Source organism: Aeromonas sp. S12(2024) (assembly GCF_041402305.1).
GTDB lineage: Bacteria > Pseudomonadota > Gammaproteobacteria > Enterobacterales > Aeromonadaceae > Aeromonas > Aeromonas veronii.
The window spans coordinates 57,672-103,344 of sequence record NZ_JBGLRB010000020.1 but is presented as its reverse complement, the minus strand read 5'-3'; the positions used below and the strand labels follow the sequence as shown (position 1 = coordinate 103,344).

General features: G+C 56.2%; 46 protein-coding genes (1 of these 46 running past the window's edge). 18 read left to right on the top strand and 28 right to left on the bottom strand.

Annotated elements, in window-relative coordinates:
• Positions 1-133: 133 nt before the first annotated feature.
• The 11 genes from ACB035_RS17715 to ACB035_RS17665 form a co-directional block, all read right to left on the bottom strand.
• Positions 134-328, bottom strand: a complete 195-nt coding sequence (locus tag ACB035_RS17715) for a hypothetical protein (protein ID WP_371167819.1) — start codon at positions 326-328, stop codon at positions 134-136.
• Positions 329-535 carry a YodC family protein gene (locus ACB035_RS17710; protein WP_371167818.1) on the bottom strand — a complete coding sequence of 69 codons (207 nt, stop codon included), beginning with the start codon at positions 533-535 and terminating at the stop codon, positions 329-331.
• 389 nt (positions 536-924) lie between these two features.
• Positions 925-1,710, bottom strand: coding sequence for a DUF4145 domain-containing protein (locus ACB035_RS17705; protein WP_371167817.1), 786 nt, complete (start codon positions 1,708-1,710; stop codon positions 925-927).
• Between the two features lie 365 nt (positions 1,711-2,075).
• Entirely contained in the window at positions 2,076-3,278 is a 1,203-nt protein-coding gene (locus tag ACB035_RS17700) for a zonular occludens toxin family protein (RefSeq protein WP_371167816.1), read from the bottom strand.
• A complete protein-coding gene (locus ACB035_RS17695; protein WP_202004573.1) occupies positions 3,279-3,593 on the bottom strand; it encodes a DUF2523 family protein in 315 nt (104 codons plus the stop codon). It abuts the gene before it with no gap.
• A gap of 4 nt (positions 3,594-3,597) precedes the next feature.
• Entirely contained in the window at positions 3,598-4,995 is a 1,398-nt protein-coding gene (locus tag ACB035_RS17690) for a hypothetical protein (RefSeq protein WP_371167815.1), read from the bottom strand.
• Positions 4,996-5,035: 40 nt separating this feature from the next.
• Positions 5,036-5,263 (bottom strand): Flexible pilin, encoded by a 228-nt coding sequence (locus tag ACB035_RS17685; protein WP_129504056.1) that lies wholly within the window; start codon positions 5,261-5,263, stop codon positions 5,036-5,038.
• A gap of 6 nt (positions 5,264-5,269) precedes the next feature.
• Positions 5,270-5,503, bottom strand: a complete 234-nt coding sequence (locus ACB035_RS17680) for a hypothetical protein (protein WP_127005608.1) — start codon at positions 5,501-5,503, stop codon at positions 5,270-5,272.
• A 60-nt stretch (positions 5,504-5,563) separates the two neighbouring features.
• Positions 5,564-5,884 (bottom strand): hypothetical protein, encoded by a 321-nt coding sequence (locus tag ACB035_RS17675; RefSeq protein WP_247822795.1) that lies wholly within the window; start codon positions 5,882-5,884, stop codon positions 5,564-5,566.
• Positions 5,885-5,913: 29 nt separating this feature from the next.
• Entirely contained in the window at positions 5,914-7,452 is a 1,539-nt protein-coding gene (locus tag ACB035_RS17670) for a replication initiation factor domain-containing protein (protein WP_371167814.1), read from the bottom strand.
• Positions 7,439-7,690: a hypothetical protein gene (locus ACB035_RS17665; RefSeq protein WP_069526815.1), complete on the bottom strand. Its 252-nt coding sequence runs from the start codon at positions 7,688-7,690 to the stop codon at positions 7,439-7,441. The genes ACB035_RS17670 and ACB035_RS17665 overlap by 14 nt, the downstream gene beginning before the upstream one ends.
• Positions 7,691-7,814: 124 nt before the next feature.
• Between ACB035_RS17665 and ACB035_RS17660 the strand changes: the two genes are divergently transcribed.
• From ACB035_RS17660 to fabA, 3 genes are all read left to right on the top strand, one after another.
• Positions 7,815-8,177, top strand: a complete 363-nt coding sequence (locus ACB035_RS17660; RefSeq protein ID WP_371167813.1) for a helix-turn-helix domain-containing protein — start codon at positions 7,815-7,817, stop codon at positions 8,175-8,177.
• 79 nt (positions 8,178-8,256) lie between these two features.
• Positions 8,257-10,233 (top strand): Lon protease family protein, encoded by a 1,977-nt coding sequence (locus ACB035_RS17655; protein WP_005336580.1) that lies wholly within the window; start codon positions 8,257-8,259, stop codon positions 10,231-10,233.
• 98 nt (positions 10,234-10,331) lie between these two features.
• The gene (fabA, locus tag ACB035_RS17650; RefSeq protein ID WP_196783564.1) at positions 10,332-10,871 is read left to right on the top strand and encodes a 3-hydroxyacyl-[acyl-carrier-protein] dehydratase FabA; all 540 of its coding nucleotides are present in this window, start codon (positions 10,332-10,334) and stop codon (positions 10,869-10,871) included.
• 84 nt (positions 10,872-10,955) lie between these two features.
• On the opposite strand, the gene rmf is transcribed toward fabA, so the two are convergent.
• From rmf to ACB035_RS17575, 15 genes are all read right to left on the bottom strand, one after another.
• Entirely contained in the window at positions 10,956-11,135 is a 180-nt protein-coding gene (gene rmf / locus ACB035_RS17645; RefSeq protein WP_005315693.1) for a ribosome modulation factor, read from the bottom strand.
• Positions 11,136-11,293: 158 nt separating this feature from the next.
• Positions 11,294-13,207, bottom strand: a complete 1,914-nt coding sequence (locus ACB035_RS17640) for an ABC transporter ATP-binding protein (RefSeq protein WP_371167812.1) — start codon at positions 13,205-13,207, stop codon at positions 11,294-11,296.
• A 74-nt stretch (positions 13,208-13,281) separates the two neighbouring features.
• Complete coding sequence (locus ACB035_RS17635; RefSeq protein WP_371167811.1) at positions 13,282-13,512, bottom strand: glutaredoxin family protein; 231 nt, start codon at positions 13,510-13,512, stop codon at positions 13,282-13,284.
• Positions 13,512-15,707 carry a bifunctional 23S rRNA (guanine(2069)-N(7))-methyltransferase RlmK/23S rRNA (guanine(2445)-N(2))-methyltransferase RlmL gene (gene rlmKL / locus ACB035_RS17630; protein ID WP_371167810.1) on the bottom strand — a complete coding sequence of 732 codons (2,196 nt, stop codon included), beginning with the start codon at positions 15,705-15,707 and terminating at the stop codon, positions 13,512-13,514. Before rlmKL ends, ACB035_RS17635 begins: the two co-directional genes overlap by 1 nt.
• Positions 15,708-15,846: 139 nt before the next feature.
• Positions 15,847-15,972 carry a type B 50S ribosomal protein L36 gene (gene ykgO, locus ACB035_RS17625; protein ID WP_005336596.1) on the bottom strand — a complete coding sequence of 42 codons (126 nt, stop codon included), beginning with the start codon at positions 15,970-15,972 and terminating at the stop codon, positions 15,847-15,849.
• Positions 15,973-16,236, bottom strand: a complete 264-nt coding sequence (locus tag ACB035_RS17620; protein WP_005336598.1) for a type B 50S ribosomal protein L31 — start codon at positions 16,234-16,236, stop codon at positions 15,973-15,975.
• A 380-nt stretch (positions 16,237-16,616) separates the two neighbouring features.
• On the bottom strand, positions 16,617-17,153 hold the full coding sequence (locus ACB035_RS17615) for a cell division protein ZapC (RefSeq protein WP_005336600.1): 537 nt from the start codon (positions 17,151-17,153) through the stop codon (positions 16,617-16,619).
• Between the two features lie 90 nt (positions 17,154-17,243).
• Positions 17,244-18,254, bottom strand: coding sequence for a quinone-dependent dihydroorotate dehydrogenase (pyrD, locus tag ACB035_RS17610; protein WP_005336601.1), 1,011 nt, complete (start codon positions 18,252-18,254; stop codon positions 17,244-17,246).
• Between the two features lie 77 nt (positions 18,255-18,331).
• Positions 18,332-23,170 (bottom strand): NAD-glutamate dehydrogenase, encoded by a 4,839-nt coding sequence (locus ACB035_RS17605; RefSeq protein WP_371167809.1) that lies wholly within the window; start codon positions 23,168-23,170, stop codon positions 18,332-18,334.
• Between the two features lie 278 nt (positions 23,171-23,448).
• Entirely contained in the window at positions 23,449-23,670 is a 222-nt protein-coding gene (locus tag ACB035_RS17600; protein WP_274161716.1) for a DUF2835 domain-containing protein, read from the bottom strand.
• Between the two features lie 70 nt (positions 23,671-23,740).
• Positions 23,741-26,365, bottom strand: a complete 2,625-nt coding sequence (gene pepN, locus ACB035_RS17595; RefSeq protein ID WP_371167808.1) for an aminopeptidase N — start codon at positions 26,363-26,365, stop codon at positions 23,741-23,743.
• 143 nt (positions 26,366-26,508) lie between these two features.
• On the bottom strand, positions 26,509-28,524 hold the full coding sequence (gene prc / locus ACB035_RS17590) for a carboxy terminal-processing peptidase (RefSeq protein ID WP_005351922.1): 2,016 nt from the start codon (positions 28,522-28,524) through the stop codon (positions 26,509-26,511).
• Between the two features lie 8 nt (positions 28,525-28,532).
• On the bottom strand, positions 28,533-29,171 hold the full coding sequence (proQ, locus tag ACB035_RS17585; RefSeq protein WP_005351923.1) for an RNA chaperone ProQ: 639 nt from the start codon (positions 29,169-29,171) through the stop codon (positions 28,533-28,535).
• 102 nt (positions 29,172-29,273) lie between these two features.
• On the bottom strand, positions 29,274-29,732 hold the full coding sequence (locus ACB035_RS17580) for a GAF domain-containing protein (RefSeq protein ID WP_042062348.1): 459 nt from the start codon (positions 29,730-29,732) through the stop codon (positions 29,274-29,276).
• 93 nt (positions 29,733-29,825) lie between these two features.
• The gene (locus ACB035_RS17575; RefSeq protein WP_227274364.1) at positions 29,826-30,287 is read right to left on the bottom strand and encodes a hypothetical protein; all 462 of its coding nucleotides are present in this window, start codon (positions 30,285-30,287) and stop codon (positions 29,826-29,828) included.
• Positions 30,288-30,568: 281 nt separating this feature from the next.
• Here ACB035_RS17575 and ccoN point away from each other — a divergent pair, with 281 nt between their 5' ends.
• The 11 genes from ccoN (at position 30,569) to ttcA (ending at position 40,811) form a co-directional block, all read left to right on the top strand.
• On the top strand, positions 30,569-31,993 hold the full coding sequence (gene ccoN, locus ACB035_RS17570) for a cytochrome-c oxidase, cbb3-type subunit I (protein WP_005336616.1): 1,425 nt from the start codon (positions 30,569-30,571) through the stop codon (positions 31,991-31,993).
• A 16-nt stretch (positions 31,994-32,009) separates the two neighbouring features.
• A complete protein-coding gene (gene ccoO, locus ACB035_RS17565) occupies positions 32,010-32,624 on the top strand; it encodes a cytochrome-c oxidase, cbb3-type subunit II (RefSeq protein ID WP_005336618.1) in 615 nt (204 codons plus the stop codon).
• A 10-nt stretch (positions 32,625-32,634) separates the two neighbouring features.
• Complete coding sequence (locus ACB035_RS17560; protein ID WP_005336620.1) at positions 32,635-32,814, top strand: CcoQ/FixQ family Cbb3-type cytochrome c oxidase assembly chaperone; 180 nt, start codon at positions 32,635-32,637, stop codon at positions 32,812-32,814.
• Positions 32,814-33,797, top strand: a complete 984-nt coding sequence (gene ccoP / locus ACB035_RS17555; RefSeq protein ID WP_005336622.1) for a cytochrome-c oxidase, cbb3-type subunit III — start codon at positions 32,814-32,816, stop codon at positions 33,795-33,797. Before ACB035_RS17560 ends, ccoP begins: the two co-directional genes overlap by 1 nt.
• Positions 33,798-33,937: 140 nt before the next feature.
• The gene (locus ACB035_RS17550) at positions 33,938-34,438 is read left to right on the top strand and encodes a FixH family protein (protein WP_335812483.1); all 501 of its coding nucleotides are present in this window, start codon (positions 33,938-33,940) and stop codon (positions 34,436-34,438) included.
• Positions 34,439-34,524: 86 nt separating this feature from the next.
• Positions 34,525-36,909 carry a heavy metal translocating P-type ATPase gene (locus tag ACB035_RS17545; RefSeq protein ID WP_371167807.1) on the top strand — a complete coding sequence of 795 codons (2,385 nt, stop codon included), beginning with the start codon at positions 34,525-34,527 and terminating at the stop codon, positions 36,907-36,909.
• Between the two features lie 138 nt (positions 36,910-37,047).
• Positions 37,048-37,236: a cbb3-type cytochrome oxidase assembly protein CcoS gene (ccoS, locus tag ACB035_RS17540; protein WP_005336630.1), complete on the top strand. Its 189-nt coding sequence runs from the start codon at positions 37,048-37,050 to the stop codon at positions 37,234-37,236.
• On the top strand, positions 37,220-37,906 hold the full coding sequence (locus ACB035_RS17535) for a sulfite exporter TauE/SafE family protein (RefSeq protein ID WP_368177379.1): 687 nt from the start codon (positions 37,220-37,222) through the stop codon (positions 37,904-37,906). Before ccoS ends, ACB035_RS17535 begins: the two co-directional genes overlap by 17 nt.
• A 68-nt stretch (positions 37,907-37,974) precedes the next feature.
• Entirely contained in the window at positions 37,975-38,730 is a 756-nt protein-coding gene (locus ACB035_RS17530; protein ID WP_005351934.1) for an FNR family transcription factor, read from the top strand.
• Between the two features lie 150 nt (positions 38,731-38,880).
• Entirely contained in the window at positions 38,881-39,828 is a 948-nt protein-coding gene (gene uspE / locus ACB035_RS17525) for a universal stress protein UspE (protein WP_005345417.1), read from the top strand.
• A gap of 74 nt (positions 39,829-39,902) precedes the next feature.
• Positions 39,903-40,811, top strand: a complete 909-nt coding sequence (gene ttcA, locus ACB035_RS17520; protein WP_005336634.1) for a tRNA 2-thiocytidine(32) synthetase TtcA — start codon at positions 39,903-39,905, stop codon at positions 40,809-40,811.
• 103 nt (positions 40,812-40,914) lie between these two features.
• On the opposite strand, the gene ACB035_RS17515 is transcribed toward ttcA, so the two are convergent.
• Positions 40,915-41,601 (bottom strand): DUF2987 domain-containing protein, encoded by a 687-nt coding sequence (locus ACB035_RS17515; RefSeq protein ID WP_371167806.1) that lies wholly within the window; start codon positions 41,599-41,601, stop codon positions 40,915-40,917.
• Between the two features lie 16 nt (positions 41,602-41,617).
• A complete protein-coding gene (locus tag ACB035_RS17510) occupies positions 41,618-42,355 on the bottom strand; it encodes a hypothetical protein (RefSeq protein ID WP_005351939.1) in 738 nt (245 codons plus the stop codon).
• Between the two features lie 201 nt (positions 42,356-42,556).
• On the opposite strand from ACB035_RS17510, the gene potA reads away from it, so the two are divergent.
• The 4 genes from potA to ACB035_RS17490 all read left to right on the top strand — a co-directional run.
• Positions 42,557-43,660, top strand: a complete 1,104-nt coding sequence (gene potA / locus ACB035_RS17505) for a spermidine/putrescine ABC transporter ATP-binding protein PotA (protein WP_139747253.1) — start codon at positions 42,557-42,559, stop codon at positions 43,658-43,660.
• Positions 43,647-44,534: a spermidine/putrescine ABC transporter permease PotB gene (gene potB, locus ACB035_RS17500; protein ID WP_052200020.1), complete on the top strand. Its 888-nt coding sequence runs from the start codon at positions 43,647-43,649 to the stop codon at positions 44,532-44,534. The genes potA and potB overlap by 14 nt, the downstream gene beginning before the upstream one ends.
• Positions 44,531-45,301: a spermidine/putrescine ABC transporter permease PotC gene (gene potC / locus ACB035_RS17495; RefSeq protein ID WP_005345410.1), complete on the top strand. Its 771-nt coding sequence runs from the start codon at positions 44,531-44,533 to the stop codon at positions 45,299-45,301. The genes potB and potC overlap by 4 nt, the downstream gene beginning before the upstream one ends.
• An 81-nt stretch (positions 45,302-45,382) precedes the next feature.
• Positions 45,383-45,673, top strand: the beginning of a protein-coding gene (locus ACB035_RS17490) for an extracellular solute-binding protein (protein WP_371167805.1). Its footprint extends 777 nt past the window's final position; only the first 291 of its 1,068 coding nucleotides appear in the window; the start codon lies at positions 45,383-45,385; the stop codon falls past the right edge of the window.

Sequence of the window (45,673 nt, the reverse complement as noted above, 5' to 3'; positions counted from 1 at the left end):
AAGTCGAGAGCTTGAGCGATACGCATAAAAAATCCGAAACCAATCAACAGGTTTCGGATTTTCACACAACAGAAGGATCGGTCAATGGATCCTTAACTGATCGGCATTAGGGCATATGCCCCCCTTTTTCGTATCAATCTTCGCCTGATGACATCAACCGTGAACGATACTCCAAAACCAAATCATCCAAAGGAATGAACATCTTTTTTGAAGGAATGAAGGGCTCAACGACATAACAACAAGCCATTGAATCATCGAGTGATTCAATCCTCATGAGAACTTCATCTGTTTGGCGTCTGACTAAATCACCATGATGGAACTTACTCATCTAAAGACGCCCTACACCAGACCTAGCAGGCTGGGCTGTGTATGGTACTTCCTTGGTTACAAGGCTGATGGTCGACAGAGGGAAAGTAGAACTTTGCAATTGATAATCACTTGTAAACCAGAGGCATTCCGCCTTTTCCTCATCAATAGTCAAAACCGTCATTGATGGCCCACCACTATTCAACTTTACCGCATCCCCAACCTTCATGATTCCTCCTGAATCCCATGAAATCATAGGAAATATAGCACAACAAAGAGGGTGTCAATGGAGCTTAAGACCCATATGGAAGGTGGCAAAAAAGGGCCAATGAAGGCCCAAAACATGGATGAAACGAACTGGAGAGATTGAGTATAGCTGTTGCACCAAAGATACTCCGCAAAAGCTGGAGGCTGCGCCTCCTGCGCTTTAGTTAGAACGCCCCTGCTCTAAACACTCGCCCGAGTGGACTTGAGCTGAGAGGTTGCCCGTATGCCCCGCCATCGAGGCTGGAAGGGTTCCGAGAGGGTAGGGGATGGGGTAGAATTCCCCCCGTATTACTACACGGGGGGGGAGGTTCCACGCATGAACTGGCGCACAATAAATGACACACACATCTATTACTGAGAAGCGAGCTTATCTCGCTGCGCAATACCCTTAAGCTTCGCAGCAGGTAACCCCGAGTACATCTCGTCAACCATCTTGGGCTGAGTGATCATTTGCATGACAATGATATTGACGATTGTGAATAACTGCTCGGCTGTCTCACGATCATCATTAAGGTCTATCGCTCCAGGATGAACAGATTCATTACCAATAACACGAACAATATCCAAAGACTGCTGGACTAACGGGCTAAGACCCTTCTTAACCATACTTGCAATATCAGAGTCAATTCTCCCTGTACTCTCACCCAAATGAATACATAACTTCTGAATACACAGTCTCAATAATGCAGCAGAGGCTCTAGGTGAAAACTGAAAAACAGAACGAGCTTCTTCAAAATCCCTTTTAATGTCATCCGGCATATCATCGTTTGGCAAGGCAACACCGCTAGACAAAGGATGAACTAACTTTTCACCAACCCAAATTGAAACATCCTGACAATGATGGCATTGAGCAGCATAGACATTGCCAAGACCAGCCAATCCTAGTCCATGACCAGCAGGGATAAATATAGCCTTCCCTGCAAGAAAAGCAGACGCTCGCTGGAATGACAACGCATCCGGCTTAGACATTGAAGAAAAACGCTCTAAATCTTGACTATCAAAAACAGTGGGCATTTCACCGCTAAAGCCGCAACGTTCAGCTAAAATATTGAACCAAGTTTGAGCAGAATAAGCATTGCAAAATGGACAATTGAATGCCTTTTCGCGAACTGAAGGAGCTTTCATCATTACAGACATACAGGATCCCCTACCAAAATCGTCATTATATAGAGCATCATCCGAGTATGTCATGCTCATACATCACTGGGCGCTAAGGCGCTCCACTTCGTCTGTAGCGTCAGCCCTTAAAAGCCGGTTTAGCAGGGAAGGGGGTGATCCAGTCTCGGGGCTATATGGGCGTGTCCCGCCGCGAGGCTTTTGGAGATCAAATGGACAGCAGAGGGCGGCTTGTAGGGGCTACCGCCCCTGTTCTTTGTGGCATAAACAGCCATATTTAACATAAATATCCGCGGTACGCAGTGGCATAAAACTGCCGCGCTATCGCTTGCCCGCCAGCTCGTTCAGTACAGCGAAAAAATGCCGTACTTCAGAGCAGGCTCTAATTATGTCCGGTCATCACTAGGTTTATTTTTGGTATCACCGCCAGCAAATAGGGCAGCATTGTATTTACGGCGCAGAGCGTCACCCTCTGGATCACAATAAACATCAACAGGCTTGCCCTGGTACTTCACTACGGCATGGCAGGCGCTCATAGCATCCACACTGGCCAGTTGATCCGGCCAGTCGTCACTGTAAACAGGTTGCACATCGTCACCCTTGCGCAGGGCAAAACAATACTCGACCCGATATGATCCCCGTTCATCCTTTACCAGGACATGACAACTGATGATGAGTTTATGCCCTGCAAATGGCCCTACAGAAAGAACCCCGCTAGGAGCCGCAGCAGGAGCGCCGCCAGGACGTACCCCAGTACCGGACGTATCACCCACCTCCGCAGGAGCCTGAACAGCGGCAGGAGAGGGCGCAGGGGCCTTGTTAGGCTTGTCGATATACTCAGGCTTAATGAAGCCAAAGAAGATACATACCCCCATAACTGCCAGAAAAAAAAGTATTTTAGGATCTCGGAGTATCGAGCTACCCGCGATTGTATCCGAAACCTTACCTGTTGTAGTTGAGTCGTAGAGTTTGAAAACATACTTCGGCACCTTGTTGAATGGCTTTGCTTGCAATACATCGGACATGGACGACCCGCTGTTATCAGCCAGATGCAACACCGTCTTATAGCGACCCCCAATGCCCAGGAGCCCCATATTGGTATGGCGGATTGCGGTTTCAGCAGCGGCGCGGATAACGGCGTGAACCTTTTTGATGTTCGGGGTTGTGAATACGAAGTCCCAGTTGTGGTGACGGTGCATATCAAAAGCCACGTCTATTGTTTCCGGTCGGCCATCTTCCTTAGCCACATCCGGCCCACCAGGATAATCCAGGCGGTCTAAATCACTCTGGCGCCAGGAAGGCGGAAAGATCCGCTGTACCTCATCGACCAGGAAGAAAGCGCCTTTGGGAGCCCAATGATAGAAGCGAGCGAAATGATCCCGCCCGTCCTGGGATTCGGTTTCGATATACGTTACTTGGAAGCTCTCAGGAACAGCCTTGCCCAGTACCTCCCGGCAACGCTCGGCGGTGAAGCCCCGAACGTTGGTGATGATGTGGCGGCCTGCCTTGATGGCGGGCAGCACATCGGTATGAATGGCCCCTGACGACTTGTAAGAGCCTGGGGCGCCGTGGTGGATCTTGATGGACATTTACCACCCCATCATGTTGAGCATGAAGCGGGTGACAAATGCCTGGGAAAGTATCGCCAGACCTTTATCAAAATGCAGGTACAGCAATATCCCTCGAACACTGGGCGGCAATGAATTGAAGGACGAGGACAGTAATTCACTGAAATGGATGTTCAATAGCACTTCCCTGGCAACGTCCCAGGTAAACGTTAGCAGGAACAATTTAAACTCGACCCATTGCACAGCCATTCGCACGGCAAGCCATGCGGCAAACTGCACCGCCAGTTGGTATATATCGTTGAAGAACGAATTAAAAAACTCACCAAGCCATTCCATGCCATCACCTCTTAAAGATAATCATCAGAGCAACAAAGTAGAAAATAAACAGCATCAACGCCGCCAGGGTTTTCCAGTAATCACCAGATGGCGGACAGACGGTGTATTCCTTTCCCTGGTGCGTGAATAGATCCAAACACTCCATCGGGTCGGCAGAACCAGTAAGGTTAAAGGAAAACACCTGTTTCACATCCTCAGTGATGGAGGTGTATTTATCAGCCAGGGATTTGTTGGTTTCGGCTAGCTTCTTTTCCATCCCTGGAACATCAAAGAAACAGTCATCCCCTGAACAGGCAGATTTATAATCAGCATCACCGACAGAAAGAGGGTTAGAAGATGATCCAGGCATCTTGGAATAATCAATGCTTGAACCTTCACCGCCAGAACCAGAAGACCCCCCCCCCAGACCATCGAGCTTATCCATCAACATGGAAAACTCACGACCACCCCAGGGGCGGTTTTGTGACAACCCATTAAGGGCGCTGGAGATATTACCGCCGACACCATTAACACTACGGATAACCTCACCTTGCATACTCATAATGCCGCTTAACTGGCCGGACAACGGCGACAGATCATTATGGATACTGGATGTATTTGCATTTATACCATATGAGTTTTGCACCAACGCCTGAGCCATCCCTGAATCAAATGGTGACGACCCACCCGTAGAACCACCACCGGAAGAACCAGGAGAAAGATTATCGAGCTTTGCGTTTATTGACTGTAAATAATCGTTAGAGGCATTAATACGGCCAAGCATTTCAGTGGTAGCATTTTTAGTCTGAAAGGTATCATTGGCCATCCTGTCCAACTGATAAAGCGCGGTTTTCATATCCCGAGAAAATGACTCGGCACTATGAGCAATAGAATTAAGATTTCCGGAATCCTGTTTAGTGCCTTCAACAACCTGACGCAAAGCAACACCAAGGTTTTTATTTAGCTTGGCAACAGCACCCGAAACAGATGTTCCGGTGGCATCACCAATAACAGGTTCAAAATTAAGCCAGCCATCAATTGGTTTAGTTCCGGAAGTGCCTTCACCTGGCGTATTGCCACTACCATCTGAATCGCCGTTCCCGCTGCCATTATCTGACAACTTGCAAGCCGTGCCAGTGGTCTCCACTGGTCCCTTGGTATTATTCAAAGGCAACTCTACACAAACACCCTTGCAATCAACCTGGCAGCCCCCGAGATCCGAACCTTCAAATTTAAGACAGACAGGCAAGGGCGTTGCAATCGTCACGCTACCCAATTGCACGCCGACAGGGCAGCCCGCAATAGCAAATGCCAGCGATGGGAAAAATAGTAAAAGCCAACCTATGCGCACACAGCCCCCAATATAAAAAAAGGCGACCGAAGCCGCCTTAGATTGAAAAGGATGTTCGCCATCCCTCGACAAAGAACAAAAACCAGAGCGTCCCAATGAGCAGGGACATGGTTTAAGCCTTGCGAATAAGGCTGACCAGGATCCCGACACCAACCACCGCAGCAACAACCAACATCACCTTGGGAGAGGTGGCGTTAACGTCTGACAGCGCGGTATCGAGCGCAGCACCCGCAGCGGCAGCAGTACCACCTTCACCAGCAGCATGAGCAACCCCCATTGCAGAGAGAGAAGCCACTGCAGCGATACAACCGTTACGGAACAAGCCTGATACGTTTTTCATTTTTATTTATCCTCGTTTTGCACCAACAATAACACGGGCAACAGCGCCCAATTTTAAACCGACAACCCAGATGGCTAATCCAAAACCAAAGGCTACGGTTACGGTGGATTTATCAAACTCAAACCAGCTCGATATATCCGTTAACTTGTTATGCTCCTGGACGGTCAGGAGCACATATTCGCAGGAATCCCCCTCAGATAAACGGGCATATCCTTCGGAGGTAATATCTAAACAAAGCATTATCGCGCCCTCGTCGTCGCTCGCTGCGCGCTCTCGCTCCTCCTCCTCGGTGCGCGGCGGTTAAACCGGCTTTTTGGTAGGTTGGAAACCAACAACCACATTTCGGGTCGGATTCTGGGGGTCTGCCTCCAGGACAAGATCAATAGCGACCAGCTTGGGACAGTCGGCCATTTCTTTAATAGTCGCAGCGTCATTACGAAGGGCCAATTGGCGAACCTCATAACCCCAGGAGTGGATATTGCACTCAGGCTTATTGACGTTGTTTGCCGGAGCCAGGTATTCCACCTGGGCAAAATCATAAGGCACAGGAGCGCCAGATTTACGGGACACACCATAACCATGAGTAACGCGAGTTACCAGAACACCAGTGAGCAGGGACATAATATTTACCTCGTTGAAGAACCTGTTTTTTAGGTCGAAACTAAACAATGCTCACCCGATATAAACTCGGGTGGTAGCGGCATTCTTAACCGCGCCGGAATATCATCTTCTTTAAGATGCGCTGTTAATTGGTGAACAATCGTTTCAGGGGCGAGCCCCTCAACACTTGCTAACCAATTAACAAGGCGGCCCGCCATGCGAGACATATGAAAAACAGCATTGTCCCGACTGGTCTTGAACTTGTTTTTAAAGGTGGTCACACGTACCGGAACAGATTCCGACTGCTTAATAGCATCAAGCCATTTGGCAAATTGCGGATACATCCCCGCGAAATAGGGATCTGGGTTTACCAGGACATCTAGCGGAATTATCCGGTCTTTATTGTGTAACTCGCCTTCGGCGCGTACCCAATTTGGGTTCTCTGCCGACTGCATCTGTTTACCCTTTTCGTATACCCGAGCGCATTTACCATTAATCCGGCTGCCCACATAAAAAGAGCAACCCTTGGTCGGTGCCATGCCAAACCGCTTTACGATGCCCTTGGCAATCTCGGATATAACGAACTCACCGGATTCGATTTTCATCCAAGCCGGAGCGCGGCCCCGCTCTGGGTGAAACTCGCCAGCCTGGGCACCATCAATTGCGCCCTGGTAACTGATCACCTCACCGCTGTAGTCGTCCAGGGCAAGATCCACCCGGGTGATGCGAACCGATGGAATGTGAGAGATAACAGAGTGCAAAGCCTGCATATCGAGGGCGGCACAACCCACGCCGGAAAAACTGACCATGCAACCGTGGTTGGCAGCACCCCAACCAATCAGGCCACAGGGGAGGCCATCACACAGCAGGTCGGCCGAGTTGGCGTAACCATGCAGACCGGAGCGGCGAGGGCGCATAGTGAAACGAGGCTCAGGGATAGGCACCCCGATCTTGGTGTTCAGTTCTTCTAGCCACAGCTCGATCTCGGAACAGCACAGGGCATCCAGGAACTGCACCCCGTAGCAGTCGATCAAATCGTTGTAGGCTTCCCAATACTTGGCACCCTCGACAACTTCGAACTGGGAGAACTTGAGCAGGGATCCGCAGACAGCTTTTAGCTCTTTGCGCATATCGGCCCGAGATCGGTAGTTAGAGTGCAAAGCCCGCTCCATCATTTCGGTCATGGAAGGGGTAAAGACGGGGGCAGGGGACTTGGCTACACCCTTGAGGCTCAACCGCTCGGTGGCCTTGTCGTAAACACGCGCCACGGTAGGGGCAGGGGTTGCGCCCAGGCGTTCGGCTTTGTTGCACAGCCGTTCTGACACCTTGTCGAAGTGGGTGAGGGGAGCGAAACCAACCGGACGCTTCCACAGGTAACGCAGACCCTCGACAGGAGGCTCAGAGAAAGCGGCTTGCAGGGCCTTTACCTGGGTGTCAAAGCGCGGGATAGCCTTCAAGAGCGCACCTTGTTTGGCAAGCTCGGTCATCTGGCGCAGTTCGGTTGGTGCCCAGGTGAAGGACAGATAATCGATCAGGGTTTTGTTGCCGATAACGCTATTTATCGGCATCACGGAGTTATGACCAGTCATCGAAAAAGACTCCCTGGTCATAGAACCCTTGCCAGGTGTCCTCGGTCACTTCGACCAGCTCGAACACGGTATCGGGGTACGTCATGGACAGATAGACCCGCAGCTCATGCAGATCCCGAAACATCTCGACCTGACCCGCGATGCAGGCGGAGAGATCGCCAGTCGGTTCAGCCTGCCAATAAACCTTTCGCTCAATGAGAGCAGGCAGATCAAGGTTTTGTGGGCTAAAGTGGGTCATAGGTAGATAAGATTTATTATGAACTGACTGGATTGAATCAGATCTAAATCTAACTAACAACGGGTGACTTTTAGCCCAAATAAGTGTGTGATATGCCCACTGAAGCAAGCGAGGAAACAGCAAAATGGACTCAAAAGCCCTGATTCAGGCGTACATGAGAACCAAAAAGCTCACCCAGTATCAGCAAGTCGCTGCTGAGCTTGGTTTTACCAAGTCGCACATATCCAGTTTGACCACTGGTAAGGTGCAACTCACTGATGCAACAGCAAAAAAGATTGCCGAGGAAATCGGCCTAGACGTTGAGGAAGTGCTGTTAAGCCTTGCCGCCGTCAGGGAGACAGATCCCGAGATAAAGCAGGCTTGGTACAACATTCTTGCGAAGTACACAAAAGGTACAGGCACGGCTGTAGCCCTTGCGGTTGCTATGTTCCTGACCCCCAGCCACGGGCCTGACAACACTGCGCATAATGTATATTATGTTAAATAGAGTATCTTGTTTCCTATCACCACTTATTGAACTGTGTATAATGGCAACAATTGATCCTATCTTCGACCGGATGTCTTAAGTGGCTGAATTAACATCAGAACAATTAAAACCCGCTTTTGCGATTGAACAGTTCCCCAAGCTTAGCGAGCTTGAACCTATCCCCTTTGCTGCGCTGCAACCCAGAGCCATTTCCGGCATCAAACGTCTTGCCAGTTTTGATGGTGACTGTCCGGTCATGCTGCTCAACGGGTTCCCCGGCGCAGATTACGAAGGCGTTTGCCAGACGCTGATTGCCGACTCCAATGGCAAGGATGGTGACCTGTTTGATCTCTGCTACACCGAGAATCTGAACAACCCCTACAAACCTATCTGGCTGCGCCTGCAACCGGGCACCGGCGTTGAGTTTTGCGAAATGGTTGGCGAGCTGCTCAAGCTGTTGAGCCACCATCTCGATGCCGAACGCATCGTGACCCGCATCATGCGTAAGCAGAACAATGATCCGAAAATCGATGATTTCCTCTCCGATCTGGCGGCTCACGTGGCATTGGGTCTGGAATTCCAGCACCCCATTCTGATCAACCTGCTGATCCACCACGAAGCGCAGGAAGCGCCGGTAATTTATGGCCGTGATCTCAACTGGGATACCCTGTTTGGCTCCATCAACTACCAGACCGAGCAAGGCTCTGTCTATGCTAACCAGCACCTGCTGGAGCCTGGCTTGCTGCGCGAAGCCAACGGCGGTTACCTCATTTTGCAACTGGATGAGCTGCTGGATCAGCCGCATCTCTGGTTCAAACTGAAAAATGCCATGCAAAAAGGTGAGCTGGACTGGAACGCCTATCAGGAAGGGAAAACTCTGACCCCCTTCTTCGCGCCTGAAGCGACCCCCATCAAGCTCAAGCTGATCCTGGTGGGTGACCGACTGGACGTGGCCGAGTTCCAGATGCTGGATCGGGATATGTCCGAACGCATCTTCCTGCGCGCTGATCTGGTATCAGAGGTGAATATTGAAGAGGATCTGCAGGAATTTCTGCAGTACCTGGCCTGGCTGCGTCAGCGCTGGAGCCTACTGGACTTCACGCCAGCCGCCCTTGCCGCCCTTTGTCGTCATGCCAGCCGCCTCTGTGACCATCAGGAGTGGCTATCGCTCTCCGAAGTGCAACTCTCCGCCATCATGCGGATGGCTGACAGTCTGGCCCGGGAGCTGGAATCTGATGTGGTCACCGACGAGCATATTCGCGGCGCACTGGAAGAGCAGGATTACCGCCTCAACTATCTGGTTGAGCAGTCCGATCAGGGTGTTATCGACGGCCAGATCCTGCTGCAAACCGATGGCGAAGAGATTGGCCAGATCAACGGCCTGTCGGTCATTCAGGTCTCCGGTCACCCCTATGACTTCGGTGAACCGGTGCGCCTCACCGCTACCGTACACCTTGGTGATGGCGATGTGGCGGATATCGAGCGCAAAGCGGAGCTGGCCGGTCATATCCACGCCAAGGCGATGATGATTATCCACGGCTATCTCTCCAACAAATTTGGTGCAGAGAACCCCTCCCCCCTGTCGGCCAATCTTGTGTTCGAGCAGTCTTACCACGAAATTGATGGCGACAGTGCCTCCCTGACCGGCTTGTGTGCCCTGCTCTCTGCCCTCGCCCGCCAGCCTATCTATCAGCACTTCGCCGTGACCGGTGCGGTCGATCAGTTTGGCAATGTGCAGGCCGTTGGTGGCGTGAACGAGAAGATTGAAGGCTTCTTCCGGGTGTGCAAAATCCACGGCATCACCGGCAAGCAAGGGATCATTTTGCCGGGCACCAACATCCAGCAGCTGAACCTCTCTGACGAGGTGATTGCAGCGGTTGAAGCGGGCCAGTTCCACATCCACCCGGTGGATCATGTGGAAGAGGCCATCGAGTTGCTCACTGGCTGTGTCGCCGGTGAGCCTGATATGCCCGATACCCTGTTTGGCCGTATTCAGGAGCGGTTGGACGAGTTGAACGGCTCCACTGCCAAAGTCGGACTGCTGCAATCCCTGCTGGGGCGCCTGTTTGGCCGCTGATGAAGTGATCGGAGTTGTTTAGCGAACAACTGTAAGCTAAATTGGCTCGGCTTTGACCCATTTGAAGGAAATACCGCGTGACCGTAGACAATACCACCATGGAAGCCCGCCTTTCCCTGTGCGAACAGGGCAAGAACTCTTTTACCCGTGAAGAGCTGCTGGCTTGCAGCCGTGGCGAACTGTTTGGTGAGGGTAACAGTCAGCTGCCTGCCCCCAACATGTTGATGATGGACCGCATCGTCAAGATCAATGACAACGGCGGCGAACACGGCAAGGGCGAGATCTTGGCTGAGCTCGACATTACTCCGGATCTCTGGTTCTTCGATTGCCACTTCCCGGGTGATCCTGTGATGCCTGGCTGTCTCGGTCTGGACGCCATGTGGCAGCTGGTTGGCTTCTTCCTTGGCTGGAAAGGTGGCCCCGGCAAGGGTCGTGCTCTGGGCGTAGGTGAAGTGAAATTCACCGGCCAGATCCTGCCGACTGCCAAGAAAGTGACCTACAAGATCACCTTCAAGCGCGTCATCAACCGCAAGCTGGTGATGGGAATTGCTGATGGTGTGGTCGAAGTCGACGGCCGTCCGATCTACAGCGCCACCGACCTGAAAGTGGGCCTGTTCAAAGATACCACCGCATTCTGATCTCTCTGATTGGTGGTAAAACAGCACTAACGCAAAGGGGCCACAACGGCCCCTTTCCTTTTGTAATGAGTGTAATGAAGTAACTTACTTCATGAAGAGGCCTGAGCCCCGCCCTTCCATGGCGTCACGCCAACCACCAAGCCAATGCCCTCGGGCATCCAGGCATTGATACGGACACGCTTCTTTCTGTTTGCCGACCACGCCAGCCTGATAACCACGAGCACGAGCTCTTTCCAGACGGTCCCGCTTCTGTCTCTTCATCATCTACGACCCTCTTCGTGGAACAAAAAAAGCGACCAATTCTGCATCGGTCGCTTTCATCTTTACTCCTGCGAGCGCACCGGGTCAAACAAAAACTTCCACCCTAACCGGGCTATGTGACACAAGGCACTGAACTGGATTAAGTTTTAATTACAGGGAACTTACTCCTGATTTTTGAGTCTTTCCAGCTCTTCCCAGCGAGCAAATGCCTGCTCCAACGCGGCTTCAGCGGCATTGAGCGAATCAAGCTTCGGCTGGGTCTTATCTGCCGGCAGCGAGAAGAACCCAGGCTGGTTGATCTCGCTTTGCAGCGCATCCAGCTCGGCTTCCAGCTGCTCAAGACGAGCAGGCAACGCTTCCAGTTCAAGCTGCAGCTTGTAGGAGAGTTTCTTGCTTTTCTTCGGCGCTTCTGGCGCGGCAGCAACGACCGGCTCGGGCGCCTTGACCGGTGCACTCCTGGCCTGTTGCTGAGCACGCTGCTGCTCACGGGTCGCCATCATGTCGGCATAGCCACCCACGTAGTCACTGATACGGCCATCTCCCTCAAACAGCCAGCAACCGGTCACTGTATTGTCGATGAAGCGACGATCGTGACTGACCAGCAGCAGGGTGCCGGGGTAGTCGGAAAGCAGCTCTTCCAGCAGTTCCAGGGTCTCGACATCCAGATCGTTGGTCGGTTCATCGAGGATCAGCAGGTTGCTGGGTTTAAGGAACAGCTTGGCCAGCAGCAGACGGTTTTTCTCGCCACCGGAGAGCGCCTTGACCGGCGTTCTGGCCCGCTTGGGCTCGAACAGGAAGTCCTGCAGGTAGCCGAGGATATGACGGGAGCGACCGCGCACCATCACCTCCTGCTTGCCCTCCCCGACGTTGTCCACCACCGTCTGCTCGGGATCGAGCTGTTCGCGGTACTGATCGAAGTAGGCCACTTCCAGATTGGTGCCCTGACGTACCGAGCCACGAGTGGCATCTAGCTGGCCCAGCAACAGCTTGATCAGGGTCGACTTGCCGCATCCGTTGGGGCCAACCAGCGCAATCTTGTCGCCACGCAGCACCTGCAGATCGAGCCCCTCGAACAGGGTGCGATCGCCAAAGTCCAGCCCAAGCCCTTCGGTCTCGAACACCAGCTTGCCGGAGCGATTGACCTCGTCCAGTTGCAACTTGGCCTTGCCCTGCAGCTCACGGCGCTGGCTGCGCTCCATCCGCATCGCCTCAAGGGCGCGCACCCGACCTTCGTTACGGGTACGGCGAGCCTTGATACCCTGACGCACCCACACCTCTTCCTGCGCCAACTTGCGGTCGAACTCGGCATTTTTCAGCTCTTCGACCCGCAGCCACTCCTCTTTCCCCTGCAGGTACTCGTCGTAGTTGCCCGGCCAGGAGGTGATGGCGCCGCGATCGAGATCGATGATCCGGGTTGCCAGCTTGTGGATGAACTCCCGATCGTGAGAGATAAAGACGATGGCGCCGCGAAAATCCTTGAGGAAATCTTCCAGCCAGTTGATGGCTTCGATATCCAGGTGGTTGGTCGGCTCATCGAGCAGCAGCAAGTCGGGATCGCAAGCCAGCGCACGAGCCAGCGCCACTTTGCGCAGCCAGCCACCGGAGAGGCTATCGAGGGTCACATCGGGATCCAGCCCCAGCAGGGTCAACACCTGACTGATGCGGGTCTCGAACTGCCAGCCGTTCTGATAGTCGAGCTGCTCTTGCAACTCGCTCATCTTGCGAATGTTGGCGTCTGACGGATCGCTCGCCAGCTCCATGGAGATGTGGTGGTACTGCTTGAGCAGCTCCCCTACCCCGGCGAGCCCTTCGGCGGCATAGTCAAATACCGTCAGCTCGCTGGAAGCAGGCGGATCCTGCTCAAGGCGGGTCACTTTCAAATCTTGCTGCAGCACCAGACGTCCGTCGTCCAGCGGCAATTCGCTGGCAATGACCTTCATCAGAGTGGACTTGCCCGCCCCGTTGCGGCCAACCAGACAGAGGCGCTCGCCCCGCTCGATGGTCAATTCGGCATTGTCGAGCAGCGGGAAATCACTGAACGACAGACATGCGCCGTGCAATGTTAAAAGAGCCATGTGTGTTCCTTATTTCATATGAAAAAAACGGGCAACAGACTGGGTCTGCCCCCGTTTCATCGTCAAATCACAAATCAACCCTGACGAGCGAGCCAGCCTTTGAGCTCCACTAGCGTGAAGGGCCAACCCAGCTCGCGGCCAGCCTCGTCACGCAGCACCGGAATGCGCACCCGATAGGCGGCAAGCCACAGCTCATCATCCATGATGTCGCACTGACGGGTGGTAGAGGCAAGGCCAGCCTCCTCCACCAGCGCCCAGGCCTGCTCGCACAGGTGGCAACCGTCGGTATGAAACAGGGTCAGCATCACGCCTCGCCTTGCTCCGGCGCATGGGTGATGATCCAGCAGTTGTGGATGTGCTGGTTACGTTCGAAATCCTTCGGTCGCGTCTTCTGGGTGATGTTCTGGGCCTTGAGACCGGTGGCCTCGAGACCGGCCAGATCCATCTTGAAGTGACGCTTGTTGTTGGAGAAGACCAGAGTGCCGTCCACCGCCAGCAGGCGCTTCAGGTGCTGCATCAGCAGCAGGTGATCGCGCTGTACGTCGAAGCTCTCGTCCATCCGCTTGGAGTTGGAGAAGGTGGGCGGATCGATGAAGATGAGGTCGTACTGCTCATCGGCTTCAGACAACCACTTCAGGCAGTCTGCCTGGACAAACTTGTGCTGACGGCCCACCAGCGAGTTGAGACGCATGTTGTCCTGCGCCCAGTTCAGGTAGGTGTGAGACATGTCGACCGTGGTGGTCTCGCTGGCACCGCCAAGACCTGCGTGCACGGTGGCACTGCCGGTGTAGGCAAACAGGTTCAGGAAGCGCTTGCCCTTCGCCATCTGACCCAGCATACGGCGAGTCTGACGATGGTCAAGGAACAGGCCGGTATCCAGATAGTCGTAGAGGTTGACCCACAGACGGGCACCGTACTCCTGCACTTCCATCCGGTGCTGCTCTTCGGAGAGCTTCTGATACTGCTGTTTTCCTTCCTGACGCTCGCGCACCTTCAGGATCACCTTCTCGCCATCCATGCCGGTCACTTTGATGGCGGCCTGAACCATGTCGAGCAAACGCTGACGGGTCTTCTGGGCGGGGATGTCCTTGGGCGCGGCATACTCCTGCACCACCAGATAGTCCTGATAACGGTCGATGGCGGCGTTGTATTCCGGCAAGTCGGCATCGTAGATGCGATAGCAATCGATGCCCTCTTTGTTGGCCCACTTCTCGAGGGTTTTCAGATTCTTGCGCAGACGGTTGGCAAAGTCCTGCGCGACCTCTTTTTGGGAAGCCACGGAGTCCAGTGCAATCTGGTAGTTGCGCAGCTGACACTCGAGGGCGCCGTTGAACAGACGATATTGCTTGTCGGCGCGCAGGCGCAGACAGCTGAGCAGCTCGGGCGATGCGGAAAGAATAGAGACTTTCCAACCCTGGAAGCTGCGACGCAGGGCATCGCCGAGGGCCTGATGCACTTCCAGCAGCGCCGGAAATTCGCCAAGACGCTCGCCATAAGGCGGGTTGGAGATCAGCATGCCGACCTGGCGGGCCTCCCCTTGACCTTCTTCCCCTTCAACAAATGCAGGCATCGGCAGCGGGTTTTCCAGCTTGGTGACGTCGGCCTGCTTGAAGGTAATCAGGTGAGCCACACCGGCCGCTTTGGCGTTATCACGGGCTTTGAGCAGCACACGCTGGTCGGCATCACAACCAAACAGTTTTACTTCGCAACGCTGCATGCCGCGTTTGGCACGTACTTGCGCTTCCATCATCAGGCTTTGCCACAGCTCGCTATCGTGCTGCAGCCAGCGATCGAAACCGAAGCGCTCGCGGCGCAGCGCCGGTGCCATGTCGGCGGCAATAAAGGCCGCTTCAATCAGCAAGGTACCGGAACCGCACATCGGGTCCATCATGGGCTCACCGGCCCAGCCGCTACGGGCAATCATGGCGCAGGCCAGGTTCTCTTTGAGCGGTGCTTCACCTGTGCCCTGACGATAGAAACGCTGGTGCAGCGCCGGGCCTGACAAGTCCAGCGTGATATTGGCCTTGCCCTTGCCCAGGTGCGCCATGATGCGAATATCCGGCGACTTCTTGTCCACGTCAGGACGTACGTGACCGCGCTTGGTGAAGCGGTCGACGATGGCATCCTTGATCTTCAGCGCGCCATATTGGGTATTGCGAATGGCAGGGTTGGTACCGGTAAAGTCTACCGCGATGGTAGAGGTACCGGAGAAGTGCTCTTCCCAAGGGATGGTGTGGGCGCCCAGATAGAGATCCAGATCGTCGTTCATCTGGAATTCGGAGAGCACCAGCACGATGCGGGAGGCAAAACGGCTCCACAGGCAGGCCTTGTAGCCAATCGCCAGTTCGCCTTTGAAATGGACGCCAGCCACGGTCTCACGGACCTGCTCTGCGCCAAGATTGGTCAGCTCATCGGCCAACAGGTTTTCCAGCCCCTTGGGGCAGGTTGCAAAAAATTCTTTCATCACGCTCACGGGGAACCCATAAAAATAGTGCCGCATTATACCTCATCAGGCGGGCTGGAGCATGCAAAAGTCGGCGCAAACAGCAGGATGGAAACAGATTGATAGGTGGCGAAAAGGTAAAAGGCCCCATGACTACCCGATGGCGAGATCATGGGGCCAGACATCATTTAGCGGATCACTTCATACGAGCCTTGAAACGGGGATTGCTTTTGCAAATCACGAACAATTTGCCCCGACGGCGCACCAACTGACAATCGGGATGACGCGCCCGTGCGGATTTGAGTGAACAGACGACCTGCATTCAGGACTCCTTCTTGCTTGAAAATGCGCCAAAGCGTTTGTTGAAACGAGCCACACTCCCCTCGCTCGATACCTGCTTCTGCTTGCCGGTATAGAACGAGTGCGACTGGCTGGAAACATCGAGCGACACATAGGGATACTCCTTCCCGTCTTGCCACGTATAGCGGCGATCGCTCTTGATGGTTGAACCGACTAGGAAAAAGGCATCTGCTGCCGTGTCATGGAACAGCACCAAACGATAATCCGGATGAATATGAGGCTTCATGGCAACTCCATTTTGTTATGTTATAACAAAATGTAAGTGAGAATAGCTCTCGTTTCAAGCATAAAATGTCGTATGAAGAAAATCGCTTCAGTGAGTGATGTGTTGATGCTGAGGTGGAGGCACTACACAAGCAGAACGAAACAAGAGGGAGACACCATGCTTGCAGCACGGAAGACCAAGATACTGCGTGGGTTAGAACACAAGGTGCAAGTGGATGTAACAAGCCTCATGAGAGGCTGGATCACAACCATAAAGATCAATGAGAATGGGCAATATGTACGCAGAGCAATGAAGTATCAGAAACGAGGAGCGATTGAGGTGACCACAGTAAAAACAGGCAGCGGTATAATCACAGAGATAAAAAGATTGGTGAAAATATATCAACTGACCTGACGATATTGCTCGGTCACGGTAATACGCGGTTTCATCCGGTTATTCATCACCTTGATCACCCCGAAACGCGGCAGAGTTTTACTGGTGGTCAATACCAGATCGGCTGTGAGGTTCAAACAGACGCTAGCCTGATCCCCTGCCTCAATGACCATAAATTCGCCGTTGCCATGAGGTGTATTCATCAAGACCAGATCACCGTTTTGCGGGATCACTTGCGGATGCTGTTCACTAAAAAACCAGCTTTGCGGCATCAAAGGTTTATAAAAACGACTGACCGCGATGGCATTAAGCACCAACTGAACCTGATGCGGAATACTCCACTCAAGTTCGGCTGCTTTGTCCATCAACTGATAATAGAGGGCGGCATCATCGACACAAAAAGGTTGGGTCGTAAACGAGCTGGGCACCAATTGTCGCCCTTTATACTCGGTCGCAAATAACATGTTATCAGACAGGTCCAACATCAGACGGTCACTCTGGGCATCATAGTGCCATTGCCAGCTATCGGTCGGTTGGATAAACATGTTGGAGCCCTTACTTGATAATTACCAGTTGACTTTATTCCATATGCAGGGAATCAGCAACGTCAAATAAAGGGCTCCGCCATCTATTTCTTAAATATTGGTCACAATCTCTTTGACCAACCCCGGCCCTTTATAAATAAAGCCGCTATAAATTTGTACCAGACTGGCACCGGCAGCCAATTTTTCACGGGCAGCCATGGCACTATCAATACCACCCACCCCGATAATTGGCAGAGCACCATTGAGCGCCTTGGCCAGATGACGGATCACCTCGGTACTCTTGTGCTGCAGCGGACGCCCACTCAGGCCACCCGCTTCACCGGCGTGGGGCATGTCATAAATCATCTCGCGCTCGAGGGTAGTATTGGTGGCGATAACCCCATCAATACCATTCCGTACCAGCGAAGCGGCCACCTGATCTATTTCTTCAAGGCTTAAATCCGGGGCAATTTTAACCGCCAGCGGCACATACTTTTTATATTGGGCGGCCAGCTCTTGCTGACGCACCTTGAGGGCGGCCAGCAATTCATCCAGCGCCTCGCCATATTGCAGCGAACGCAAACCCGGGGTGTTGGGGGAAGAGATATTGACGGCAATATAACCGGCATGATCATAAACCTTGTCCATGCAGATCAGGTAATCATCCTTTCCCTGTTCGATGGGAGTGTCTTTGTTCTTGCCGATATTAATGCCGATGACCCCCTGATATTTGGCCTCTTTGACCTTGGCCACCAGATGATCAACCCCTTTGTTGTTGAATCCCATCCGGTTGATGATCCCCTCTGCCGGAATAACCCGGAACAGACGGGGCTTGTCATTGCCGCTCTGGGGTCTGGGGGTGACGGTACCGACCTCGATAAAGCCAAATCCCATGGCGCCCAGCGCGTCAATGCACTCACCATCTTTATCCAGACCGGCCGCCAATCCCACCGGATTGGCAAAAGAAAGCCCCATGACAGTGACGGGGCGTTTCGGCAAATTCTGGCGGAAGAAACAATCGAGTGGCGTACCGAGAAGGCGGGGCAAATATTTCATGGAGAGATCGTGAGCCTGTTCCGGATTGAGTTTGAACAGGAAATGCCTAGCGATGGGGTACAACATCTTTGCTCCTTAAAGAAAGCCCCGGCAACTGGCCGGGGCTTTGGGTGTAATGTCGGTGTCATGCCTTAATCTGGCAATTAAAGTGCCCGACAATTCAACTGGAGCAGGTTCAACTCTCGCAAGGCCACCGAGAACTTGGCGAACTCGTGGGTACTGGTGGTCTTGAAGTCGGCCAACATGTGGGTCCAACGGGACAAGAGTTGCTCATGCTCCGAAATCCAGTCGGCCAGTATGGTAGCGCATTCTCCCTGATCTTTGCACCCTTCCAGTACCACAGAAGTGAGACTGCGCTGCTGCCAGTCCAGATCTTCGCGGAAGGAGGCTCGCGCCATCGCCTGCCAATGGTTGCCGACCGGCTGATGGTTGATCTGGTCGAGGAACCAATGCAGATCCAGTTTGGCACCGAGGCGGTAGTAAACGTTGGCGGCGCGCAGGATATCGGTCTTGTGCTCCGCGGCAATCTGCGCCAGATCCAGGCTGGAGAAGAGGCTGCTCATATGGGCGACCTGACGGGCAATGGCCTCAGGCACCTGTTTCTCCATCCACTTGGCAACAGCCTGACGATGCTCGGCCACTTCGCTCTCATCCATCACCTCGTAGAGGTGCTTACCCAAGGTTTCGAACGCCGGACGGAAGAAGGCGATATTCTCGCTGATGCTCCAGCTGCGATTGCGGGCACGCAGGAACCAGCGGGTGGCTCGGCGCACAATGCGGCGGCTGTAGAACATCAGCTCTAGCTGAGTCTGGGCATCCACCAGGTTGTCGCACCCTTCGATATCGCGCCACAGCTGGTTCATGCCAAACACTTCGCGGGCCATGGCGAAGCAGCAGGCCACTTCGGCGACCGAGGCACCGGTCTCGTCCTTCATCCGGCTGGCGAAGTTGAGCCCCATGTCATTGACCAGCATGTTGGCCACCCGGGTAGCGATGATCTCGCCGCGTAGCGGGTGATCGGCCAACTGGGCACCAAACTGCTGCTGTACTTTGGCCGGGAAGCTGGTGACCAGAATGTTGGCGAGGAAGGGCTCGTCGGTCACTTCCGGGCAGTTGAGCTGCTCTTTCAGCACCATCTTGCCATAGGCCACCAGCACCGCCAGTTCGGGGCGGGTCAGCCCCTGCCCTGCCGCCATCCGCTCGGAGAGCTCCTCATCGGATGGCAGGAACTCCAGCGCACGGTCCAGCTTGCCTTCCCGCTCCAGCCCCTGAATAAAGCGCTGCTGCTCTTTCAGTTGTTCAGAGCCGCGGAAGCTGGTGACCGAGATGGACTGGGACTGGCGATAGGCGTTGGTGATCACGATCTGCGCCACGTCGTCGGTCATCTCATACAGCATCTGGTTACGCTGCTTGAGCGTCAGATCCCCTGCCGCCACCAATTGGTTGAGCAGGATCTTGATGTTCACCTCGTTATCGGAGCAGTCCACCCCGCCCACGTTGTCGGTAAAATCGGTATTGATGCGACCGCCCTGGCTGGCGTACTCCACCCGGCCGAGCTGGGTAAAGCCGAGGTTGCCCCCCTCGCCCACGATACGGGCCCGCAGATCGCGACCATTGACTCGCAGTGCGTCGTTGCTGCGATCGCCCACTTCCCCATCGCTCTCGCGAGCGCTCTTCACGTAGGTGCCGATGCCGCCGTTCCACAGCAGATCGACATTGAGGCAGAGCAGCGCCTTGATCAGCTCGTTCGGCGCCATGCTGGCCTTGTCAGTGCCGAGCAGTGTCTGCATCTCGGGGCTCAGCTTGATGGACTTGGCCGAGCGCAGGAAGATGCCGCCCCCTTGTGATATCAGCTCGCGGTTGTAGTCATCCCAGCTGGAACCCGGCAGATCGAACAGACGCTGGCGTTCGACAAAACTCTTGGCCGCATCCGGAGTGGGGTCAACGAAGATGTGCATGTGGTTGAACGCGCCCACCAGCCGGGTGTGCTCGGAGAGCAGCATACCGTTGCCGAACACGTCGCCGGCCATGTCCCCAATCCCCACGCAAGTGAAGTCGGTGGTCTGGCAGTTGACGCCAATCTCACGAAAATGCCGCTTGACCGACTCCCAGGCACCGCGGGCGGTGATACCCATCTTCTTGTGGTCGTAACCAACCGAGCCGCCGGAGGCGAACGCATCGCCGAGCCAGTGACCATATTCGAGACTGATCTCGTTAGCGATATCCGAGAAAGTGGCAGTCCCCTTGTCGGCAGCGACCACCAGGTAGTAGTCATCCTCGTCGTGACGCACCACGGATGTCGGCGGGATCACCTCGCCGCCGATGATGTTGTCAGTCACATCGAGCAGGCCGCGGATAAACAGGCGATAACAGGCCTTGCCCTCCTCCTGGATGACGGCACGGGGCGCCCCCACCGGCATCTGTTTGCAGTAGAAACCGCCCTTGGCCCCCACTGGTACGATGACGGTGTTCTTCACCTGCTGGGCTTTCACCAAGCCCAATACCTCGGTGCGGAAGTCCTCTTTGCGATCGGACCAGCGCAGGCCACCACGGGCGACCTTGCCCCAGCGCAGATGCACCCCCTCCACTCGTGGCGAGTAGACGAAGATCTCGAATTTCGGCAGCGGTAGCGGCATGTCGGTGATGCTGGAGGGAGCCAGTTTGAAGGAGATGTAGGGCTTGATGTTGCCCGCCTTGTCCAGCTGGTAGTAGTTGGTGCGCAGGGTAGCGTCGATCATCTCCACATAGCGGCGGATGATGCGATCGTCGTCCAGGTTGGCTACCTGATCCAGCTTGGCAGCCAGCTCCTCGTGCAGCTTGGCCTGTACCTTAGCGTCCTGTTTACCGGCAGGATCCAGGCGCAGTTCGAACAGAGTGAACAGCAGTTGGGCAATATCTGGGTAGCGGGTCAGGGTCTCTTCGATATAGGACTGGCTGAAGGAGACACCGGTCTGGCGCATGTATTTGGCATAGGCGCGCAGCACCGAGACCTGACGGCCGGTGAGACCCGCCCCCAATACCAGACGGTTGAAGCCGTCATCTTCCAGCTGCTTGTTCCAGATGTCAGCAAAAGCCTGCTGGAAGCGCTGCTGGCTCTGAGCCAGATCAAAGGGCTGCTCGCCGTGCAGCAACATGGAGAAGTCGAGGATCCAGAACAGATCGCCAGCCGGAGTGCGTACCTGATACGGGGTCTCGCCGATCACCCGCAGTCCCATGTTCTCCAGCATCGGCAGCACGTCGGAGAGGTGAATGGGTTCGGTGCGATGGAACAGCTTGAGCCGTACCCGACGATCATTCTCCTCCTCCTGCGCGCGGTAGAACAGCATGCCCAGCGGCTCGGCTTCGCTCAGGTTATCAAGCGCCATGATGTCGGCCACGGCCGAGCCAGGCAGCACATCTTCTTTGTAAGCGCGGGGGAATGCAGTGCTGAAACGGCGGCGCAGCTCGTTGCCACGGGCCTCGCCATAGTGGGAAAGCAGCACGGAGTCGAGTCTGTCGTCCCAGCTGCGGGCCGCTTCAATCAGGTTGTTCTGTACTTCGTTCACATCCACATCCACGTTGTTGTTGTTGACCCGCACTATGTAGTGGGTCCGCGCCAGCACGCCTTCGGTGAAGTAGACGTTGAACTCCACCTCTTCGTTGCTGCCAAAATACTTCTGCAATATTTGCTGGGTCTTGATGCGCAGCGCCGTGTTGTAGCGCTCCTTGGTGACATAGACCATGCAGGAGAAGAAGCGACCATAGACATCACGGCGCACGAACAGCCGCAGCATGTCACGCTCCTGCATCTCCAGCACCCCAAGACCGGTGGCCAGCAGCTCCTCTTCGCGGGCCTGGATCAGCTCGTCACGGGGATAGGTTTCCAGCACGTTCAGCAGCGCCTTGTAGGCGTGGGAGCCCTTCTCATGACCGGAGGCCGCCATGATGCGTTCGAGACGATGGCTGATGAGCGGGATCTGGGTCGCGCTGGTGTTGTAGATGGAAGAGGCGTAGAGGCCGATGAAGCGATCTTCCCCGATCACCTTGCCATGCTCGTCAAAGCGCTTGATGCCGATGTAATCCACATAAGCCGGACGGTGCACCCGGGACTTGCTGTTGGATTTGGTGAGGATCAGCAGGTCAGAACTCAGAGCAGCGTGACGGGCGCTGGCCGGCATGTTGCCAAGGCGCTGACCCACCTCCTTGATGGAGTTCTTCATCAGCCCAAGGCTGGAGCTCGCCTGCGGCAGGATCTCGTGATCCCCCTCCACCGCCTTGACGTCGTAACGGCGATACCCCATCAGGGTAAAGTTGTGGGCAGCTACCCATTTGAGGAAGGCAACGCAGGAGGCCACCTCCTCGTTACTCACGGGCTGCTTGCGCTTGGGCAGCTCGTCGATGATCTCATTGAGCCTGGCCAGCATCGGCTGCCAATCACCGACTGCCAGCGCCACTTCACCTGCGACCGAATGGAGCTCAGCTGCCAACGCCGCCATCTGCTCCTCGCTGGTGAGGTGATCGATCTCGATAAGGAAGGCGGTTTCAACCGAAGTCTGCCCATCGGTGTTGTCGAGCTCCAAAATGGCACCGATCTTGCCATCGGCACCACGAATGAGGTGCAACGGTTGGTGCAGCATCATGTGGGCGGTGATATTGAGTCGCTTGAGCGCCATCCGGATGGAGTCCACCAGGAAGGGCGAGTCCTGCAGGATCACCTCGACGATGGTGTGGGGCGATTGCCAGCCGTGACGGGTCAGCTCGGGATTATAGACCCGGATGTAGGGGTCGGTACCGCTGCGCTGATTGAGAGCATTCCACAGGCTCAGGGCCGCGCCATAGAGATCGCTGTCATTGCGATCGTGCAGATCGGAGCTCGCCATGTTGCCGTAAAACTTGGCAACGAAGCGCTCGACCAGAGAGGCGCTGTTTGTGGGTAACTTCTGATGGATCAGGCTGAGAACGTTTTCGAGCAGAACTGAGGTAGGGGCGTCTTTCAATGCCATTTTTATATTCCTTATCGGACGACATTAACCACCGACGCAGAGGCAACCACCCTGGTTACCCGCTGGTGCAGAGTTGTTGCGAAGTGTAATGGCTTGGATAGGGGAAGGCGAGGAAAGGTGCTAACGAGATGTTAAAAATAAGGTACAGATCACGGCTTAAACTGTGAGAAATTTTGCAAATAACCAATAATACAGAAATTCCCACTACCTTTGTGCCAGTTTGCCGGATAGATAGTGACGCAAAGCAGATAAACAGTCGGTAATCTGTTCGATTTTTGTTAATTTATGCGTTCGAGACTGATAAAGCGGTAATCGTCCTGAGTTTTCAGCCGAAAATAGCCATGCACACCATTCATGGTCACAAAGGGCCGTATTTTTTCTAGGCCAAGCTCCAGGGTCAGTCCCTGTTCGCTGCGCACCACCAGCCGTCTGGCGTGGCCCTGATACATCAGCATCACCTCATCGCAGCTCAATGAGAGCCTAAAAGTAAACTGCTTCACCCCTGCTCCTGATCAGACGTCACATTGCACAATGGGGGCAGGTGCATTCACGCCCCTGCCCCGTCGACACTTACTGCTGCAGCGCCTTGCTGACCTTTTCGAACAGATCCCGTGCCAGCCCCTCAAGGTTGGCAAGGCGGGTCAACTCGGCGCGGATCAGCGCCTTGCGCGCCTCATCCAGTCGCTTGAACTGGATCAGCGGGGTAATGAGGCGGGAGGCCACCTGCGGATTGACCTCGTTGAGCTCGATCAGCAGATCGGTCAGGAAACGGTAACCGCTGCCATCCACCGCATGGAACTGCACCTGATTGCTCATGGCGAAGCTGCCGATCAGCGCCCGCAGCCGGTTCGGATTGCGAATGCTGAAAGTGGGGTGACTCATCGCCTGTTTCACTTCGCTTAGTACATCGGCAGCCGGCTTGCTGCCAATCAGCCGCAGCCAGTTGTCCAGCACCAGTCCATCCTTGGCCCACTTGCCTTCAAAATCGGCCAGCAGCGCAGCGCGGCATGGCAACAGATAGCCGTTGGCCACCTGCAGCGCCGCCAGGGTATCCGTCATGTTGTCGGCATCCGCATACTGCTCGCGCACCAACGCATCGGCATGCCCGGTATTCAGTGCCGCCAGATAACCGAGCACCACTCCTTTGAGGGCCCGTTTGGCCATATCGGCGTGCACCACCTGATAACCGGTCAAACGCAGGCGCTGGTAAGTGGCCGTCAGCCTGGCCCCGAACGCCTGCGCCAGCGAGGTGTGAATGGTATCCCGCACCTGATGGATGGCATCGATATCGGCCACCTCGAACAGCTCGGCCAGGGTAGCCTCCCCCGGCAGCGCCAGGATCTCCGCCTTGAGAGCCGGGTCCAGCTCGTCATCGTCCAAAATGGCGACAAAGGCTGCCAGCAGGGTCTGGGAGAGCTCAACCCCCTGCCCGTGCTGGACCCGCGCCACCCCGTCGATGACCGCCTTGTTGATCAGCATCTGGGCGGCATCCCAGCGGGCAAACTCGTTGCGGGCAAAGCGCATCAGAAAGGCGAGCGCTTCATCGCTGTAGTCGTAGTGCAGCTTGACCGGCGCGGAGAAGTCCCGCAGCAGGGAAGGAACCGGCTTGACCGGCACCTGATCGAACACGAAGGTCTGCTCCTCGTCCAGCACGTCGAGCACGTTACCGATGGCCTTGCCCTGATATTGCAGCGCAATGACGGCACCTTGTTCGTCATAGAGCTCGATGTCCAGCGGGATGTGCAACGGCAGTTTTTGCGGCTGATCCTGGGTCGGCGGGGTGTGCTGGCTCACATGGAGGCGATAAACGCCGCTGGCGGCATCGTACTCGTCAGTGACGGTCAGCTCCGGCGTGCCGGACTGGCTGTACCAGCGGCGGAAACGGCCGAGATCCACACCGGAAGCATCCTCCATCGCCTGCACGAAATCATCGCAGGTGACCGCCTGGCCATCGTGGCGCTCGAAGTAGAGCTTCATCCCGGCTTGGAAGTTGGCTTCCCCCAGCAGGGTGTGCAGCATACGGATCACTTCCGAGCCCTTCTCGTAGACGGTCAGGGTGTAGAAGTTGTTCATCTCTATCACCACATCCGGGCGGATCGGGTGTGCCATGGGGCCGGCGTCCTCGGCAAACTGCGGACCACGCACGGTACGCACATTGTTGATGCGGTTGACGCCGCGTGAACCCAGATCGGAGGAGAACTCCTGATCCCGGAACACGGTCAGCCCCTCTTTAAGGCTGAGCTGGAACCAGTCACGACAGGTAACGCGGTTGCCGGTCCAGTTGTGGAAATATTCGTGACCGATCACCCGTTCGATACCGTGGTAGTCGCCATCGGTAGCGGTGGCCGGATTGGCTAGCACGAACTTGGAGTTGAAGATATTGAGCCCCTTGTTCTCCATGGCGCCCATGTTGAAGAAGTCCACCGCAACGATCATGTAGATGTCGAGATCATACTCGAGGCCGAAACGCTGCTCGTCCCAACCCATGGAGTTGATGAGGCTCTCCATGGCAAAACCGGCGCGATCGAGGTTGCCCTTGTCGACGAAGATCTCGAGGGCCACCTTGCGGCCGCTCTTGGTGGTGTAGTGGCTGCGCTCCACATCGAAATCACCGGCCACCAGCGCAAACAGGTAGCTGGGTTTGGGGAAAGGATCCTGCCACTGCACGAAGTGACGGCCGCCATCCAGATCACCGCTGTCGACCTTGTTGCCATTGGAGAGCAGGAAGGGATATTTGGTTTTGTCGGCGGTGATGCGGGTGCTGTAGCGCGCCAGAATATCGGGGCGATCCAGATAATAGGTAATGCGGCGAAAGCCCTCCGCTTCACACTGGGTACAGTAGGCATCACCTGATTTGTAAAGTCCTTCCAGCGCGGTGTTGGCGGCCGGATCCAGCTGGGTGACAATGGTCAGCACACATTCGGCCGGCAGGTTGAACAGGGTCAGGCTGCTCTCGCCTTGTTCGTAGTTGTCACAGGGAATGCCATCAATGGCAACGCTCTTGAGGGTCAGCTGCTCACCATCGAGGACGAGCGGCGCATTGTGCTCGCCGTTGCGACGAATGCGGGTGATGGCGGTGACCTGGGTCAGCGGCTCCTGCAGTTGGAAATCGAGGTCGATGGTGTCGATCCAGTAGAGCGGCACCTGATAATCCTGGCGATATTTGGCCGTCATGGCCTGGGAGTGATCGGTCATTATTGTCTGCTTCCACGCTTGTTAAAGGCGAGAAAGAGGCTGTCACAACCAACTGGCGGGGTCAAACAATTTGCATTACGTCAGATACGCCAGACAAAAAGAAGGGCGACCGCAGTCGCCCTTGTGCATTAGAGGTCGCTTTGTCAGCTGCGTTTGCTGACCTTGGCCAGATCCGCAGTGATATTGGCCGCTTCGATGAGATACTCATCGGGCGCTTCAAAATCAGCGGGCAGTTCATCCAGACTCTTCACCGCCGGCTTGCCAAGACGTGCCAGACGCTCGTTGGTACGTTTGAGCGCTTTCTCATCCTGTTTCGCCTGCTCTGCAACACGCTCCGCCTCGTTGAGGGAGACCGACTTCTTGTCTTTCTCCTCCTTGTAGTCGGCGATGTCCTGCATCACATAGGCAAACTCGGGATCCTTGGCGATCCGGGCATCGTGCGCCGCCTGCAACTTGGGCAGTACACTGGCGAAGTTGCCGAGTTTCTCGTAGTTGGCGGAGGCAATTTTGTCCCACGGCAACGCATTGAACTCACGGCTTTCGCCCGTCTCTTCCGGAGCAACCGGTGTCGGGAAGCTGATATCCGGCGCAACGCCCTTGTTCTGGGTGCTGCCACCGTCGATCCGGTAGAACTTGGCGATGGTGTACTGCACGTGACCCAGCGGCTGCTCGTAGAAGTCATAGACCTTGGCGAGACTACGATGCTGCTGCACCGTCCCCTTGCCGAACGAGTTTTCACCCAGAATCAACGCGCGGCCATAATCCTGCATGGCCGCAGCGAAGATCTCGGAGGCCGAGGCACTGTAACGGTCAATCATCACCGACATGGGGCCGCCGTAGTAGACGTTGCCATCGTCATCGCCATTGACCGTGATACGGCCCATGTGATCACGAATTTGCACCACGGGACCGCTGGCAAAGAAGAGACCGCTCAGGGCGGAGGCTTCGGTCAGGGCGCCACCGCCGTTACCGCGCAGATCGATGATCAGACCATCGATCTTCTTCTTGTTCAGGCTGGAGAGCTCCTTGATCACGTCATCGTGCAGATTGACGTAGAAACTCGGGATCTCGATGACCCCAATCTTCTTGCCTTCGGCGTTAATCACCTTGGACTTGGCTGCCCGGTCTTCAAGGCGCACCTTGTCGCGGGTCAGCTCGATCTGCTCGGTCTTGGCAGTTGCGCCCTTGCCGCGCTGGATCTCCAGCTTGACCTTGCTCCCCTTGGGCCCCTTGATGAGCTCGACTACGTCATCAAGACGCCAGCCGATCACATCGACAATCTTACCATCTTCCTGCCCCACCCCGGTGATCTTGTCATCGGGCTTGAGGTGGTTGGATTTGGCAGCCGGGCCACCGGGCACCAGCGAACGGATGACGGTAAAGTCATCTTCCGCCTGCAACACGGCACCAATCCCCTCCAGCGAGAGGTTCATCTCGGTGTTGAAACGATCGGCACTGCGCGGTGAGAGGTAACTGGTGTGCGGTTCGATGGCGCGAGCGAAGGAGTTCATGAAGAGCTGGAAGACATCTTCGCTCTCGGTCTGGGACATCCGCTTGATGGCGTTGTTGTAACGCTTGCCAAGCAGCTCCTTGATCTCGGGCCACTCCTTGCCGCTGAGCTTGAGACTCAGGGCATCGAACTTGACCCGCTGACGCCACAGCTCGTTGAGCTCTGCTTCATCTTTGGGCCAAGCAGCCCCTTCCCGATCAAACACATAGTTGTCGGTCTGGGTAAAATCGAAAGGTGTATCAAGCAGTTTGAGGGCGTATTCGAACCGCTCATAACGCCGCTGCTGACTCAGGTTGAACATCTCGTAGGCGGGAGCCAGACGGCCTCTTTCGAGGTCGGTGTCAAAACCGTTACGGTACTTTTCAAAACGGCTGATATCAGAGGCCAAAAACAGGTTGCGGCTGTAGTCCAGATTCTCCAGATATTTATCGAAAATCACGGAGGAAAAGGCATCGTCCAGCTTGAACTGTTTGTAGTGCGAGCGGGTAAACAGATTGGTAATTCGCTTGCTGGCCGTAGCATGTTGGCTCTCTTGAGCCAACACAGGCAAATCACTCTCCTTGAGCACCGGCTCGATGGCCTGTGCAAGCCCGGCAAGCGCCAGGCTACAGGCAACGAGGGAAAAACGAATTACGCCATGCTTCAACATTTGTCTCCTTAGAGAACCAAGTGCTCTGATTTGACCCGCACCATCATGCCGGTCTGCAGTTGGACCTGTACATCGTCCTTGGTTACTTCCTTGATGGTTGCCGGAACCGGGAATTTACCCATAACGACGCGCACATCCTGGCCCACTTTCAGCGTAGCGGCATCCACTTTAACCAGCGGAGCGTCAGCGACCGGTGCCTTGGCGGCAGCTTTCGGCTTGGCAGCTACATCAGCTTTCTCGGTTTTGCGCACAGCAGGACGACGGGGCTTCTTGGCCTTCTCATCCTTCTCTTTGGTATTGGTACGACGGCTGGCGAATACGCGCTCTTTGCTCTCTTTCAGAGCTTGCTTGGCGTGCTCGATGTGCTCTTCGGTCAGCAGCTCGCCCGGGTTGCCATCCAGATCAACGCGAGCCTGGCCAGCTTTGAGACCGTGCAGGTAGCGCCAGCTGGAGGTGTATTGACGCAGTGCGGAACGCAGCATGGTCTTGGAGACTCTGGCATCGTCAGCAAGACGCTCGGCCAAATCCTGGAAGATGCCAATCTTGAGCGGCTTGGCCTCTCCTTCAGCAACGAAGCAGGCCGGGAATTTCTCGACCAGGTAGGCAACGATCTCTTTACTGTTCTTCAGCTTCTCAGTGTTTTCCATGTATAACCTTGGCTTTCATATAAACGCACGGGCACGTCCCGAGCACAACAAAGGCCCCATTATAGAGAGCTTGGGGCCTTTTGCGAACCATCTAGCAATGACTTAGAGCATGCTTTCCAAAATTTGCACCGTTTCTTCGAGGCCAATCCGGTCTTCCTGGTCGAAACGGTTAAAAATCGGACTGTCGATATCGAGCACCCCGATGATCTCGCCACCACGGCGCACCGGGATCACGATTTCCGAGTTGCTCGCGCCATCGCAAGCGATGTGACCGTCGAACTGGTGGACATCGTCAATGAGCTGGGTTCTCCCCTCTGCCACTGCCGTACCACACACCCCACGGCCGACCGGGATCCGCACGCAGGCCGGTTTGCCCTGAAATGGCCCCAATACCAGGGTCTCGCCCTGCAACAGATAAAAACCGACCCAGTTGATCTCCGTCAGCTCCTGATTAAGCAGTGCGGAGAGGTTGGCCAGATTGGCAATCAGATCGGTTTCCCCCTCCAGCAGCGCCTTGGCCTGCTGGTTGAGGGTGCGATAAAACGGTTGTTTTTCAATCATGATTAAATGAACTTCACTCCCTGATGGTTTGGGGAAGGTAACGCCTGGCCGGGAAATTTCAAATATTTTTTCCACTCCCCACCTCTTGCGCCGTTATTCCCGGGCAACGGAAAGCGCCAATTGCTGGCGTTGACCATTACTCCACTCGATATTTAACAACCAGATCATGACGGGTGATGTACAGCTCCCCACCTGTGTCACCCCCTGCCACTGTCCTTCTATTTGTTCAAAGTTCACCGGAATGATGCCCATAAACATATCTTTGCCTTCGAGTGTCGCTTTCACAGGTTTGACGGCCGGATCGCCGCCGGTAATAGCGATGGCAAAGTCATGTTCGGCGCGCAGCGGTAATTCCTTGATGGCGACCGTCAGCGGCTTGTCACCAATCAGCGCGCTGCAAGGGGTGTGGGAAAGATCACAAATCTGATCTTTTTTCTGGTCAGCAGAGACGCTGTTATCGGCCGAAAACCAGGTGCGATAGGCCATCAGCGCCAATAACAGCGCCAATACCAGTACGAGGTGCAAAACTTTACGTGCGGTAAGTCTCTCTTTCATCAAAAACAGCCCGATTAAGATGCAATTAAAATAGTTTTTTGTGATCTCGAACAAGGTAAAAAACTGCCATATCGAGACCGGACGGAGCCAAATATATCACTGTTTATACTGTTATTTTACCTGTCACTTCAGTATCATTCCCATGCAGTTTTCATTTAGCCATCTTTTGCTTTTCCTTTCGTTAACAGATGTTAACAACTGGTCGGCGGTGGCTGATGAAGCCAGTCCGGTTCTCCGGATACAAAACCAAACAACAGCAGCATCGGAAGCGGAATATAACGATGAGCCATACAACTAACCATCCTGAGTACAACTACACCGTTGTTCGCCAGTTTACCGTCATGACGATTGTCTGGGGAATTGTCGGCATGTCGGTTGGCGTACTAATCGCAGCCCAGTTGATCTGGCCTGCCCTCAACTTCGAGACCCCGTGGCTGACTTACAGTCGTCTGCGGCCCCTCCATACCAACGCAGTGATCTTCGCCTTCGGCGTCAGTGCACTGATGGCCACCTCCTTCTACGTGGTGCAGCGCACCTGTCAAACCAGACTGTTTGGTGGCCCGCTGGCAACCTTCGTCTTCTGGGGCTGGCAAGCAATCATCCTCTCTGCCGCCATCTCTCTGCCGCTGGGTTACACCTCTGCCAAAGAGTATGCCGAGCTGGAGTGGCCGATTGATATCGCTATCACTGTGGTATGGGTCGCCTATGCCATCGTCTTCTTCGGCACCCTGATGAAGCGCACTACCTCCCACATCTATGTGGCGAACTGGTTCTTCGGCGCCTTCATCATCACCGTTGCGGTGCTGCACATTGTCAACAACATGGAAGTGCCGCTCTCCGGCATGAAGTCCTACTCCATGTACTCCGGCGCCATGGACGCCATGGTGCAGTGGTGGTATGGCCACAACGCGGTAGGCTTCCTGCTGACCGCTGGCTTCCTCGGGATGATGTACTACTTCGTGCCCAAGCAGGCCGGTCGTCCGGTTTACTCCTATCGCCTCTCAATCGTGCACTTCTGGGCGTTGATCTCCCTCTATATCTGGGCCGGTCCGCACCACCTGCACTACACCGCACTGCCTGACTGGGCTCAGTCACTGGGCATGGTGATGTCCCTGATCCTGTTCGTACCCTCCTGGGGCGGTATGATCAACGGCATCATGACTCTCTCCGGTGCCTGGCACAAACTGCGTTATGACCCCATCCTGCGCTTCCTGATCGTCTCCCTCTCTTTCTACGGCATGTCGACCTTCGAAGGCCCGATGATGGCAATCAAAACCGTCAACGCCCTCTCCCACTACACCGACTGGACCGTCGGTCACGTGCACTCCGGTGCGCTGGGCTGGGTTGCCATGGTCTCCATCGGTGCGGTCTATCACCTGATCCCGAACTTGTTCGGCCAGGGCCGGATGTACAGCGTCAAGCTGATCAACGTTCACTTCTGGCTGGCGACCGTGGGCACCGTGCTCTACATCGTTGCCATGTGGATTTCCGGCGTGATGCAGGGCCTGATGTGGCGTGCAGTCAACGAAGACGGCACCCTGACCTACAGCTTCGTTGAAGCGCTGCAGGCATCCTATCCCTTCTATTTCGTGCGCTTCCTGGGTGGCTGCTTCTTCGTCACCGGCATGTTGCTGATGGCTTACAACGCCTATCGCACCATCACTGCGCCCAAAGGTTCTCTGGAACCTGTCGCCCAGCCAGCATGATTGAAGAGGTCAACCCATGAGCAACAATAACCGTCACGAAATATTTGAAAAAAGCGTTCCCATGCTGGTGGTCGGCATCATCTTCGCCATCAGTCTGGGGGGCCTGGTTGAAATCACCCCGCTGTTCTTCCAAAAGCAAACCACCGAGCCGGTGGAGGGCCTCAAGCCCTACACCGCTCTGCAGATGGAAGGGCGCGACATCTTCATTCGCGAAGGCTGCACCAACTGCCACAGCCAGATGATCCGTCCGTTCCGTGCCGAAACCGAGCGTTACGGTCACTACTCGGTCGCTGGCGAGAGCGTCTGGGAGCACCCCTTCCTGTGGGGCTCCAAGCGTACTGGTCCGGATCTGGCCCGTGTTGGTGGCCGCTACTCCGACGAGTGGCACAAGGTTCACCTGATCAACCCGCGCGATGTGGTACCGGAATCCAACATGCCCGCCTACCCCTGGCTTGATACCAATGTGCTGACCGGCGAGATGACGGCCAAGAAGCTGGCGCTGTTCCGCGATCACTTCGGTGTGCCCTATACCGACGCCGATATTCAGGGTGCTGGCGAAGCCGTCAAGGGCAAAACCGAGCTGGATGCGCTGGTGGCCTATCTGCAATCACTGGGTCATGCCCTGAAATAAGGAGGCGAAAATGGACTACGGCACATTTCGCGGTCTGTATACCTTGCTGTTGATGGCCATCATGATTGGCATCATCGTCTGGGCCTACAGCAAACGCCGCAAGACCTCTTTCGACGAGGCTGCCAATCTGGTTTTTGCCGATGATGAGCAACCCGGTGCTGATAAAAAGAACGCAGGAGCGAAACAATAATGAGCACTCTGTTTAGCATTTTTGTGACTGTCATCAGTCTGGGAACCATCCTCGGCTGCTTCTTGCTGCTGATGTGGTGCCGCAAGGACAAGATGGGTGTTGAAGAAGGCAAATCGATGGGTCACTCCTTCGATGGCATCGAGGAGATCAACAACCCGCTGCCGAAGTGGTGGACTTACATGTTCCTCTTCTTCATCGTCACCGGTCTGGTCTATCTGGTCGCCTTCCCGGGGCTTGGCAACTTCAAAGGCCTGCTGGGCTGGCAAAGTTCCAACCAGGACGTGCGCTCGCTGGCCGAGTCCAAGGCTGCAACCGAATCGGCCAAGGCCGAAGGTCGCGCGGTGGAGTATGACCGTGAGGTCGCCAAGGCTGACGAGATCTACGGCGCCAAGTTCCGTGAACTCACCTATGAAGCGGATGGCAAAACCTATCGTGCCATCACCGAGATCGCCAAGGATCCGGAAGCCCTGAAAGTGGGTCAGCGTCTGTTCCTGCAGAACTGCTCCCAGTGTCACGGCTCCGATGCCCGTGGTGGCCGCGGCTTCCCGAACCTGACCGACAGCGAATGGCAATGGGGCGGCCAGCCTGATCAAATCAAGACCACCATCATGGGCGGTCGTCAGGGGATCATGGCTGCCTGGGGTGAAATCCTCGGCAAAGATGGCGTTCAGGAAGTGGCCTCCTATGTGCTGAGCCTCTCCGGTCGCAAGGTCGACCTGGTGGAAGCGAAGAAAGGTGAAGCACGCTTTGCCATCTGCGCAGCCTGCCACGGGGCCGATGCCAAGGGCGGTATTGCCGTCGGTGCGCCAGATCTGACCAACAACACCTGGCTCTATGGTGGCTCCCGCGAAGTGGTGGTACAAACCATCACCCACGGTCGTCACGGCGTGATGCCAGCCTGGAAAGACATTCTGGGTGAGGACAAGGTTCACCTGCTGGCCTCCTACGTTTACAGCCTGTCTCATCAACAGTCTGCCAAATAAGGTTCGCCCGTAACGTTGTATCATGTGATAAACACGTGATTACACAGCAAAAAGCCTCGACTCCTCGAGGCTTTTTGTTATCTTGTGTTGCGTAAAAACCATCTTCCACGTTAATCATTCGTTTCATGGCAGTAGCAATCATGACCCAACCTCTATCCAAACCGTGGTATCGCCAATTCTGGCCCTGGTTTATCATCGCCCTCCCCACTGCCGCCGTGGTCGGCAGCATCGCCACCGCCATCATCGCCAGCCAGGATGGGGTCAATCTGGTGGCCGAGGACTATTACAAACAAGGGAAAGAGATCAATCAGGACTTGAGCAAGTTTGACCGCTCCGAAGCGCTCAATATCCGCTTTGGGCTGGAGGTTGACGGCAACGAGCTGACCCTCAAACCCATCAGCGGTGACATTCCTGCCGGGCAAGCTCTCTATCTCTCATTGTTCCACCCGACCTTGGCCGGTCAGGACAGCGAACACATGATCACCGCCGATGCGAGCGGCACCTATCGCCTCCATTTTGACAAGCCGCTGGTCGGCAAGTGGCACATTCGGGTCGATGCCTTTGATCACCAGTGGCGATTGCAAGAGACCGTCCAGCTGCCCACCCTGGCCCCTGTCGAACTCGACCCGAAAGGACGCTAAGCCATGACCGGCTGTTCTCACTGTGGCGAGCCGGTGTTCGCCAGCGCCCCTGCTGCTTGCATTCTGCATTCAGGGGGACATAAAGCATGACCCCCTGTTTTCACTGTGGCGAGCCGGTACCCGCTAATAGTGGCTATGCCCTCGAGATAAAGGGGATTGTTCGCCCCATGTGCTGCCCCGGTTGTCAGGCGGTGGCAGAAACCATCATGGAGTGCGGCCTCGCCAGTTACTACGATCACCGCACCGCCCCCGGTACCAAGGGGGATCTTGTGCCCGAGGAGCTGGCCGCACTCACCCACTACGATCTGGCAGAGGTGCAACAGGATTTTGTCACCGACAGCGGTACCCTTCGCGAAATCCAGCTGACAGTAGAAGGGCTAACCTGCGCCGCCTGTGCCTGGCTTATCGAACGCCACTTGATGACACTGACGGGCCTGCGCTACATCAACGTCAACACCACCACCCACCGGGCCCGCATCAAGTGGGATCCGGACCAGCTCTCCCTGAGTGACATTCTCAAGGGATTCGCCCAGATCGGCTATCGCGCCTACCCATTCCAGACCCATCAACAGGAGGCGCTCTACGCCAAAGAGGTGCGCAGCTATATGTTCCGGCTGGCACTGGCGGGGCTGGGCTCCATGCAGGTGATGATGTGCGCCGTGGCCCTCTATATGGACCTATTCATCAGTGTTGAAGATGAGTTCATGGTCTACTTCAAGTGGATAAGCCTGCTGCTCTCCACCCCCATCATGATCTACTCGGCCCAGCCTTTTTACGTGGGTGCCTGGCGCAGCCTGAAACAGGGTCACCTGTCGATGGATGTGTCGGTGTCGCTGGCGCTGATTGGTGCCTTTGTCGCCTCCATGTGGGCCACCGTGTTCAATATCGGTGAGGTCTATTACGACTCCATCACCATGTTCGTCTTCTTCCTGCTGCTGGGGCGCTTTCTCGAGTTGCGGGCCCGGCGCAAGGCGTCGGAATCGAGCTCCAACCTGGCGCGACTGGTGCCCATCATGGCGACCCGCATCGATGATGAAGGGGAACATGAGGTAGCGGCCAAGACCTTGCAGGTCGGCGATCGGGTACGGGTGCTGGCTGGCGCCACCTTGCCGGCGGACGGCATCATTGTCGAAGGGCAAGCCAGCCTCAACGAATCCATGCTGACCGGTGAACAACTGCCCCTGCTCAAACAGCCAGGCGATCAGGTCTATGCCGGCACCATCAACACGGATGCCCCGCTGCAGATCCGGGTCAGCCACCGTATCGAAGAGTCTCGGATCGCCCAGATCATGCGGCTGCAGGATCACGCCCTCGACGACAAACCAGCCATCGCCCAGATGGCGGATCAGCTGTCGCGCCACTTTATTCTGGTGCTGCTGATCATTGCCGCCGCGGTCTGGACCTTCTGGCACTTCCATCAACCGGATCAGGCGTTCTGGATCACCCTCGCCGTGCTGGTGGCCACCTGCCCCTGCGCCCTGTCGCTGGCAACGCCGACAGCGCTGACCTCGGCCACCGCCAATCTGACCCGCAACGGCATTCTGCTGCGCCGTGGTCATGTGCTGGACGTGCTGACCAAGGCCAACCGGATCGTGATGGACAAGACTGGCACCCTGACCACAGGGGAAATCAGCTTGACCGGCACCACCACCTTGGCAGACGTGGACGAGGCGCAATGCCTTGCCATCGCCCGGGCCATGGAGGCGCAATCCGAGCACCCCATAGCTCGCGCCTTCCGGCTACCTGCCGACAGTATCAGTGTGCTGCTATCCGCCCGCGAGATCACACCGGTCATCGGTCACGGCATCACAGCGCTGGTGGATGGCGTACGCTACCGCATCGGCAGTGCCCGCTGGCTTGGGCTGGATCCGGCGCAAGAGCGCGGCCGCGGTCTGGCTATCTATCTGGCCGACGAGCAGCAGGTCTTGGCCCGCTTCAATCTGGAAGATACCCTGCGCCCCGATGCCAGGGCGCTGATCGCGGCATTCAAGGCAGCAGGTCTGCAAACTACCGTGCTGACTGGCGACAGCTCTTTGCAGGCAGACGAGATTGCCCGGGAACTGGGGGTAGATGAGCTGGTCAAGGGGGTCTCACCCGATGGCAAGCTGGCCTACCTCAAGGCCCGGGAAGCCCAGGGGGATATCAGCATCATGGTGGGCGATGGCATCAACGACGCCCCGGTACTGGCCGGAGCTCACGCCTCGTTTGCCATGGCTGGTGGCACCGATCTGGCGAAAAACAGCGCCGATGCCATCCTGCTGGCCGATGACCTGAGCCGACTGCTCGAGGCCAGAGTGCTGGCAATGCGTACCCGCAAGATCATCATCGAGAACTTCGCCTGGTCCATCGGTTACAACCTGCTGGTGTTGCCGCTGGCGGCCTGCGGCTGGCTGCCCCCCTATCTGGCGGCAGCGGGCATGTCGCTCAGTTCACTCATCGTGGTGACCAACTCCATGCGCCTCAACCGATGAGACCGGTGGCGGAAAATAGCTGAAAATGTGGCCTGCCTCCGATGCAGGCCACATTTCTCACTGATAGCGGCTGGCCCCCTGCCCGAACAGGGTTACCATAGGGGACGCTTGCCAAGGATGAACGCCAAGGTACCTCTCATGAATATAATTTTTGTCCTGATCCCCATCGCTATCCTGTTTGTGATCATCGCCGGGGTCGTCTTCTTCTGGGCCATTCGCTCCGAGCAGTTTGAAGATCTCGACCGGCAGGGTTCCAACATCCTGTTTGACGAAGAGCAACCTGCCCACAAACCCGTAAAGCCTGCTGACCATGACCCACAACCTTGATCTGGCCGGCGCCCTGCTGGTCGGACTGGCAGGCTCTGCCCACTGTATTGGCATGTGCGGTGGCGTCTCCGCCGCGCTCTCCATGGCGATCCCAGCCAACAAGCAGCATTTTTGGGGGCGACTCGCCTATCTGCTCAACTACAACCTCGGCCGGATCCTGAGCTATGTGATTGCAGGTGCACTGGTGGGCGGCCTGCTCGCCACAACCAGCGAGCTGGGCGCAGGCAAACACGCTATTGCCGGCTTACGCTTGGTGGCGGCGCTGCTGATGATTGCGCTTGGTCTCTATCTGGCGGGCTGGTGGCAAGGGATCTTGCTGCTGGAGCGGCTCGGCGCCAGACTTTGGCCCCGTATCAAACCGCTAGCAGGCAAGTTTCTCCCCTTCACCTCACCTGTGCAGGCACTCCCCTTTGGCATGGTGTGGGGCTGGCTGCCCTGCGGGCTGGTCTACTCCATGTTGACCTGGAGCGCGGCAGCCGGTTCGGCCAGTGGCGGGGCGCTCATCATGCTCTTTTTTGGTCTCGGCACCCTGCCCACCCTGTTTGCGTTGGGAGGGCTTGCCGATCGCCTGAGATACTGGCTCACCCTGCGCAGTTTGCGCCTTGGCGGTGCCCTGCTGCTCATTTTTTTCGGGGTACATACCTTCTGGATTGGCATTGCTTCCTTTTGAAACCCTATCCAAAACGGATGAGTTGATGGTAAACTTGTTTGATATAAATCAATTATTCGTATGAGCCTATGATCCCGGAAAAGAAACCTGGCAGACGTATCCAGAGCGGTGGCTGTGCAATTCATTGCCAGGATTGCAGCATCAGTCAGCTCTGTATTCCCTTCACTCTGAACGACAACGAGCTTGATCAGCTGGACAGCATCATCGAGCGCAAGAAGCCGATCCAGAAGGGTGAAGAGCTGTTCAAGGCTGGCGATGAGTTCAAATCGCTCTATGCCATCCGTTCCGGGACCATCAAGTCTTACACCATCACCGAGCAAGGGGATGAGCAGATCACTGCATTCCACCTCGCTGGCGATCTGGTCGGTTTTGATGCCATCAACAAGCAGGCCCACCCCTCCTTCGCCCAGGCGCTGGAAACGGCCATGGTGTGCGAGATCCCGTTTGAAGTGCTGGATGATCTCTCCGGCAAGATGCCCAAACTGCGCCAGCAGATCATGCGTCTGATGAGCAGCGAAATCATGGGCGATCAGGAGATGATCCTGCTGCTCTCCAAGAAGAATGCCGAAGAGCGCCTCGCCGCCTTCCTGCACAATCTGTCGGTACGCTTCTCCGAGCGCGGCTTCTCCGCCAAGGAGTTCCGTCTCTCCATGACCCGTGGTGACATTGGCAACTATCTGGGGCTGACTGTCGAGACCATCAGTCGTCTGCTCGGCCGTTTCCAGAAGTCCGGTCTCATCAGCGTTAAAGGCAAATACATTACTGTGCTGGATCAGGTCGCGCTGGGCATGATGGCCGGTGCAACTCGCCCGCCCTGCGGCTGATTTTTCCGCTACCCTCTCGCTTTTCTCCTGCTTTCCCTGCCGGATCCTTTCCTCTGGAATGTGATCCGGTACGTTCCCCATACCCTCCTCCTGCGCTAAGCTGTAATGGCTAAGATTCTGCTGTCATTGGACTTTTCCAAGGAGGAGAAGATGGTCAAATATCAGAATATTCTGGTGGTTATCAATCCAGAAGAGGAGCGTCAAATCGCCCTCGAACGGGCAGTCAAAGTCGCCGAGCTGGACGAAAACGCCCATCTGACCCTGCTGCTCACCATCTATGACTTCTCGTATGAAATGACTGCCATGCTCTCGGTGGACGAGCGGCAAGAGATGCGTGATGGCGTCATTTCACAGCGACGTGAGTGGCTGGACGAGATCCTGACCCCCTATCGGGCACAGGGGATCGAGTGCGAGGTGAAAGTGGTCTGGCACAATCGTCCCTTCGAGTGCGTCATTCAGGAAGTGCTGGAGCAGCGCCACGATCTGGTGGTCAAAGCCACTCACCACCACAGCTTCCTGCAAACCTTCATCTTTACCCCCACCGACTGGCATCTGCTGCGCAAATGCCCCTGTCCGGTGCTGCTGGTCAAGGAGGGTCACTGGCAACGGGGCGGCAACATCATCGCCGCCATCAACTGCTCAAGCGACGATCCGGATCAGAAACTGCTCAACGAACGGATCACCCAGGAGGGAAGCGACATCGCCGAACTACTGGGCTCCAACCTCTATCTGGTCAACACCTACCCTGGCACCCCGGTCAACGTGGCCATCGAGCTGCCGGAGTTTGATCCCAACGCCTACAATGAAGCGATCCGCAAACACCACGAAAGCCTGCTGCTGAGCCATGCCGACAAGTTCGGGATCGGTCATCTCTGGACCCGGGTAGCAGAGGGGCTACCGGAAGAGGTGTTGCCGGATATGGCCGAAGAGCTCAAGGCGACCCTGATGATCATGGGCTGCGTCGGCCGTACCGGGCTTTCTGCTGCTCTGCTCGGCAATACCGCCGAACATGTGATTGACCGCCTCTCCTGCGACATCCTGATCCTCAAACCGGCGGACTACAGCTGCCCGGTCGACAGTCGTCGCAATCAATCATAAGGTGCCTGGCACCTTGCCCTCCCCCGGGACATGGCTATAATAACGCGCTTATTTGTGTCCCGGGTTTTACGAGCATGCTAGAAGAGCTGAACGCCAAAGAAAAATACAGTTTTAACAAACTGCAGAAGCGCCTGCGGCGCAACGTGGGTCAGGCCATTGCCGACTTCAACATGATTGAAGAGGGCGACAAGGTCATGGTCTGCCTCTCCGGCGGCAAGGACAGCTTCGGTATGCTCGACATACTGATGAGCCTCAAAGCCAGCGCCCCCATCCATTTCGATCTGGTTGCCGTCAACCTGGATCAGAAGCAGCCCGGCTTCCCCGAGCATGTGCTGCCCGAGTATCTGGATTCCCTCGGTATCGAGTACAAGATCGTCGAGGAAGATACCTACTCCATCGTCAAGGAGAAGGTACCGGAAGGCAAAACCACCTGCTCCCTCTGCTCACGGCTGCGCCGCGGTATTCTCTACCGCACCGCCCAGGAGCTGGGTTGCACCAAGATTGCCCTTGGCCACCACCGCGACGACATCCTCGAGACCCTGTTCCTCAACATGTTCTACGGTGGCAAGCTCAAGTCCATGCCGCCCAAGCTGGTGAGCGACGATGGCAAGAACGTGGTGATCCGCCCGCTGGCCTACTGCAAAGAGAAGGATCTTATCCGCTACGCCGACGTCAAAGCCTTCCCCATCATTCCGTGCAACCTGTGCGGCTCGCAGGAGAACCTGCAGCGTCAGGCCATCAAGCAGATGATGCAGGATTGGGATCGCCGCTTCCCCGGTCGTATCGAGACCATGTTCACCGCCATTCAGGACGTGATCCCGAGCCACCTGCTCGATCACAAGCTGTTTGACTTCAAGAGTATCAACCGTGACTCCGGCATCATCGATGGCGGCGACAAGGCGTTTGATCCGCCCGAGATGCCAAAGGCGCCGCTGCTGGATATCGACGAGATGGACATGCTGGATGTGATTGAAGTGCGCTAAGCCGCGCTCACAGGGCACACGCCACGCAATAAAAAAGGAGCGATGATCGCTCCTTTTTTGCTTTCTTTATCTGCCTGTTACCAACGTGACAACACCATCGGCATCAGCCCTTGTGCAACCAGGGGGTCAGTCGCAGCACGTCACCCTGCAGGCGCAGTTGCCCGGCAGCGAACGCGGCCAGTTGCTCATTGCTAAGCAACAGATGGCCTTCCACCCAGGGCAGCGCTTCCTGACGGGCGCCATCAATCAGATAAGCTGTTCCGCTCTGCTGCACCAGGGTAATGCGTACCCCTTCCATCTTCGGCAGGAAGTGCTTGCCGACCATGCCCGCCATCTTGTCGAGCAGCGACTGCATCTGCTGCTGACGGGCCGCCAGCTCGGCCAAGGGCAGCTCGGGCCCGTTCGGTGCGTCGGCCATAACCTGTACCGTCATATCGCAAGTGGCGTGCTCTTCTTTAAGGCCAACGGTCACGATCCCCTTGTCGAGGTTGAGATCCTCATCAAAAGGCAGGCGCAGTTCGCTATCAACCGTTACCTCGCCCGCCACCTCCTTGCTGTCGGTTGCAACCCGGGTAAAGGTGAGGCCACAGCGCTGGCCATTTTGCGGATCGGTCAGATAAAACCCCAGTCTGGCGTGACCAAACTCCCCTTTGGCAAAGGTCTTCATCTGGCTGTAGAAGGTGCTGTATTGCAGATCCAGCACCGGCTCAGCCAGCGCCAGCCCTGGCAGCAAGAGCGTGGCCAGCAGACCCTGGCGCACAGCCTTGGTCACTCCATATCGACGGGTCATTCAACATCCTTTTGCATCATGCATTGAAATGGTTGGGGCCTTCTGTCACCTCGTTAACCTCTACCCCCACCCCGCAGAGATCCCGATAGAGGATCCCCTTGCAGTTGAAATAGAGCGGTGCCACCCAGATAAGCCCCAACCCCATGGGGATCAGAGCCAGGAAGAAGAGCGCGGTCATCACGCCGTGGAACAGCACAATGCTGGGCCAGCCGCGCGCAAAGAGCTTGAGAGAGACCAGAATGGCCTGGGGCGGCGTCAGGCCACGCTCCAGCACCAACGGGACGGTAAAGAGCAGCCCCATGCCGATCAGGGCCGAGGGAATGAATGAGAGTACGGCGGGCAATCCCAGCAGATCGAATAGCGGGCCAAACAGGCTGGTGAGCAGACTGCCAAGCAGGCTCAACATGCCGAGGCGTACAAAGTGGCGGAAGAAATCGAACACCTGGTTGGCCCGGGCGCGCACCCCGACTGACTGCTGCAACCCCAGCATATCGAGGGAGCTGGTCATGGGGGCCATCACCACCGTCATCAGCAGACTCAGCACCATGGCCACATTCATCTGGCTGTCATCCCCCAGATAGGGCAACAGCAGCACATTGCTGAGCAGGATCCAAATCGCCGTCACCCCGACAATCGCCAGCAGCAGGCCAAATCCGGTACGGCGGGTCTGTTGCCATCCCTCCTGGATGACCCCTTTCAGATCAAGGCGGTAGCCCTGGTTCAGAGACTGCTCAAGGGAGCCGCCAATACGCATTTTATTACTCAATTGACTATCCAATATCGAAAACGACCAAATCAGGTGGCACATTATAGCGATTTGGTCTGCTATTCGTAGCCGTTTTTCCTGCGCACTTGCGGCTAATTCGGGCCAAAAAGCCTTTAATTTCATGTGTCGGCTGCATAGAATGCGGCCCTCTTTCAACACGATGGCCACTGGCTGGGGTGAGACTGGCGGATGATGAACAATCCACAGGTAATTGTCGCGCTGAACAAGATCAGCAAAAAATACGATGGCAAGGTGATCCTGAGTGACCTTGACCTTGAAATCTATGACGGTGAATTTCTTACCCTGCTGGGCCCCTCCGGCTGTGGCAAGACCACCCTGCTGCGCCTGCTGGCCGGGCTCGAATCGGTCGATGGTGGCTCCATCCATCTGGCCGGTGACGAGATCACCCATATCCCCGCCGAACACAGGCACATCAACACCGTGTTCCAGAGCTATGCGCTCTTCCCTCATATGACGGTGTTTGAAAACGTCGCCTTTGGCCTCGAGATGCAGAAAGTACCGGCCAGCGAGATCCGCCAGCGGGTCGAGGAGACCCTCGCCATGGTGCAGCTCACCGAGCTGGCCAACCGCCGCCCGGATCAGCTCTCCGGCGGTCAGCAACAACGGGTCGCCATTGCCCGCGCCGTGGTCAACAAGCCGCGCCTGCTGCTGCTCGACGAATCCCTCTCGGCGCTCGACTACAAGCTGCGCAAACAGATGCAGAGCGAGCTCAAGGCGCTGCAACGTCGCCTTGGCATCACCTTTGTCTTCGTTACCCATGATCAGGAAGAGGCGCTCACCATGTCTGATCGCATCCTGGTGATGGAGGGCGGCAAGATCATCCAGCGCGGCACCCCGCGCGATATCTACGAATCGCCAGCCAACCTGTTCGTGGCACGCTTTATCGGCGAGATCAACGTGATGGATGGCAAGCTGATCAGCCAGCGCGAGCCCGGTATCTGGCAGGCGGAGGTAGAGGGGCGCGAATGCCTGCTCCATACCACCTTGCCGTTCCAGCCAGACGACAAGGTGCTGGTGCTGCTGCGCCCGGAAGATCTGCGCATTCTCGATCAGGATGACGATCAAAGTGGCGCGCTGCGGGGCAATATCCGCGAGCGTAACTACAAGGGGGCGACGCTGGATTCGGTGATCGAGCTCGAAAGTGGCAAACAGCTGCTTATCTCCGAGTTCTTCGACGAGGATGACCCCGATTTTGACTACCGTCTCGGTCAGGAGGTGGCGATCCACTGGGTTGACAGCTGGGAGGTGGTGCTGCCCTATGAGCCTCACTAATCTGCGGGTAGCGCACAGCTTTGCCCACAATGGCTTTCGCAACACGGCCATCGCGCTGATCCTGGGCTGGCTGACGCTATTTGTCTTCCTGCCCAACCTGATGATCATCGGCGTCAGCTTCCTGACCCGTGACGAGTCCGAGCTTATCGCGCCGCTCTTTACCCTGAGCAACTATGGCCGCTTGCTGGACCCGCTCTATTTCGAGGTGCTGCTCCACTCCCTCTGGCTGGCGCTGCTCGCCACTGCCATCTGCTTGCTGGTGGGTTACCCCTTTGCCTGGCTGCTGGCCCATCTGCCAGCACGTATCCGCCCGCTGCTGCTGTTTCTGGTGGTGGTGCCGTTCTGGACCAACTCTCTCATTCGCACCTATGCGCTCAAGGTGCTGCTCGGTACCCGGGGGCTGATCAACGGCTGGCTGCTGGATCTGGGGCTTATCGAGCGGCCGCTGCAGATGATGTATACCGAGGTGGCCGTCATCATCGGGCTGGTCTATGTGCTGCTTCCCTTTATGGTGCTGCCGCTCTACTCCAGCATCGAGAAGCTGGATGGCCGTTTGCTGGAGGCGGCGCGAGATCTTGGCGCCAACGGCTGGCAGCGGCTGGTGCGGATCATCTTGCCCCTCACCCTGCCCGGCATCATCGCCGGTTGTCTGCTGGTGTTCCTGCCCGCCATGGGGATGTTCTATGTCTCCGATCTGCTGGGGGGCGCCAAGCACCTGCTGATCGGCAACCTGATCAAGACCCAGTTCCTCAACAGCCGTGACTGGCCCTTTGGTGCGGCCATCAGCGTGATGCTGACGGTGCTGATGGCGCTGTTGGTCTACTGCTACTGGCGGGCGGGCAAACTGCTCAGCAAGAAGGGGGAGTTGGCATGATGCGCGCACTGAAAGCACTCTTTCTGCTACTGGTGTTTGGCTATCTCTATGTGCCCATCGGGGTGCTGATCGCCAACTCCTTCAACCTGTCGAAATATGGCATCGACTGGCGCGGCTTTACCCTGGGCTGGTATGAGAAGCTGTTTGCCAGCGCCAGCCTGATGCAGGCGGCCCAGCACTCCCTGACCATCGCCGCCCTCACCGCCACCGCAGCCACCCTGATCGGTACCCTCACCGCCGTAGCGCTGTTTCGCTACCGCTTTCGCGGCAAGCAGTACGTGAGCGGCATGCTGTTCGTGGTGATGATGTCCCCCGATATCGTGATGGCAATTTCGCTCCTGACTCTGTTTGTGGCCACCGGCATTGCGCTGGGCTTCTGGTCGCTGCTGATCGCCCACATCACCTTCTGTCTGCCGTTCGTGGTGATCACTGTCTACTCGCGGCTGTGCGGTTTTGATGTGCGGATGCTGGAAGCTGCGCGGGATCTGGGGGCTGGCGAGTGGATCATCCTGCGCCGCATCATACTGCCGCTGGCGCTGCCGGCGGTGATGGCGGGCTGGCTGCTCTCCTTTACCCTGTCGCTGGACGACGTGGTGGTGAGCTCCTTTGTTACCGGCCCGGCCTACGAGATCCTGCCGCTCAAGATCTACTCCATGGTCAAGGTGGGGGTCTCCCCCGAGGTCAACGCCCTGGCCACCCTGATGCTGGTCGCCTCCCTCGGGATGGTGCTGCTGGCGCAACTGTTACTGCGTAAACGGCAGGGTTGACCCTGCCCGTTTCGTCCCCGCCACCTTTGGCGAACTCTGTCACGGTGGGCCGCAAGGCCCCATAACCCCAAGGAGTTGTTGATGACAATCCAACACAAGGCCGGCGCCCTGCTGGCAGCCGCCCTCACCCTCACCGCCCCGCTGCTGAGCCAGAGCGCTCACGCGGCCGATGACAAGGTGGTCTACTTCTACAACTGGTCGGAATATGTGCCGGACGGTCTGCTGGAGCAGTTCCAGCAAGAGACCGGTATCAAGGTGATCTACTCCACCTACGAATCCAACGAGACCCTCTACGCCAAGCTGAAAACCCATGGCGACGGCTATGACGTGGTGGTGCCCAGCACCTACTTCATCTCGAAAATGGCCAAAGAG

Excerpts from the sequence above, each read along its gene's own strand:
- ACB035_RS17715 (WP_371167819.1), bottom strand. The coding sequence starts at position 328 with ATGAGTAAGTTCCATCATGGTGATTTAGTCAGACGCCAAACAGATGAA.
- ACB035_RS17515 (WP_371167806.1), bottom strand. The coding sequence starts at position 41,601 with ATGACCCGTCGATATGGAGTGACCAAGGCTGTGCGCCAGGGTCTGCTG.
- ACB035_RS17580 (WP_042062348.1), bottom strand. The coding sequence starts at position 29,732 with ATGATTGAAAAACAACCGTTTTATCGCACCCTCAACCAGCAGGCCAAG.
- ACB035_RS17670 (WP_371167814.1), bottom strand. The coding sequence starts at position 7,452 with ATGACTGGTCATAACTCCGTGATGCCGATAAATAGCGTTATCGGCAAC.
- ACB035_RS17530 (WP_005351934.1), top strand. The coding sequence starts at position 37,975 with ATGATCCCGGAAAAGAAACCTGGCAGACGTATCCAGAGCGGTGGCTGT.
- ACB035_RS17510 (WP_005351939.1), bottom strand. The coding sequence starts at position 42,355 with ATGCGTATTGGCGGCTCCCTTGAGCAGTCTCTGAACCAGGGCTACCGC.
- ACB035_RS17680 (WP_127005608.1), bottom strand. The coding sequence starts at position 5,503 with ATGCTTTGTTTAGATATTACCTCCGAAGGATATGCCCGTTTATCTGAG.
- potA (WP_139747253.1), top strand. The coding sequence starts at position 42,557 with ATGATGAACAATCCACAGGTAATTGTCGCGCTGAACAAGATCAGCAAA.
- pyrD (WP_005336601.1), bottom strand. The coding sequence starts at position 18,254 with ATGTTGTACCCCATCGCTAGGCATTTCCTGTTCAAACTCAATCCGGAA.
- ACB035_RS17705 (WP_371167817.1), bottom strand. The coding sequence starts at position 1,710 with ATGTCTGTAATGATGAAAGCTCCTTCAGTTCGCGAAAAGGCATTCAAT.
- ccoP (WP_005336622.1), top strand. The coding sequence starts at position 32,814 with ATGAGCACTCTGTTTAGCATTTTTGTGACTGTCATCAGTCTGGGAACC.
- ykgO (WP_005336596.1), bottom strand. The coding sequence starts at position 15,972 with ATGCAGGTCGTCTGTTCACTCAAATCCGCACGGGCGCGTCATCCCGAT.
- ACB035_RS17550 (WP_335812483.1), top strand. The coding sequence starts at position 33,938 with ATGACCCAACCTCTATCCAAACCGTGGTATCGCCAATTCTGGCCCTGG.
- potB (WP_052200020.1), top strand. The coding sequence starts at position 43,647 with ATGAGCCTCACTAATCTGCGGGTAGCGCACAGCTTTGCCCACAATGGC.
- ACB035_RS17660 (WP_371167813.1), top strand. The coding sequence starts at position 7,815 with ATGGACTCAAAAGCCCTGATTCAGGCGTACATGAGAACCAAAAAGCTC.
- rlmKL (WP_371167810.1), bottom strand. The coding sequence starts at position 15,707 with ATGCGGCACTATTTTTATGGGTTCCCCGTGAGCGTGATGAAAGAATTT.
- pepN (WP_371167808.1), bottom strand. The coding sequence starts at position 26,365 with ATGACCGATCACTCCCAGGCCATGACGGCCAAATATCGCCAGGATTAT.
- ACB035_RS17615 (WP_005336600.1), bottom strand. The coding sequence starts at position 17,153 with ATGTTTATCCAACCGACCGATAGCTGGCAATGGCACTATGATGCCCAG.
- ACB035_RS17675 (WP_247822795.1), bottom strand. The coding sequence starts at position 5,884 with ATGTCCCTGCTCACTGGTGTTCTGGTAACTCGCGTTACTCATGGTTAT.
- ACB035_RS17695 (WP_202004573.1), bottom strand. The coding sequence starts at position 3,593 with ATGGAATGGCTTGGTGAGTTTTTTAATTCGTTCTTCAACGATATATAC.
- ACB035_RS17605 (WP_371167809.1), bottom strand. The coding sequence starts at position 23,170 with ATGGCATTGAAAGACGCCCCTACCTCAGTTCTGCTCGAAAACGTTCTC.
- ACB035_RS17710 (WP_371167818.1), bottom strand. The coding sequence starts at position 535 with ATGAAGGTTGGGGATGCGGTAAAGTTGAATAGTGGTGGGCCATCAATG.
- ACB035_RS17685 (WP_129504056.1), bottom strand. The coding sequence starts at position 5,263 with ATGAAAAACGTATCAGGCTTGTTCCGTAACGGTTGTATCGCTGCAGTG.
- ccoO (WP_005336618.1), top strand. The coding sequence starts at position 32,010 with ATGAGCAACAATAACCGTCACGAAATATTTGAAAAAAGCGTTCCCATG.
- ACB035_RS17560 (WP_005336620.1), top strand. The coding sequence starts at position 32,635 with ATGGACTACGGCACATTTCGCGGTCTGTATACCTTGCTGTTGATGGCC.
- ACB035_RS17640 (WP_371167812.1), bottom strand. The coding sequence starts at position 13,207 with ATGGCTCTTTTAACATTGCACGGCGCATGTCTGTCGTTCAGTGATTTC.
- ccoN (WP_005336616.1), top strand. The coding sequence starts at position 30,569 with ATGAGCCATACAACTAACCATCCTGAGTACAACTACACCGTTGTTCGC.
- ACB035_RS17620 (WP_005336598.1), bottom strand. The coding sequence starts at position 16,236 with ATGAAGCCTCATATTCATCCGGATTATCGTTTGGTGCTGTTCCATGAC.
- ACB035_RS17665 (WP_069526815.1), bottom strand. The coding sequence starts at position 7,690 with ATGACCCACTTTAGCCCACAAAACCTTGATCTGCCTGCTCTCATTGAG.
- uspE (WP_005345417.1), top strand. The coding sequence starts at position 38,881 with ATGGTCAAATATCAGAATATTCTGGTGGTTATCAATCCAGAAGAGGAG.
- ACB035_RS17545 (WP_371167807.1), top strand. The coding sequence starts at position 34,525 with ATGACCCCCTGTTTTCACTGTGGCGAGCCGGTACCCGCTAATAGTGGC.
- fabA (WP_196783564.1), top strand. The coding sequence starts at position 10,332 with ATGGAAGCCCGCCTTTCCCTGTGCGAACAGGGCAAGAACTCTTTTACC.
- rmf (WP_005315693.1), bottom strand. The coding sequence starts at position 11,135 with ATGATGAAGAGACAGAAGCGGGACCGTCTGGAAAGAGCTCGTGCTCGT.
- ACB035_RS17535 (WP_368177379.1), top strand. The coding sequence starts at position 37,220 with ATGACCCACAACCTTGATCTGGCCGGCGCCCTGCTGGTCGGACTGGCA.
- ACB035_RS17700 (WP_371167816.1), bottom strand. The coding sequence starts at position 3,278 with ATGTCCATCAAGATCCACCACGGCGCCCCAGGCTCTTACAAGTCGTCA.
- ttcA (WP_005336634.1), top strand. The coding sequence starts at position 39,903 with ATGCTAGAAGAGCTGAACGCCAAAGAAAAATACAGTTTTAACAAACTG.
- proQ (WP_005351923.1), bottom strand. The coding sequence starts at position 29,171 with ATGGAAAACACTGAGAAGCTGAAGAACAGTAAAGAGATCGTTGCCTAC.
- ccoS (WP_005336630.1), top strand. The coding sequence starts at position 37,048 with ATGAATATAATTTTTGTCCTGATCCCCATCGCTATCCTGTTTGTGATC.
- potC (WP_005345410.1), top strand. The coding sequence starts at position 44,531 with ATGATGCGCGCACTGAAAGCACTCTTTCTGCTACTGGTGTTTGGCTAT.
- ACB035_RS17635 (WP_371167811.1), bottom strand. The coding sequence starts at position 13,512 with ATGCTGACCCTGTTTCATACCGACGGTTGCCACCTGTGCGAGCAGGCC.
- ACB035_RS17575 (WP_227274364.1), bottom strand. The coding sequence starts at position 30,287 with ATGAAAGAGAGACTTACCGCACGTAAAGTTTTGCACCTCGTACTGGTA.
- prc (WP_005351922.1), bottom strand. The coding sequence starts at position 28,524 with ATGTTGAAGCATGGCGTAATTCGTTTTTCCCTCGTTGCCTGTAGCCTG.